Genomic DNA, 48895 nt, shown 5'->3' with positions numbered 1-48895 from the left:
CGCCCCCCCCCCCCCCCCCCCCCCCCCCCCCCCCCCCCCCCCCCCCCCCCCCCCCCCCCCCCCCCCCCCCCCCCCCCCCCCCCCCCCCCCCCGTGCCGGCTACTTCAGGGCGAGCATCAGCGAGTCCGACGGGGAGGCCCAGACCGGGCGCGCCTCGCCGAAGCCCGCGTCGGTCAGGGTCCTCGCGTGCCATGCGGCGGAGGGAGTGTCGCCGTCCGCGTGCTCGCCGTAGATCGCGAAGCGCTCGGCGGTCGGACCCGCGAGGACCGGGTCCTCGGCGGCGAGGTCCCACCAGTCGGCCCAGTCGACGGCGCCCTCCGCCTTGGCGCGGTCCATCTCCCGGTGCCGGTGGGCGCGTTCGGCGGCGTTGATACGGGGCGTGCTGTCGTCCGTCATGTGGTCGGCGTTCATGAAGACGCCGCCGGGCCTGACGAGTCCGGCGATCTGCCCGTACAGCACGGCCAGCGGTTCGCTGTGCAGCCAGTGCAGCGCGGTGGCGGTGAGGACGGCGTCGTACGACTCGTACGGCAGCTTCGCCGTCCAGCCGGGGTCCTTGAGGTCGGCCCGCACCAGGGTCAGACGTGTGTCGCCGGCGAAGTAGCCGCCGGCGATGGCGAGCAGCGCGGGGTCGAGGTCGACGCCGGTGCTGGTGGCCGCTGGGAACCGGTGGAAGAGCCGGTCGGTGATGCTGCCCGTGCCGCAGGCGAGGTCGAGCACCCTCGGTTCGGGTCCCACCAGGGCCTCGGTCATGTCGAGCATGACCCGGAAGCGCTCCTCGCGGTCGGGCATGTACCACTCCTGCTGGCGGTCCCAGCTGTCCTGCCAGGCCCGCCAGCGGAGCCGCTCCGGCGTGGGCGCCCCGCTCACAGCGGTCCCCGCGTCCGCTCCCGTGTCCACCATCGGAACCCTCCGCTTCGTAATACCCTGTACCCAAGAACAGCTATTACGCCGACCTTAGACCGCTGCCGTAAGGACTACAAGTGGAACTGGCCTCTTACTCGGACTACGCCCTACGCCTGGTCAACACCGAGGAACCGGCCCGCGGCACGGACACCCTGACCTCGGTCGAGGCCGTCCGCGCCCTCTTCGGCGAGTCCACGGCGGCGTCACGCCGCGCCACCGAGGCGGACGTCACCCGCTTCCGTTCCGTACGGGCACGGCTGCGCGCGATCTTCGCGGCGGCCGACGGGGGCGAGGCCACCCACGCGGTCGACCTGCTCAACTCGCTGCTCCTGGAGTTCCCCGTCAGCCCGCAGATCTCCGGCCACGACTTCCTCGACGACGAGGGGCGCCCGCGCTGGCACATGCATCTGGCGGAGCACTCGTCGAACGCCACCTCCGGGTTCGCCGCGATCGCCGCGATGGGCCTGGCGTTCCATCTGACGGAGTACGGCGTGGACCGGCTGGGCCTGTGCCAGGCCGCGCCCTGCCGCAACGCCTACCTCGACACGTCGACCAACCGCTCCCGCCGCTACTGCTCGGACCGCTGCGCGACACGCGCCAACGTCGCCGCCTACCGGGCCCGCAAACGCCTGGAGACGGAGCGGTCGGACAGCACGGGCCGCAGCGCGGAGAAGGCCCACGCGAGCGCGCCGGCCACCGACCGCTGGTCCTCGGCGCGCGGCCGGTAGCGGGCCCGCACCCGGCCGAGCAGCAGTTCGGCGGGGACGGCCCCGAACACCCGGCTGTCCCCCTCGGCACCCGGATTGTCGCCGAGCACCCACCATCCGCCGTCGCGTCGCTCGACCAGCCGCTTCACGATGAGCAGATCCTGCTGGAGCGGATGCCTCAGTACGGCAATGTCCCCGACCCTGACGGGTGCGTGGTAGTGCACCAGCAGTTGATCGCCCTGTCGGAGGGTGGGATACATGGACGGTCCCGACACCTCCGCGATCCCCAGCAGTGCCCTCGGCTCGCGCCCGTGCTCCGTCATCCGGCACCTCCCGGTCCCACGGTACGTTCCGCCGCCGGTCCCGATCCGACCCCGGACTTTTGTCCTAAGCCCTAGGGGGCACTCGCGAAATCCGGCTTCTCACGGAGTAATGTCCCACCTGAGAAGACGATCACGAGGAAGGACAGCTCCATGCTTTCCCGCCTGTTTGCACCCAAGGTGAAGGTCAGCGCGCACTGCGACCTCCCCTGCGGCGTGTACGACCCCGCCCAGGCCCGCATCGAAGCCGAGTCGGTCAAGGCCGTCCAGGAAAAGATGGCGGGCAACGACGACGCGCACTTCCAGGCCCGCGCCACGGTCATCAAGGAGCAGCGCGCCGAACTCGCCAAGCACCACGTCTCGGTGCTGTGGAGCGACTACTTCAAGCCCCCGCACTTCGAGAAGTACCCGGAGCTGCACCAGCTGGTCAACGACGCCCTGAAGGCGCTGTCGGCCGCGAAGGGCTCGACGGACCCGGCGACGGGCCAGAAGGCCCTGGACTACATCGCCCAGATCGACAAGATCTTCTGGGAGACCAAGAAGGCCTGATCCATGGCCGGGCCGCCTGACCTGCGATCACGCCGGTCAACACGCCTGCCGTTCCGCACCCGTTCCGCGGACGCCGAGAGTGGCGTCCCCGCCGGAGCGGGTGCGGTCTTCTTCGCCCGCCCGATGGACGCGCGCAGTCGCTAGAGGTCCTCGCAGATGCCGCGGGCCTTCGCCAGGTCCTCCTTCACCCCGGCGTCGAAGTCGAAGACCTGCGCGTGACGGGCCTGCGCCCGGCTGAGCGAGTCCGAGAGCGACTTGTACGCCGGGTCGCCCGCCGCCGCCGCGGCGGACAGGGTCACGGCGCCGCTCCAGCGGTTGAGGGCCACCAGGCCCTCGTCGCCCTTCGCCGTGAACTTCGATTCGTCGAACCCGGCGAGGGCGTCGCACGCACCGCGCGCGTCGACCGCCGCCCCGGACGTGTCCGTGCTCCCGTCCCCGGCGATGGCCCGGGCCGCCCCCACGCCACCGGCGCCCAGCAGGAGCCCGATCACCAGGGCTGCCACGAGGCGGCCGCTTCCGCGGGACGCGACGGCGGAGACGGGGGGCTGTGCGGGTACGGGCGGGGTGGACTCTTCCTGCTGCATGGCCACTGACCGTACAGGGCGGGTCGTCGTCCCAAGTCGGAGGTGCCGACGGGGCCACCCAGCACTCGTGAAGTGACCCCATGGCGCCGGTCACCGCCTCCGAGGGTTCGGGGGCGGCGCGGGGAGGGGAGAAAATGTGTGCGGAGAGCGCATAACCGGGGGAGAGCTGGGAACACGTCGCACCGTCGAGCCCCCGCTCGCCGATCCGGGAGGGAATCAACATCATGTCCATGTCCACCCAGTTCAGGAGAACCGCCGACCCCCTGACGGAGCCACGGGTCGGGGAGCTCCCGTGGATCGAGGACGCGGGTCAGATCGCGCCCAGGGACGCGCGCGAGTTGTCGAAGGTGTTCTTCCAGCAGCTGCGGACCCTCGAAGAGGGCACGCACGAGTACCAGTACGCGCGCAACACGCTGATCGAGATGAACCTGTCGCTGGTCAGGTTCGCCGCCCAGCGGTTCCGCAACCGGGACGACCAGCTGGAGGACATCGTCCAGGTCGGGACGATCGGTCTGATCAAGGCCATCGACCGGTTCGAGCTGTCGCGCGAGGTGGAATTCACCTCGTTCGCCGTGCCGTACATCGTCGGCGAGATCAAGCGCTTCTTCCGTGACACGAGCTGGGCCGTGCATGTGCCGCGCCGGCTCCAGGAGTTGCGGATCCAGCTCGCGCGGGCCAAGGACCAGCTCGCGGTGCGCCTCGACCGGGAGCCGACCGTACGGGAGCTGGCCGAGCATCTGAAGCTGAGCGAGGAGGAGATCGTCGAGGGGCTGATCGCCGCCAACGGCTACAACTCAGACTCGCTCGACCTGCCCGCCGACTCCGGCACGGGCGCCCCCGGCAGGAGCGGCACGTCGGTCGCGGACCTCGTCGGCGCGTGCGACCCCGCCATGGAGCTGGTCGAGGACTTCCACAGCCTCGCGCCGCTGCTGAGCACACTGGACGAGCGGGAACGTCAGATCCTCGAACTGCGCTACGGGCAGGAGCTGACCCAGTCCCAGATCGGTGAACGGTTCGGGGTCTCGCAGATGCAGATCTCCAGAATCCTCGCCCGGACCCTGGCCAAGCTCCGCGACGGGATGCTCGCCGACGGCTGAGCGGGCCACCCGGGCCACCCGGGTCACCCCGGTCACCGGAGTCCGGCGAATCGCGCGGGGCCGCTTCCGGACCGCACAAGCCGCGTCGACGCCGCCGTCCGCGCCCCCGGACCGGCGGCGTCGGCGTCCTTGTCGTTCTCGGCGCGGCCCCCGGCGAGCCGGACGGCCACGGACCTGAGTACGCGTCAACCGGCGGATGGCGCCGGGGTCTTGGCGGGACCGCCCTCCTCATCGACCTCCGCAACCGCCGTGATCTCCACCAGTTGGCCGGTGTAGCCGAGGCACGTGACTCCGAGCAGCGTGGAGGTGTGCGGCCCCCCGGTCAGGCCCGAGGCGTGGACGACGTCCCAGACCCGGCTGAGGTCCGCCGGGTCGGACGACACCACGTACACGTCGGTGCTCACCACCCGGCCGAGGTCGCTGCCGACATCGCGCAGCGCGGTCTCCAGATTCGCGAGGACCTGCTCGGTCTGGGCGGTGAAGTCGCCCGGTCCGACGAGTGTGCCGTCCCTGTCGAGCGGTACGGAGCCCGCCAGGAACGCCAGGCGGCTGCCGGTTGCGACGACGGCCGCGTGCGCGTAGCCGGGCGGCGGGAAGAGGGCGGGGACGACTCTGCGCCGCACCATGCGGTCGCTCCTTGCCTGTCGGTGGGTCCACGGGCCGGCGGGGGACCGGTCGCGAAGTGAGCTCGCGGTCACACCCGCGTGCCATTGTCGGCGCGACGGGCCGGTACGTCACCGGAGTTTCCGCCGGGCGCCGGGCGGGCGGCCCCGCCCCGTACGACCACCACCGCGAGCAGGGCGACGGCGAGGCCGGCGGCCGTGGCCGGGCCGAAGGGCTCACCGAACATCAGCGCTCCCCAGACCGCCGTGACGGGCGCCATGAGGAACATCAGGGTGTTCACCCGCAGGATCCCGGAGCGGCGCAGGACCAGCCAGTAGAGGCCGTATCCGCCGAATGTCGCCAGGACCACCAGCCAGCCGACGGCCACCCAGAAGGACAAGTCGGCGGGCGGCACGGCGGCGCCGGCCGCCGCCGCGAGGGCGGTGAAGACGACGGCGCTCGTGGCGCAGTGGACCGTCATCGCCACGGAGGGCGCGACCACCGTGCGCGAGCGGCTCTCCAGGAACGTGGCGGCCACCAGCGACAGCATGCCGAGGAACGGCACCCCGTACGCCCACGGCTCGACGCCCTCCGCGGCCCCCGCGTCCGCCGACGTCACGACGAGCACACCCGTCACACCGAGGCACAGGCCCAGCCACTGGCGCCCGGAGACATGGCTGCGCAGCAGCGGTCCGGCCAGGGCGCCCGCGACGAGCGGCTGGGTCCCGTCGATCAGGGCGGTGGTGCCGCTGGAGACGCCGAGCCGGATCGCGTAGTAGACGGTGAGGAGGTAGCCGCTCTGGGACAGCGCGCCGATCACGCACTGCCGCAGCACGTCGCGCGCCGTCAGACCGCGCCAGGCGGCGCGGGCCCGGCCGACGGCGAACGCCCCCAGGACCAGCGCCAGGGGCAGGAAGCGCCACATCAGGACCGTGACGGCGTCGGCGCCGCCGGCGCCGAGCTTCGCGCCGATGAAGCCGGAGCTCCAGCAGAGGACGAACGCGACGGCGAGGAGGAGGTTCACGGCAGGACACCGCCCATGGACGAGGAGACAGGTATACCGATCTGTTTACTCACGGGCCCCACTATACAGAGCGGTATACTTGTGGCCATGAGCCGGAGCACGAGCAGCACCCCCGGGCGACCGGAGCCGGCGGAGGGCGTCCGGAGGCCGGCGCCGCCCCACCGGATCGTCCTGACCCCCGGCGCGCGCCGGGCCCTGGAGGCGGCGTCGCGCCTCTTCTACGAGCGCGGCATCCACGCCGTCGGCGTCGACCTCATCGCCGCCGAGGCGGGGGTCACCAAGAAGACGCTCTACGACCGGTTCGGCTCGAAGGAGCAGATCGTCGTCGAGTATCTGGCCGGACGCGACGAGCGCTGGCGCGCCTTCCTGGACGAGCGGCTGGCCGCCGCTCCCCCGTCACCCGCCGAGCATGTCCTCGCCGTCTTCGCGGCCTCGCGGGACTGGGTGGCCGAGAACGGCTCGCGCGGGTGCAGCATGGTCAACGCCCATGCGGAGATCGACGATCCGGCGCATCCGGCGTTCGCGGTCATCACCGGTCAGAAGGCGTGGATGCTGGAGCTGTTCGGCTCGCTCGCCCGGGAGGTCACGGCGCCGGGCGGGGCCACCGGGGCCGAGGCGGCCGACCGCCTCGCCCGCACGCTGATGCTCCTGCACGAGGGCGCGCTCGTCGCCCACGGCCTCGGGATCTTCCCCGACGCCGTGGAATTCGCCCGTGAACAGGCACGCGCCGTGCTCGCGCCGTACGCATGACACCCGGCCGCACGGCACGCCCGCCCGCACGGGAGCAGCGGTACGCCCCGGAAGGCCGCCGGGTCGATGAACCCCGCGCCCGGCGGGGCCGTACCGGGGTCCTACCGGGGTCTCAGGCGGCGGGGGCGTGGAGCAGGGGGCTCTTGTTGCGCGTCAGCCACTGGCGGTACACCCCGGCCTGCAACGCCGCCTCGCGGTAGGCCGCCGCCAGGTCCGCGTAGACCTCCGCGCCACCGGGGGCGTCGCCTTCACCGTCCGTGTCCCCGGCGTGCGCCCCGGCGCCGTCATCCTCGCCGGGGCCGTCCGCTTCCGGACCCGCGATGCCCGCGCCCTCGTACACCCCCGGCCGCGAGAACAGCAGCAGCCGCACCCCCAGCGGGTCGTCCCGCAGCGGACGCACCACCATGTCCTCGCGCGGGACCGAGGTGGGCTGGCACGGCGCTATCGCCTCGCCCACCGCGATCAGCGACGAGGCGGTGAGGTAATCCCCGTGCAGGACCGGCGGGTTGAGCCCGGCATCGCTCAGCACGCGGCGCAGACCGTCCCATTCGCCGTCCACGGTCGGGTCGATCATCCACCGGTCACCCGCCAGGTCGGCCAGCTCCACGACCGGGCGGCCGGCCGCCGGGTGGTCCCGGGCCAGTGAGATGAACTGCGGCTCCCGTTCGACCAGTACGCGGCGGTCGAGGCCCGGCGGCACGCGCAGCGGGCAGCCCTCCACCTCGTGCACGAACGCCACGTCGAGCCCGCCCGCGGCGACCTGCCGCAGCAGGGCGTTGGCCGAGACGTCCATCTGGAGCGAGATGTCCGTGTCCGGCAGCCGCTCGCGCAGCCTGCGCAGCCAGCCCGCGAGCGCGCGGCTGGCCGTCGAACCGATCCGCAGCCGGGGCCCGGCGGACCGGTCGGCCGCGGCCCGCGCCTCGCTGACGAGCACGGCCATCCCCGCGACCAGCGGACGTGCCCGGCTGAGTACGGAGTGACCGAGCAGGGTGGGGCGGCAGCCGGTGCGTTCACGGGAGAACAGCTCGGCGCCCAGTGAGTTCTCGATCCGCCGCAGCTGCGTCGTCAGGGACGGCTGGCTCATACCGAGCTGCCGGGCCGCTTTGTGCAGACTTCCCGCGTCGGCTATGGCGCACAGCGCTCGCAGATGCCTGACCTCCAGCTCCATGTACTGAAGAGTAGGCCTGCATTTTGCGTCACGCCAGGGACCCAAAAGGCGCCAATCGGCCGTCATTCACGGAAAATTGGGCGACCGGCAGCCGGGGTGATACTCCCGTGCTATCGCCCTTCGGCATCATCCGCCACGGCGCCGCGGGGCACGACACTCGTCCCTACCGAACCCGTTCCCTGGACGAGTAGGAGCCCCCCACATGAGATACCCCAAGACGGCCCTCTCCGCGATCTGCGGAATCTCGCTCGCGTTCGCCACGGCCCTCACCTCCGCCCCGGTCGCCGCCGCTGCCCCCACCAGCGACGCGCCCACCACCTCGTACGCGGCGTACGAGGGCTCGGCCGAGGACTCGGCGGCGACCAAGGCCTTCTACCAGGCGGTCATGAAGTCGGTCGCCGAGAAGCGTGCCGCCAACCCCGGCGCGCTCGCGGTCACCGTCGTCTACGACGCCTCCGGCGCCCCGTCGTTCGCCGGCCAGATAGCCAGCAGCACCCAGATCTGGAACAGCGCGGTCTCCAACGTGCAGCTCCAGCAGGGCAGCAACGCCGACTTCACCTACGAAGAGGGCAACGACCCGCGTGGCTCGTACGCGAGCACCGACGGACACGGCCGTGGCTACATCTTCCTGGACTACGCGCAGAACCAGCAGTACGACTCCCTGCGCGTGACGGCCCACGAGACCGGGCACGTGCTCGGCCTGCCGGACAACTACACCGCCCCGTGCAGCAAGCTGATGTCGGGTGGTGGCCCCGGCCCGTCCTGCACCAACTCGCAGCCGGACGCGGTCGAGCGCAGCCAGGTCGAGAGCCTCTGGGCGAACGGCTTCACGGCCGCGCTGGCCAAGGCATCCTGAACCGTCGCTGATCCGTCGTGGTCCGACGCCCGGTCCCCACGACCGGCCGTCGGATCGCGAACCCCCCACCGGGTCAGGCGCCAAGATCGGGCGTGCCGGTACTCACTGGTCGAGTACCGGCACGCCCGTGCCGCGTTTGCCGTCCACCGGGCCGTACCGCAGGATCGGCACCGGGACCGGCAAAGGCACCGGCAGACGTCGGACACCTGCCGGTGCGCTTCGGGTCTCCGAGGGTTCCGGGAGGTCAGGCGTTCACCAGAATCCTGCCCTCGAACTCCGTGCCGTCGGGCAGCTGTCGCCTGATCCGGTCGAGCGCGTCGCGGAATCCTCCCCCGACGATGCCCGACTCGTAGGCCGCGCCGCCGCAGCGCAGCGTGAGGCTCAGCTCCGCCCGCCCGGAAGGCGTGCCGGCCGGACGCTCACCGAGCGTCAGCAGGCAGCTGAGCGTGGCCTGTTGCACCGTGCCGCCCGCGCTGACGGGCATGGGTATGTCCCACTCCAGCACACAGGACGACAACACCCCTCCCGCCTCCGTGGGTTCGAGCACGGAGAAATCGGCCCCCTCGTATGCAACTCCCCTTATACAGGTGCGGACTTGCCGCCCGTCCGCGCTGATCGCGATGGGCTCCGCCCCACGGCGGTCCCGGTACCAGCCCGCCCATGACTCCGTCGACTCCGCTGTCATGCGCGGACTGTAGCGGTACGGAGGGCTCCGCCGCCGCGTGGGTCACCGCTTACCGCTACACGGCCCGCCGCACCCAACGCCGGGCGCCTTCACCGCTTGCGGCCGTATGTCCTGACGACCACTCCGTTGCCGAAGGCGCGGTGGGATTCCAGCTCGAACTCGGTGAGCGCGAACTCCGTGCCGAACATGGGCATTCCGGAGCCGAGGATCAGCGGATACGACTTGATGACCAGTTCGTCCACCTCCCCGATCAGCTGGGCTGCGAGATCCGCGCCGCCGCAGAGATAGATCCCGAGACCGTCCTCCTTCTTCAACTCCCCGATCCTGGCGGCGACATCGCCGGAGACGATCTCCACGGCCGGGTCGGGGCTCGTGAGGGTCCGCGACGCCACGAGCTGGCGCATGTGCGCGTACGGACTGGTGATGCCGACCTGCAGGGCCAGGTCGTAGCTGCGGCGGCCCTGGATGACGGTGTCGAACCGCTTGTTCTCCAGGTGGTCGAGTCCGAGCGGCCTGCGGCCGTGCGTCGGCAGCGTCTCCGGATACTCGTCCTTCAGGAAGCCGAGGAACTCCTCGTCCACGAAGCGGGTGAAGAAGTCCGCCTCACCACTGGGGTCGCCGATGAAACCGTCGATCGACGCGGCGATGAAATAGCTGAGCTTGCGCAAGCCTGTCCTCTTTCACGGTGGGCGACAGAAGAGGCCAAGGGCCGCCGCCCGGAGCGCATCCGGAGCGCGCGACCTTGACCACTTCATCCATAGTGCTTCACCTGTAGTGGTTACGCAAGCTCTTTTCTCCGGCCCCGGCCGCGGCCCGTTCGGTGACCCGCGCGCCGCCCTACCGCGTGCGGCGCGTGACGTACTCCGCCAGGGCAAGCAGGTCGCCCGCCGTCGCCAGATCCGGGACCGCGCCGGACAGTTGCCGCACCGCCCGGGACATCCGGTCCGCCGCCTGCTCCTGCGCCCAGTCGCGTCCCCCCGCCCGCTCGACCGCCGAGGCCGCCCGCGCGACGGCCGCCCCGTCCATCGGCCGCAGATAGAGATCCGCCAGCTCCTCGGCGGCCGGATGACCCGAGACCAGCGCGGCGACGACCGGCAGCGACTTCTTGTGGGCGACCAGATCCGCACCGGCCGGCTTGCCCGTACGGTCGGGGTCGCCCCAGATCCCGATCAGGTCGTCGATGAGCTGGAAGGCCAGCCCCGCCTCCCGCCCGAAGGCGTCGAGCGCCGCCACCGCCTCGTCGTCCGCGTCCGCGTAGAGCGCGCCGAGCGCGCACGACGTACCCAGCAGCGCGCCGGTCTTGGCCATCGCCATCGTCAGGACCTCGTCGAGCGAGACGTCGTTCGGCCCGCGCCGTTCCAGCGCGCAGTCCGTCTGCTGTCCGGCGCACAGCTCGATGACGCAGTCGGTGAGCCGTACGGCCGCCGGGGACGAGGCCGGATGGCGGTCCTCGGCCAGCAGCCGCAGCGCCAGCGCCTGGAGGGCGTCGCCGGCGATGATCGCGTCGGTGGTGCCGAAGACCGTCCAGGCCGTGGGCCGGTGTCTGCGGGTCGGGTCCTCGTCGATGACGTCGTCGTGCAGCAGGGTGAAGTTGTGCGCCAGCTCCACGGCGACCGCCGCCGGGACGGCGCGGTGCGGCTCCCCGCCCGTCGCCCGCGCCGCCGCAAGCACCAGAGCGGGCCTGATCGCCTTGCCCGCGCCGCCCGCCACCGGTGAGCCGTCGGCCCGCTCCCAGCCGAGGTGGTACCTCACGACACGGCGTACCGCCGGGGGCAACGACTCGACGGCCGCGCGCAGTTCGGGTTGGACGACGCTACGGCTGCGCTCCAGGAGCGCCACGGCCTCATGGCCATCGGTGGCGGCATCCGTGCTGGTCATGGTCACGGTCACTTCCTCTGCGGCGGGCTGGGGAACCGGTGGGCGACAGGCGCGTGCCGGGTGGGGCCCGGCCGCCGTACGGACGGACGGGCCCCACCCGGAGACAGCGCTCGGGTCACGTCACCGCCAGCGGCTCACTTCCACGTTCTCCAGGACGCCGAGGGCGTCCGGCACGAGCACCGCCGCCGAGTAGTAGGCGGTGACCAGGTACGAGATGATCGCCTGCTCGTCGATGCCCATGAACCGGACCGACATGCTGGGCTCGATCTCGTCCGGGATGCCGCTCTGCTGGAGCCCGATGACGCCCTGCTCGCTCTCACCCGTACGCATACAGATGATCGAGGTCGTCCGGGCGTCGGAGACCGGGATCTTGTTGCAGGGGAAGATCGGCACACCGCGCCAGGCCGGCACATGGTGGCCCCCGACCTCCACCGTGGCCGGATTGAGCCCCCGCTTGTTGCACTCACGGCCGAAGGCGGCGATGGCCCGCGGGTGGGCGAGGAACATCTTCGAGCCGCGGCGGCGGGACAGCAGCTCGTCCATGTCGTCGGGGGTCGGCGCGCCGTCGTGCGGCTGGAGCCGCTGGCCGTAGTCGCAGTTGTGCAGCAGGCCGAACTCGCGGTTGTTCACCAGCTCGTGCTCCTGGCGCTCGCGCAGCGCCTCGACCGTGAGCCGCAACTGCTGCTCGGTCTGGTTCATCGGCTGGTTGTAGAGGTCCGCGACCCTGCTGTGGACCTTCAGTACGGTCTGCGCGACGCTCAGCTCGTACTCCCTCGGCGCCCCCTCGTAGTCCACGAACGTATGGGGCACCAGCGCCTCGCCGACATGGCCGGCGGACAGCTCGATGGCCGCCTCGCCGTACTTGTTGGTCCGCTGCGCGGGGATGGACACCAGCGCGTCCAGATGGCCGCGCAGCGACTGCGCCCGCTCGGCGAGGTTCAGCACGTCCTGCCGGGTCAGCACCAGTACGGTGCAGGCCGTGGCCGCACGCGCCGTGTACGACCAGGTGGCCTCCTCGTCCACCAGCGACTGATCCCCGAAGTACGCCCCGTCGGCGAGGACTTCGAGCACGGTCTCGTCCCCGTAGGGCCCCTCGCCGACCTTCTCCACCTTGCCGTGGGCCAGCAGGTACACCCGGTCGGCCGGGCCGCCGGCCTCGGCCACGGTCTGGCCCGGTGCGAACTCCTGCTGCTCGCAGCGGTTCGCCAGCTCGGTCAGTACCTCCTCGTCCTCGAAGTCGCGGAGCGCCGGCAGCTCACCCAGCTCGGCCGGGATGACCGCCACCCGGTCGCCGGTCTGCACGAACGTCACGCGTCCGTCGCCGACCGAATAGCTGAGTCGGCGGTTGACCCGGTACGTACCGCCCTGGACCTGCACCCAGGGCAGCATCCGCAGCAGCCACCGTGAGGTGATCTCCTGCATCTGTGGCGCCGACTTCGTGGTGGTCGCCAGGTTCCGTGCCGCGGCCGTTCCCAGACTCTGCTGGGAAGGGGGCTCCACCGTACGGACCTCGTCACCAACCGACATGAATCTCCCTCTCGATCATGGGCTGACCTGCGTGAAAAAGCTTTGCATCACGTGTAGTTGTCGCGCCATCACACAAATGAGTGGGACTGGATCCGCGTGGTCGGGGCACATTCACGGCTTCTGTCATCCACGGCTCACGCCCGGCCGAAAGTGACCGGATCGGCTCGTACAGCGTGCGAATCGATGGTCCACTCCGCCGTGTCCGGGTAAGAGGCCAGCGAAAAGAACCGAAGCAGAACGCTCCACATCCATCGGTCAGGAGGCGGCCATGGCCACACCCATGTCTGCGAGCAGCTTCATCCGCGCGCTGAAGAACGAGGGTCTGACGGTCGTCGAGGTCGGCGACTGGCGTACGCACAACCGCAACCACGTGGGGCCCTGGGGCCCGGTGCACGGCGTGATGATGCACCACACGGTCACCAAGGGCACCGCGAACACCGTCCGAATCTGCCGTGACGGGTACGCGGGACTGCCGGGGCCGCTGTGCCACGGTGTCATCTCGAAGGACGGCAGAGTCCATCTCGTCGGCTACGGCCGGGCCAACCACGCGGGCAGTGGCGACGACGACGTCCTGCGCGCCGTGATCGCCGAGAAGGCCCTGCCGCCGGACAACGAGGCCAACACGGACGGCAACCGGCACTTCTACGGTTTCGAGTGCGAGAACCTGGGCGACGGCAAGGACCCGTGGCCGGCCGTCCAGGTGGAGGCGATGGAGGCCGCGGCGGCCGCCGTCTGCCGCGTCCACAACTGGAACGGCCCCTCGGTCATCGGCCACCTGGAGTGGCAGCCGGGCAAGATCGACCCGCGCGGCGTCTCCATGGCGGGTCTGCGGCGGCGTGTCGACGAACGCCTGAAGTAGCCCGCCGGCCGGCCCGGCGCCGGCCGGCGCGACAATCGACGTGTGACTCCGGAAGCGCTCGACCTCGCCGCCCTGCGGCCACGCCTGCCGTCACCCCTGGGGGCCGTCGAGGACGAGCGCTTCACCCGCCGCGGCGTACGGCTGCTGCTCAAGCGCGACGATCTGATCCACGCCGCCCTGCCGGGCAACAAGTGGCGCAAACTCGAACCCAACCTGCGGGCCGCCTCCGAGGGCGGTCACCGCGTCCTGCTGACCTTCGGCGGCGCCTACTCCAACCATCTGCGCGCCACCGCCGCCGCGGGCCGGCTGCTCGGCTTCGCGACGGTCGGCGTCGTACGGGGCGACGAACTGGCCACCCGCCCGCTGAACCCGTCACTCGCCGCGTGCGCGGCCGACGGCATGCGGCTGCGTTTCGTCGACCGGGCGACCTATCGCCGCAAGACCGAGCCCTCCGTAATGAGGGAGATCCTGGAGGCGGCCCTCGACGGTCTCGGGCTGCCCCGCGAGCAGGTCCACGTCCTTCCGGAGGGCGGCAGCAACTCCCTTGCCGCGCGGGGCTGCGCGGCCCTCGGCCGGGAGCTGCGCGGCGCGGCCGACGTGGTGGCTGTCGCCTGCGGCACCGGCGGGACACTGGCGGGCCTGGCCGCCGGTCTCGACCCGGGCCAGCGCGCCGTCGGCTTCCCGGTGCTGAAGGGCGGCTTCCTGGCCGGGGAGATCCGCGCCCTCCAGCTGGCCGCGTTCGGCGGGCCCCGGGGCGACTGGACTCTGGACGAGCGCTTCCACGGCGGCGGCTACGCCCGTACGAGTCCCGCCGCCGAAGGCTTCGCCGCCGACTTCGAGGACCGTCACGGGCTCCCGGTCGAGCGCCTGTACGTGGCCAAGATGCTCCTCGGGCTGACCACCCTCGCCGAGGAGGGCGCCTTCCCGCGCGGCAGCACGGTCGCCGCCGTCGTCACCGGCCGTCCTCCCGGCCCGGCCGACGGTGGTCAGTCGGTCTCCTCGCGGTAGGCCACGGCCTCCTCCAGATCCAGTCTGCGCAGCAGCGTCCGCAGCATCTCGTCGTCGATCCGCCGCTCGTCCCGCAGCGTCACGAAGACCTCCCGCTCGGCGCCGATCATCTCCCTGGACAGCCGCTGATAGGTGCGGTCGGCGGATTCGCCGGTCAGTTCGTTGACCGTGCCGAGCCGCTCCCACACGGAGTTCCGCCGCCGCTCCAGCACGTTCCTGAGCCGGTCGGCCAGCGGTTCGGCCAGGGCGTTGCGCTCGTCGGCGAGCAGTTCGTCGAGCCGCTGTTCCGCCGCCAGCGACGCCCGGCTCTGCGCCTGTGCCTCGGCCAGCGTCTCGGCGTAGCTGTCGCGCCCCGGCAGCTTCAGCGTCCTGATCAGCGCGGGCAGCGTGAGGCCCTGGACGACCAGGGTCGCGATGACGGTCGTGAACGTCAGGAAGAGAACGAGGTTGCGGGCCGGGAAGGCCGCGCCGTCGTGCGTGGTCAGCGGGATGGAGAAGGCGATGGCCAGCGACACCACGCCGCGCATGCCGGCCCAGCCGACGATCAGCGGCGCCTTCCAGGTGGTGTCCGGTTCCCGCTCCCTGACCCGCTTCGACAGCAGACGCGGTACGAAGGTGGCCGGGAAGACCCAGAGATAGCGGACCAGCACGACGGTGGCGAACACCCCGACGGCGTAACCGGCGACCTCCGTCCCCCCGTAGGAGCCGAGCCCCTTCAGTACATAGGGGAGCTGGAGCCCGATCAGCGCGAAGACGACGGACTCCAGGAGGAACGACACCATCTTCCACACGGCCTGCTCCTGGAGCCGGGTCGCGAAGTCGACCTGCCAGGACCGGTGGCCGAGGTAGAGCCCGACCACGACGACGGCCAGCACCCCCGAGGCGCCCACCTGTTCGGCCGCCGCGTAGGCGACGAACGGGATGAGCAGCGAGAGGGTGTTCTGGAGAAGCGCCTCCCGCAGATGCGTACGGAGCCAGTGGAGCGGCACCATCAGTACGAGGCCGATTCCGATGCCTCCCAGGGAGGCAAGCGCGAACTCGCCGATCCCGCCGGCCCAGCTCGCGCCCTCCCCTACGGCCGCCGCGAGGGCCACCTTGAACGCGGTGATCGCGGTCGCGTCGTTCACCAGCGACTCACCCTGGAGGATGGTCGTGATCCGGCTGGGCAGCCCCAGTCTGCGCGCGATCGCGGTGGCGGCGACCGCGTCCGGCGGCGCGATGACGGCGCCGAGCACCAGGGCCGCGGTCAGCGGCATCTCGGGGATGAACAGATACGCGAGATAGCCGACGACGACCGTCGCGAAGAGGACGTATCCCACGGAGAGCAGGCCGACGGCCCGCACATTGGCCCGCAGGTCCAAGTACGAGCTCTCCACGGCGGCCGTGTGCAGCAGGGGCGGCAGCAGCAGGGGCAGCACGATGTGCGGGTCGAGTACGTAGCTGGGCACGCCCGGTACGTAGGCGGCGCCGAGCCCCGCCGTGACAAGGAGCAGCGGGGCCGGAACGGGTGTCCTGCGCGCCGCCGCCGCGATCACCGCGCTTCCCGCCACCAGGGCGATCAGCTGCAACGGGTCCATCCCACGTCCTCCGCTAGCGTCGTAATCTGGCCATCATGAGTGAGTGCCCGCACGTTGCCGACCTCCCACGCCCCGAACCCGTGCCGCTGAGCGCGGCCTGCCTGGAGTGTGAGGCTTCGGGCAGCCACCACGTACAGCTCCGGCTCTGTCTGGTCTGCGGTCATGTGGGGTGCTGCGACTCGTCACCGCACCGGCACGCCACCCGGCATTTCAGGGAGACGGGACACCCCGTGATGCGCAGCTACGAGCCCGGTGAGTCGTGGCGCTGGTGCTTCGCCGACGGTTCGATCGTCTGAGCCCTGGGTACGTCAACCATCCGCCGGTTCTTCGCAATTGGTTCCCGCACACCTCTAGCCACTGTCCGTACTCGTATGCCTACTATGAGTAACTGACCGGTCGGTGCCGGCCCGGGGGTCCCTGCGACACGGGACCATGGATCGCGATAGCGTCGCCAGTCCAGACCGGCCTTGTGCCGACCATGTAACGCGAGGCTCCGGGGTTTCCCTTCCCGGAGCCCTTGAGAAGCTTGTGCCACCTTGGAGGTGAGGGTGTCCCAGATCGCAGGCGAGCCCGGGACCCAGGACTTCGTGGAAGTCCGGCTGCCCGCTGCGGGTGCCTACCTGTCCGTGCTCCGTACGGCTACGGCCGGCCTGGCAGCACGCTTGGACTTCACCCTCGACGAGATCGAGGACCTGCGCATCGCGGTCGACGAGGCCTGCGCGATCCTGCTCCAACAGGCCGTACCGGGCTCCGTCCTGAGCTGTGTGTTCCGGCTCATCGACGATTCCCTCGAAGTGACCGTCTCGGCGCCGACGACGGACGGGCGCGCGCCGGAGCGGGACACGTTCGCGTGGACCGTGCTCTCGGCGCTCGCGGGCAAGGTGGACGCGACGGTCGCCGATGACCGCACGGTCGCCATCAGCCTGTACAAACAGCGCGGCGCGGGACCCGGGCCGGCGTGAGGAACGGGGACGGTCCGGTGCGTGACGAGGAGCGGGTCCCACAGGATCCGCGCGAAGGGCATGAGGTACCGGCGGATCCGGCGCTCATGCCGTCGGGCATTCCGGAGCAGCAGGCCCGGCCCCATCCGGTGGACGGGCCTGACGGCCGGACGGCCGGGGCGGAGCAGGCGCAGGCAGAGCGGGCGGCCACGATGAGCGAGCACAGGCAACACGACCCACATGACCGCAGCGGGGCGCGGGCGATGTTCATCGAGCTGCGCAAGCTGCCGGAGGACTCTCCCGAACGGGCTCTGCTGCGCAATCAGCTGGTGCGGATGCATCTGCCGCTCGTGGAGCATCTGGCCCGCCGCTTCCGCAACCGCGGTGAGCCGCTGGACGATCTGACGCAGGTGGCGACGATCGGCCTGATCAAGTCGGTGGACCGGTTCGATCCGGAGCGGGGTGTCGAGTTCTCGACGTACGCCACTCCCACGGTCGTCGGAGAGATCAAGCGGCACTTCCGTGACAAGGGCTGGGCGGTGCGGGTGCCGCGCCGCCTCCAGGAGTTGCGGCTGTCGCTGACGACAGCGACGGCCGAACTGTCCCAGCAGCACGGCCGTTCGCCGACGGTGCACGAGCTGGCGGAACGTCTCGGCATCTCCGAGGAAGAGGTCCTCGAAGGGCTGGAGTCGGCCAACGCGTACAGCACGCTGTCGCTGGACGTCCCGGACACGGACGACGAGTCCCCGGCGGTGGCGGACACGCTCGGCTCGGAGGACGAGGCGCTGGAGAGCGTCGAGTACCGCGAGTCGCTGAAGCCTCTGCTGGAGGATCTGCCGCCGCGGGAGAAGCGGATTCTGCTGCTGCGTTTCTTCGGCAACATGACGCAGTCCCAGATCGCGCAGGAGGTCGGCATCTCCCAGATGCATGTCTCGCGGCTGCTGGCGCGGACGCTGGCGCAGCTGCGCGAGAAGCTGCTCGTGGAGGAGTGACGCGCGGTCGCCGGAGACGGGCCCGTCCCGGGCGTCCGGCGGCCGGGGACCGGGGCCCCATGCGCCGGGCGATTCGCCGGCGACGGCCTACGCGCGGTCCCGGCCGCGGATGCCGAGCGCCTCGGTGGTCGTCGGGTTGACCAGCAGTACCAGCGCCGTCACGGCGACGACGGCGAGCGCGATCCCGGCCGGGATCAGCGGGCCGCTGGAGCGCAGCAGCGTCCAGGCGACGGGCAGCGCCATGATCTGGGTGACGAGCGCGGGGCCGCGGCTCCAGGCGCGGCGCAGCATCAGTCCGCGTGCGGCGAGCAGCGGGATGACGGCGAGGGCGATGAGGGTGATGCCGCCCATCTCGGCCTGCTGCGGACTGTCGGGCCGTCCGAGGAGGCCCATCGCGAGCATGTATCCGCCGCCGGCGACGAGCGCGAGGGCTTCGAGGCCCGCGCAGGCCGCCGCCGCGGCCAGTCGCCCCGGGCGCGGGCTGGGGTCGGTGGTGTTCCGCTCACTGCTGCTCACCCCAGCAGGGTAGCCGCCGGGTCGCGGCGACCGGGCGGGCCCCGGAGGGGGCGCGGACCGCCCGGGGAGGGGGCGGGTGCCCGTGGCCGGTAATCTCCTCCGTATGCGCGCACTCCTTGTGGTCAATCCGGCAGCAACCACCACCAGTGCCCGCACACGCGACGTACTCATCCACGCGCTCGCCAGCGAGATGAAGCTGGAGGCGGTGACGACCGAGTACCGGGGGCACGCCCGGGATCTGGGACGGCGCGCGGCGGACTCCGAGGACATCGAGCTGGTGGTCGCGCTCGGCGGTGACGGCACGGTCAACGAGGTCGTCAACGGCCTTCTGCACAACGGTCCTGACCCCGACCGCCTGCCGCGGCTGGCCGTCGTTCCGGGCGGTTCGACGAATGTCTTCGCGCGTGCGCTGGGGCTGCCGAATGACGCCGTGGAGGCGACCGGCGCAATTCTGGACGCGCTGAGTAACCGGAGCGAACGCACTGTCGGCCTGGGACTGGCGGGCGGTACTCCGGGTACGGACGACGAATCGGTTCCCGCACGCTGGTTCACTTTCTGCGCGGGGCTGGGATTCGACGCCGGAGTGGTCGGCCGGGTCGAACAGCACCGGGAACGCGGTAAGCGTTCGACGCACGCGCTCTATGTGCGCCAGGTGGTACGGCAGTTCATCGACGAGCCGCATCGCCGGCACGGCATGATCACGCTTGAGCGCCCCGGCGAGCAGCCGGTCACGGACCTCGTGCTGTCCATAGTCTGCAACACGGCCCCCTACTCCTACCTGGGCAATCGTCCGCTGTACGCGTCGCCGGGCGCCTCGTTCGACACCGCTCTGGATGTGCTCGGGCTGAGCAGACTGTCGACTCCGGCGGTGGCTCGTTATGCGACGCAGTTGCTCAATTCGACCCCCGATCGGGGCCCGCACGGCAGGCACGCGGTTTCCCTGCACGACCTGACGGACTTCACCTTGCATTCGAAGGTCCCACTGCCCTTCCAGATGGACGGCGACCACCTGGGACTGCGAACCAGCGTGACGTTCACAGGCGTACGCCGTGCACTGCGTGTGATTGTGTGAGTGGAAGTAGGGAAAGTCCTTTCACTCGAACGTTTAGGCTGGCATCCACCCCATGGAAGTACGGCTGTGACCGAGTCGACACCGAGGAATCAAAAAAAACTTTCCTGAAGGGGTTGTATCCGCAGCCGAGGTTTGCGAATCTCTACATGGCGCTCGGGACGGCCCGCTTCACCGGCCTCCGCTGAGCGCCAGAACCCCCTCCTCAAACCAGGACCACACCAGTTCATCTGGGAGTCGGCCCTTCCCTTGTCGGGGGATTCGTGAAAGCGTTCACATTCACAAGCAATCCGCACGTAACACCAAGAGAGGTAGCAGCCATGGACTGGCGTCACAACGCCGTTTGCCGCGAGGAAGACCCGGAGCTCTTCTTCCCCATCGGCAACACCGGTCCTGCGCTGCTGCAGATCGAGGAAGCCAAGGCCGTCTGCCGTCGCTGCCCCGTCATGGAGCAGTGCCTGCAGTGGGCGCTCGAGTCCGGCCAGGACTCGGGTGTCTGGGGTGGCCTCAGCGAGGACGAGCGCCGCGCGATGAAGCGTCGTGCCGCTCGCAACCGGGCGCGTAACGCGACCGCCTGAGCCCCCGCCACAGACCTTGAGCACGGCGGCGCGTACAGCGTGTACGCATAACCCCGCCCCCGAACCGCAGCGCGCAGTACCCCCCGATGCGCAAACGTCATAGAGCTTGAGGCCGAGCCCCGGACCGTCACCACGGTCCGGGGCTCGTTGCTGTGCCGACCGCCGTGAGAATGCTGTGAAGAAGAGGCGCCCGGCCCGGTCCCTGCGGCCCGAAGCGCGGGCGGGCGCCGGTTACTTGTGCGGCTCCACCGGGATGTCGAGGATCACCCGGGTGCCCCGCTCCTGGCCGGGAAGCATGTCGAATCCGCCGCCCAACTCCCCTTCCACCAGGGTTCGTACGATCTGGAGACCGAGATTGCCGGCCCGCCGGGGATCGAAGCCCTCCGGCAGCCCGCGCCCGTCGTCCTGGACGGTGATGAGCAGCCGGGCGCCCGAACGACCGCCGTCGGCGCGGCGTTTGGGAGAGGTCCCGCCGCTGCGGACGGCGTGCACCTCGACCGTGCCGCGCTCCCCCGTCGCGAAGGCGTGCTCCAGCGCGTTCTGGAGGATCTCGGTGAGGACCATCGACAGCGGCGTCGCCACCTCCGCGTCGAGAATCCCGAACCGGCCCGTCCGGCGGACCGTCTTGCCGGGTGAGATCTCCGACACCATCGCGAGCACCCGGTCGGCGATCTCGTCGAACTCGACACGTTCGTCCAGATTCTGGGAAAGCGTCTCATGGACGATGGCGATGGAACCGACCCTGCGCACCGCCTCGTTGAGGGCTTCGCGGCCCTGCTCCGAGTCCATCCGGCGCGCCTGGAGCCGCAGCAGCGCGGCGACCGTCTGGAGGTTGTTCTTCACCCGGTGGTGGATCTCCCGGATGGTGGCGTCCTTCGTTATCAACTCACGCTCGCGGCGCCGTAGTTCGGTGACGTCACGGAGCAGGATCAGCGAGCCGATCCGGGTGCCCTTCGGCTTGAGCGGGATGGCCCGGAGCTGGATGACGCCGCCGCTGCTCTCGATCTCCGTCTCGCGCGGGGCGTATCCACTGGCCAGTTTGACCATGGCCTCGTCCACCGGGCCGCGCGCCGGGGCCAGTTCGTCGGTCGTCCGCCCGAGATGGTGTCCCACTAGGTCGGACGCGAGTCCCAGCCGGTGATACGCCGAGAGGGCGTTGGGGCTCGCGTACTGGACGACTCCGTCGACGTCGAGCCGGATCAGACCGTCGCCGACGCGCGGCGACGCGTCCATGTCGACCTGCTGGCCGGGGAAGGGAAACGATCCGGCGGCGATCATCTGCGCGAGGTCGGAGGCGGACTGGAGGTAGGTCAGCTCCAGCCGGCTGGGGGTGCGGACCGTCAGCAGGTTGGTGTTGCGCGCGATCACGCCGAGCACACGGCCGTCGCGGCGTACGGGAATGGACTCGACCCGGACCGGGACCTCCTCGCGCCACTCCGGGTCCCCCTCCCGCACGATCCGGCCCTCGTCCAGCGCGGCGTCGAGGAGCGGTCTGCGGCCCCGGGGGACGAGATGGCCGACCATGTCGTCCTGGTAGGACGTGGGGCCGGTGTTGGGCCGCATCTGGGCCACGGAGACGTAGCGGACGCCGTCGCGGGTGGGGACCCACAGGACGAGGTCCGCGAAGGACAGGTCGGAGAGCAGCTGCCACTCCGAGACCAGCAGATGGAGCCATTCGAGGTCGGACTCGGTGAGCGCGGTGTGCTGGCGTACGAGGTCGTTCATGGAGGGCACACAGGGGAGCGTACCCGCGAGGTGATCCGGGGCGGGTGGTGCGACGTGGGGGTGGGCCGGGCCGGAAAATGGGCTCCCCGATCCATGGACAGACGAGAATGGTCTAGTCCACAATGTTCGAGTAAAGCTTCCGCCCTCCCCGCACAGGAGGACGGAACGGGGTAACCGGCGCTCTCTGCCCTGACTGCGTCGATACCTCCTCGCGGCCCTCGCGGCCGTAGCAACTCCGGGCTGCGGTGCCGGACGGGCTGAGGGTCCCGTCCTGGCGCCGCGGCCCGTGGGTGTCTCCGGGGGCCGCCGGCGGAAGCGGGGCGGACGGGCGGACGCGGACTCAGTGGGTCTCGGTGACCTTGGCCAGCGCGCGCGGGGCGTCCGGGTCCTGGCCGCGCGCCAGGGTGATCTCGTACGCGAGGCGCTGGAGCGGCAGGATCTCCAGGACCGGCTGGACCTCCTCGGCGACGCCCTCGGTGGGAAGCGCGAATCCCGCCGACGCGGCGGCCGTCTCGGACTCCGGTCCGACCACGCAGAGGTCCGCGCCCCGGCCGCGCAGCCGGTCCAGGACCGGCCGGAGGGCTTCGCCGCCCCGGCCGCCGGTGACCACGGCGATGACCGGGGAGATGTTGTCGACCATGGCGAGCGGGCCGTGCAGCAGGTCGGCGCCGGAGTAGGCCAGCGCGGGGATGTAGCTCGTCTCCATGAGTTTGAGCGCCGCCTCCCTGGCCGTGGGATAGCCGTAGCCGCGTGAGGTGATGACCATCCGCTCGGCGAACCGGTAGCGGGCGGCCAGCGTGCGCACCTCGTCCTCGCGGGCCAGGATCCGTCCGGCCAGCTCCGGCAGCACGTCCGCGGCCTCCCCGGCGCCGCCGCCCAGGCCCTCGACGAGGAGGTAGAGCGAGAGCAGGGAGGCCGTGTACGTCTTCGTCGCGGGCAGGGCCCTCTCCGGGCCCGCGAGGACGTCGATGTGGAACTCGGAGACGGCCGCGAGCGAGGAGTCGGGGTTGTTGGTCACGGCGAGGGTGACGGCCCCCGCCTCGCGGGCGGCCCGGGTGGCGGCGAGGAGGTCGGGCGAGCCGCCGGACTGGCTGACGGTGATCACCAGTACGTCGCGCAGGTCCGGCCGGGCGCCGAAGGCCGTCGTCGTGGACATGGAGGCCAGCCCGCAGGGCAAGCCCCGGCGGATCTCCAGCAGGTACTTGGCGTAGAGCGCGGCGTGGTCGGAGGTGCCGCGGGCGGTGAGCAGGACGAAGCGGGGACCGCGGGCCGCGACGCGGGCGGCCACCTCGCGGATGCGCGGCGCGCCCTCGTCGAGGACGCGGCGCAGCACCGCCGGCTGTTCGGCCATCTCGGCGGCCATCAGCCGGCCGGGCGCTCCGGTGCGCGCGTGGTGCGGCGCGCCCTCTGGGGAAGGGTCGGTCGCTGGCATGCCGGGTGCCTCCTTCGCCGGGAGATGGCCGGGGGACGGCGCCCACGGGGCCCGCACAAGTCGACCACGGGAACGTCCGCCCCCGCCAGCGGAAGGGCCCGCGCCGCCGGTGGGCGCTCTGCTAGATTGGTCTATACCACAAGACTCAGCGGACTCTTACCAGATCGGCAGGCCCAGCGTGGAAGTTGTCATCGTCCAGGACGCCAAGGCGGGCGGCGAGCTCATAGCGGAGAGCATCGCGGGTCTGCTGCGCCGTAAGCGCGACGCCCTGCTCGGGGTCGCCACGGGATCGACCCCGCTGCCCGTCTACCAGGCACTGACAGCCAAGGTGCGCGCCGGCGAGGTGGACGCGTCGGGCGCCCGCATCGCGCAGCTCGACGAGTACGTCGGCCTGCCGGCCGGGCACCCGGAGTCGTACCGCTCGGTGGTCCTGCGTGAGGTGGTCGAGCCGCTCGGGCTCGGCGAGGACGCCTTCATGGGACCCGACGGCGCCGCCGAGGACGTACAGGCGGCGTGCGAGGCGTACGACCGGGCCCTGGCCGAATCCGGCGGCGTGGACCTCCAGTTGCTCGGCATCGGCACCGACGGGCACATCGGCTTCAACGAACCGTGCTCGTCGCTGGCCTCGCGGACCCGTATCAAGACGCTCACACGGCAGACCCGCGAGGACAACGCCCGGTTCTTCGACAGCCCGGACGAGGTCCCGCACCACGTCATCACCCAGGGCATCGGCACGATCCTGGAGGCCCGGCACCTGGTGCTGCTGGCCACGGGCGAGGGCAAGGCGGAGGCGGTGGCGCAGACCGTGGAGGGGCCGGTGGCCGCCGTCGTACCCGCCTCCGCGCTGCAACTGCACCCGCACGCCACGGTGGTGGTCGACGAGGCCGCCGCGTCCAAGCTGAAGCTGGCGGAGTACTTCCGCGCCACCTACGCCGCCAAGCCGGCGTGGCAGGGCATCTGACGACCTCTCCCGGACCGCCGGGAGTCACGCGAACGCCGGAGGGGCCGCGGATCCGCGGCCCCTCCGGCGTTCGCGTGACGCGTGCCCTGTTCAGGCCCCCCGGCCCGTCAGGGCCTCCGCCGCCGCCGTGCCGCAGACGCGTGCGGCGCCGTAGGTGGCGATGTGCGGGCTTCCCGTGGGCTCGGCGTGGTTGACACCCATCTCCACGACGGCGGTGTCCGGACGGGCGGCGAGGACGCCGTCGAGGACGGCCGCCATCCGGGGGTGCCGGTGGATGTCGCGTACGACGGCGACGATCCGGCGCTCCCCCGCCGCGGCCAGCACCTCGGCCGCGGTGGTCTCGCCGCCGTAGGTGCCGGTCTCCGTGCCGGGCAGCAGCGCCGTCAGTGCGGGCGCGACGCCCCAGGGGGTCTCGTCGCCGACGGCGATGTTGGCGACGGGCGCGAAGGAGGCGACGTACGGCGCCTCCTGAAGAGGTTCGACCGTGCCGGTCACCCGCAGGGCGCGACGCGCGGCGACCAGCCCGATGTCCGCTCCGGTGCCACCGCCGGCGCCGCCGATGCCGGGCGCGGTCCCCTCCTGTACGGCCGCGCCCGGCCCCGAAGCCCCCCGCACCCGGAGCGCCCAGTCGGCGAGGGCGCGTACCCGCGCCGCCGCGTCGGCCAGCCGCTCCTCGGGCAGTTCGCCTTCCCGTACCGCGGCGACCAACGCGTCGCGCAGCCGCAGGACGGTGTCCTCGTCGGCCAGGCCGCCGCCGACGCAGATCGCGTCGACGCCCGCGGCGATCGCGAGGACGGAGCCGCGCTCGATGCCGTACGTCGACGCGATGGCCTGCATCTCGATGCCGTCGGTGACGATCAGCCCGTCGAAGCCCAGCTCCCCCCGGAGCAGACCGGTGATGATCTGCGGGCTGAGAGTCGCGGGGCGGTTCGGGTCGAGCGCGGAGAGCAGGATATGCGCGCTCATCACGGATTTGGAACCCGCGGCGATCGCCGAGCGGAAGGGCGCCAGTTCGCGGGCGTGGACTGTGTCGAAGTCGACGTCGATACGGGGCAGCGCGTGGTGGGAGTCGACGGCCGTGTCGCCGTGGCCGGGGAAGTGTTTGGTGCAGGCGGCGACCCCGGCGGACTGGAGGCCTTCCACATAGGCGGCCGTGTGCCGGGAGACGAGCGCCGGGTCGGCGCCGAAGGACCGGACGCCGATGACGGGGTTGTCGACGTCGGAGTTGACGTCGGCGGACGGCGCCCAGTTGAGGTTGACGCCGCACGCCGCGAGCCGGCCGCCCAGCTCGCGCGCCACGGCCCGTGTGAGGTCCACGTCGTCGACCGAGCCGAGCGCGTAGTTGCCGGGGAACGAGGAGCCGTCGCGTACTTCGAGACGGGTGACGTCCCCGCCCTCCTCGTCGATGGCGACGAGGACGTCGTCCCGCTCGGCCCTGAGCCGGGCGGTGAGCGCGGCCAGTTGGGCCGGCGAGGCGATGTTGCGCCCGAAGAGGCCGACGGAGGTCAGGCCCTCGCCGACGCGCCGCAGCAGCCAGTCGGGGGCCGTGGTGCCCCGGAAGCCGGGCTGGAGGACGGCGAGCGCGTCGCGGGTCAGGGTGTCGGAGCTGTGGGTGAGAGTGGTCATACGGCGCTATCCCTTTACTGCGCCGGAGGTCAGACCGGTCGCCATCTTCTTCTGAATGATCATGAAGAACACCACCACGGGCAGGGCGATCAGGGTGGAGGACGCCATCAGCGCCCCGTAGTCGGTGCCCCGCTCGGTGGTGAAGGTCATCAGCCACACGTTGAGTGTGTACTTGGAGTTGTCGTTGATCAGGATGTACGCGAAGAGGTACTCGTTCCACGCGTTGACCAGCGCGAAGATCGACGCCGCCGCGAGGCCGGGGGCCAGCAGCGGGAAGATCACCCGCCGGAAGGCGCCCATCCGCGTACAGCCGTCGACCATCGCCGACTCCTCCAGCTCCACCGGGATGTTCACGACGAAGCCGCGGATCATGATGATCGCGAACGGCAGCGTGGACACCAGGTAGACGATGATCAGGCCCCAGTACTCGTCCAGGCCGCCCATCGCGTTGAGCTGCGCGTAGATCGGGATGAGCATCGCCGTGGGCGGCAGCATCTGTACGAGGATCAGCACCATCAGCAGCGCGCGGCGGCCGAAGAACCTGAACCGGCCGATGGCGAGCGCCGCCAGCGTCGCGATGACCATGCCGCCGACGACCGCGGTGACCGAGACGATCAGGCTGGACTGGACGGCGGTGGAGAAGTTCGGCTGGTCCACCGCGCGGGCGAAGTTGTCGAAGGTGAGCGACGACGGCCACAGCGTCTGGTCGTACGAGCGGATCTCGTGGTTGGGCCGCAGCGCGCTGATGACCAGCCAGTACACCGGGAACGCCATGACGACGGCGAACAGCAGACCGAGCACGTCGTAGACGCCGCGGCTCTTCTTGCGGTCCGGGCGCAGCTCCTGCGCGGCGACCGCCGGGGGCGTGGCCGGAACGGGCGCGGGCGCGGTGGAGGTTGAGGTGCTCATTCGACCTCTCCTGTCTTCATCAGCTGACGCAGGTAGAACACGGCCACGCCGGAGAGCAGCAGGACGGTGATCAGGGCGATCGCGGTGCCCTGGCTGAAGGAGGTGGACTCGAAGGCCTTCGAGAAGGAGTAGAGGCCGAGGGTCTCGTACTCGGGTTCGGGCTTGTTGCCGCGCAGCAGCCAGATCTGGCCGAAGACGTTGAAGTCCCAGATCACCGAGAGGGTGGTGACCATGACGAAGACGGGGCGGATGACGGGCCAGGTCACGTAGCGGAAGATGCCGCGGACGTTGGCGCCGTCGAGGGCCGCCGCCTCCTCCAGCTCCCGGGGGACCTGGGTGAGGGCCGCGTACAGGGTGATCACGACGAACGGGACGGCGCCCCAGACGACCAGCAGGGTGATGATCGCGAAGCCCTGCCACGGGTCGAGGAACCAGTTGTGGCCGAGGAACTCCTCGCCGGCGACCTTGGCTATCAGGGTGTTCAGCAGGCCGTAGTCGGAGTCCGACAGCCAGCGGAAGATCGAGGCGGCGACCATCAGGGGCATCGACCAGGCGGCGATCAGCGCCGCCGTGAGGGTCAGGCGCACCCAGGTGGACAGCCGGGTCATCATCATGGCGACCAGCAGGCCGATGGCCATGGTGAGGCCGACACAGACGGCCATGAAGAGGACGGTGCGGCCGGTGACGGACCAGAATTCGCTGTCACCGAGGATGTTCGTGAACTGCTCGAAGCCGACCCAGGGGGGCGGCTCCCCCGTCCACAGCTCACGCCGCCCCATGTCCTGGAAGGACATGATCACGGTCTTGGTGAGCGGGAAGGCGTAGACGGCGGCGATGGCGAGGATCGCCGGGAGGATCAGCAGGAACGGGAGGAGTTCGCCCTTCTTGCGGCGTCTCTTCCCGGTCGTCTTGACCGTCCCGTTCCCGGGGGTGGGCCGGCCGTCTGTCCCTTTCGGGTCACGCGGTACCGGGGGCGCCGGTGGTCCGGCGGCCTCCTGCGTGTCGGCAGCAGTCACGTGACTGACCTTCCGTTTCGTTCTCCGCACCGAATCCGCGCCCGGAAGGGCGGGGAGCGGGGGTCCGGTGGTGACCGGACCGCCGCCCCCGCGGACCCGCCGACGGGCCTCCGGGGGCGGGGGCGCCGGAGGCCCTGGCGTTCGGGACCCCCGGGTCAGGGACTGGTGTGGCTCGGGCCCTGACCCCGGGGCTCCTGGGTCAGGACTCTTCGTTGATCAGTTCGTTGATCTTCGCGTCGGCTTCCTTCGTGGCGTCGGCCACGGAGTCACCCTTGAGGATCGACAGGAGCATGTTCTCCAGGACCTCCTCCTTCTCGATGGAGGTCCAGCCGGGCGCGATGGGGGTGAACCACGCGTCGGGCACGGCGTTGGCGATCGGAGCGGTCTCCGGCTTCGCCTTCAGCGGCTCCAGCTGCTTCTCGTTGTTGGGGAGGATGTTCTTGCCGGCGAGAACATCCATGGACTTCTCGCTGGTGAACATCGAGACCCAGTCCTCGGCCAGGTCCTGGACCTTGGACTTGCTGGTGATCGCCAGGTCGGAGCCGCCGATGAAGGAGGGCAGCGCCTTGCCGTTCGGGCCGGGCATTCCGGCGGTGAGGATCTTGCCCTCGAGCTTGGGGTTGCCGTTGTTCTTGCCGTCGATGACGGAGCCCGACTCCCAGCCGTTGCCGTAGATGAGGGCCGCCTTCTCGTTGGCCATCACGTTGGCGTGGTCCTGCTCGTCCTTCGTCTGGTCGGCCTTGTTGTACTTCTTGACCAGGTCGATGAAGTGCTGGATGCCCTTCTGCGCCTCGGGCGTGGAGAGCGAGCCCTTCCACTCCTTGGCGCCCTCGTCGTACGTGGCGATCGCGCCGTCGTACGCGGCGACGTAGGACATGGCGGCGTACCAGTAACGGCCGGGCAGGTAGAGGCTGGAGGAGCGCTTGTCCTTCTTGCTGTTCTCGGCGGCGATCTTGTCCATCGCCGCGAGCATCTCGTCCTCGGACTCCGGCAGCGTGTCGAGGCCGGCGCCCTTCTTGAGCATGTCCGTGTTGTAGATCGCCACGCGCGCGCCGGCGTAGTAGGGCACGCAGTACTGCTTGCCCTCGAAGGTGCAGGTGTCCTTGAGCCCCTGGATCCAGGTGTCCGAGTTGTCGTACTTCTTGGGATCGACCTCGGCCACCGCGCCGTTGAGGATGTACTGCATGGTCTCGGTGTTGCCGAGCTCGACGACGTCCGGGAACTTGTCGCCGCCCAGGGCGGTGTCGAGCTTCTTGGCCTTGTCCGCCCACTGCTGGTACTGGACATCGACCTTGACGTTCGGGTACTTCTCCTTGAACTGCGCGTTGACATCCTTGACCAGTTCCGGCCAGGTGCTCTGCGCGTCCACCATCAGCCAGACGGTGACTGTGTCCTTACGGTCCTTCGGGTCCTTCGCCGAACCGCTGTCGTCCGATCCACACGCCGCGACCGAGAACATCATGCCCGCGACGCCGATCGCCGCGATGAGCTTGCGCTTCACGCCACCCTCCTCAGGGATTCCTGCAACCCCCTCCCCACCGCGAAGACTTACGACGAGTACCACCGGGGCTGGGACCTGGTCTTTAATGGTTTAGACCAGTACGGGGAGCTTGGCCTAGACCTTTAGGGGTGTCAAGGGTGTATAAGAGGGCTGTCGTGTCCGTTATCGGACCGACACCTGGATCGGGGAGACGACCCGCGACCGGACCGTGCCACCATGTGAGCCGCAACAGACGGAGGAGCCGGTGACGGCAGCAGCGCAGGAGTCGGGAAGGCAGACCATGGCCACGGACGGGGGCGGCACCGAGACCGAGAACGGGGCGGCCACCCGTACCGCACGCGTGCCCAAGTACTACCGGCTGAAGCGGCACTTGCTCGACATGACGGAGACGCTGCCGCCGGGCACTCCCGTACCGCCGGAGCGCACCCTGGCGGCCGAGTTCGACACCTCGCGCACCACCGTGCGCCAGGCGCTCCAGGAGCTGGTCGTCGAGGGCCGGCTGGAGCGGATCCAGGGCAAGGGCACCTTCGTGGCCAAGCCCAAGGTGTCGCAGGCGCTCCAGCTCACCTCGTACACCGAGGACATGCGCGCGCAGGGCCTGGAGCCGACCTCGCAGCTGCTGGACATCGGCTACGTCACCGCCGACGACACACTCGCCGGGCTCCTCGACATCACCGCCGGCGGCCGGGTGCTGCGCATCGAGCGGCTGCGGCTGGCGAGCGGCGAGCCGATGGCCATCGAGACCACGCACCTTTCGGCCAAACGCTTCCCCGCGCTGCGCCGTTCGCTCGTCAAGTACACCTCGCTCTACACCGCGCTGGCCGAGGTGTACGGCGTCCACCTCGCGGAGGCCGAGGAGACGATCGAGACGTCGCTCGCGACACCGCGCGAGGCGGGGCTCCTCGGGACCGACGTGGGCCTGCCGATGCTGATGCTCTCGCGGCACTCGATCGACACCGCCGGGGAGCCCGTGGAGTGGGTCCGCTCGGTGTACCGCGGCGACCGCTACAAGTTCGTGGCGCGGCTGCGCAGACCGACCGACTGACTCCGGAGGGCCGGCTGCCGATATCGGCGTAGGCCCACGTCAAAGGGCATGTTCGGGAACCGGCGCGGAAGTACGGAACGCACACCGTTGCCGTACCGATATGCGGACGGGGGGTGACGCGTGCCGAAAAGGTCCCCTAGATTTCCTGCGAGTTTCAGCAGGTGATCCAGTGAGGGGACGACTCGCCATGCCAGAGCCGGCACAGCCAAGTTCCGCCGCACCGAAATCGTCCGGGCGTCTCACGCCGAAGTCGATCGTCATATGGGCGCTCGTCGCCCTGGTGGGAGCGGTCGGCTGGGGTGTCCTCGCGCTGTCACGCGGCGAGGAGATCTCCGCGGCCTGGATGCTGGCCGCGGCACTCGGCTCGTACGCGATCGCCTACCGCTTCTACTCCAGATTCATCGCCCGGCGGGTCCTGAAGGTCGACAAGACACGGGCCACGCCCGCCGAACGGCTCGACAACGGTGTCGACTTCCACCCCACCGACCGGCGCGTGCTCTTCGGCCACCACTTCGCGGCCGTCGCGGGCGCGGGACCGCTCGTCGGACCGGTGCTGGCCGCGCAGATGGGTTATCTGCCCGGCACGATCTGGATCGTCGCGGGTGTCATCTTCGCGGGCGCGGTCCAGGACATGGTCACGCTGTTCTTCTCCACGCGCCGCGACGGCCGTTCGCTCGGCCAGATCGCGCGTGACGAGATAGGCCCGTTCGGCGGCGCCGCCGCGCTCATCGCGGTCTTCCTCATCATGATCATCCTGCTGGCGGTGCTGGCACTGGTCATCGTCAACGCGCTCGCCGACTCGCCGTGGGGTGTCTTCTCCATCGCGATGACCATCCCGATCGCGCTCTTCATGGGCGTGTATCTGCGGGTGATGCGGCCGGGCAAGGTCAGCGAGGTCTCGCTCATCGGCGTGGCGCTGCTCCTGCTCGCGATCGTGGCCGGCGGCTGGGTCGCCGAGTCCTCGCTCGCCGACACCTTCACGCTGGAGGCCGGCACGCTGGTCATCTGGATGATCGTGTACGGCTTCCTGGCGTCCGTGCTGCCGGTCTGGATGCTGCTGGCGCCGCGCGACTACCTGTCGACCTTCATGAAGGTCGGCACGATCGCGCTGCTGGCGATCGGCGTGGTCGTGGCGCTGCCGACGATGAAGATGGACGCGGTCACGGAGTTCGCGAGCCGCGGTGACGGCCCGGTCTTCGCCGGATCGATGTTCCCGTTCGTCTTCATCACGATCGCGTGCGGCGCGCTGTCCGGTTTCCACTCCCTCATCTCCTCGGGCACCACACCGAAGATGGTGCAGAAGGAGACCCAGATCCGGATGATCGGGTACGGCGCGATGCTCACCGAGTCGTTCGTCGCGATCATGGCGATGATCACGGCGTGCATCATCGACCCGGGTCTCTACTTCGCGATCAACTCCCCCGCCGGAGTCATCGGCGGCACGGTCGAGTCCGCCTCCCAGGCGGTCGCCAACCTCGGCTTCACCATCTCGCCGGACCAACTCGCCCAGGCGGCCAAGGACGTCGAGGAGTCGAGCCTGCTGTCGCGGACCGGCGGCGCGCCGACCTTCGCGCTCGGCATGGCCGAGATCTTCTCGTCCGTCATCGGCGGCGCGGGGATGAAGGCGTTCTGGTACCACTTCGCCATCATGTTCGAGGCGCTGTTCATCCTGACGACGGTGGACGCGGGGACGCGCGTCGGGCGCTTCATGCTCCAGGACATGCTCGGCAACGTGTACAAGCCGATGCGCCAGGTCAGCTGGAAGCCGGGCGTCTGGTTCGCCAGCGCCGTGGTCGTCGGCGCGTGGGGCTACTTCCTCTGGGTCGGCGTGCACGACCCGCTGGGCGGCATCAACCAGCTCTTCCCGCTGTTCGGCATCGCGAACCAGCTCCTGGCCGCGGTGGCGCTCGCCGTGTGCACGACGCTGCTGGTGAAGTCCGGGCGCCTCAAATGGGCCTGGGTGACGGCGGTTCCGCTGGCCTGGGACGCGGCGGTCACGCTCACCGCGAGCTGGCAGAAGATCTTCTCCGAGGACCCGAAGGTCGGCTTCTTCAAGCAGCGCGAGGTCTACCAGACGGGCATCGACAACGGCGAGGTGCTCCCTCCGGCGAAGACGATGGACGACATGCACACGGTCGTCACCAACTCGACGGTGGACGGCGTGCTCTGCGCGCTCTTCGCGATCCTGATCATCGTGGTCATCGCGGACGCCGGCCGCGTCTGCTACAAGGCGATCCGGCACCCGGAGAGCGTCAAGCTCTCGGAGACGCCGTACGTGAAGTCGGAACTGGTCGCGCCGGCGGGCATGTTCGCGACGAAGGAGGAGAAGGCGGAACTGGCCGCGGCGGAGACGAAGGCGTCGGCCGGGGCGGGCGCCGGGACGGGCCGGTCATGACCTCGGCGGCGAAGGTGCGCCACGCGGTGGGCCGGATCCGCTGGTACGTGAGGGAGTTGACGGGCGAGTCGGCGTACGACCACTACGTGGCCCACACCCGCGCCTGCGACCCGACGGCGGAGCCCCTGACACGCCGCGCCTTCGAACGGAACCGGATGGACGCACGCGAGGCGGACCCGCGGGAGGGCTTCCGCTGCTGCTGAGCATGACGACCGAAGGGCCGCTGTTCCCCCGGGGGGAGCGGCGGCCCTTCGCCGCTCCCCCTGATCGAGGAGGTCCGACACAACATGTGGGGGGTGCCGCTCCCAACGAGCCCCACATGTATGCTCAAGTCTGCTGTCGCCGCAGGAGAATCCGGTGGAAATCCGGAACTGTCCCGCAACGGTGTGCTGTGGTGCGCTTCGTCGCGCCCGCGAGTCCGAGCACCTGCCGACGGCGCATCCGGGTCGACCGAACCGGGTGCCGAGACGTCCGGGCCCCGAGGCAGGGCCGGTGGACGCCGCGCCGCGCGCCGCCCGTTTCCGGGACGGCCTACGCTGCCGTGCGCCGCCGTGCCCTCCCCGAGGCCCAGAGCCGAGCGAGGGAGAGCACCACGTGACCATCGCGCCAGCCGATCCGGCTTCAGCGATCTCCGAGCGGGGACGGGAGACGGCCGGACCGGCCGACGGACCCGGGACGGGCCTTCTGCGGCTCCTCACGGACCTCACCGCCGACCTCGCCGACACCGAGCCCGGCAGGGTCGCCGCCGCCGCGCTCCGTGGCCGCAGCGCCGCCTCGGACGAGGCCGAGCTGCGCGGACTCGCCACCGAGGCCGCCGCCGGGCTCATCTCCGAGGACCCCGCGTACTCCCGCCTCGCCGCCCGCCTGCTCACCCGCGCCATCGCGGAGGAGGCCGCGGGCCAGGGCGCCGTCTCGTTCTCCTCCTCGGTCGCCGTGGGCCACGCGGAGGGGCTGATCGCGGACCGTACGGCCGCGTTCGTCACCCGCCACGCCGCCCGCCTCGACGCGCTGATCGACCCCGCCGCCGACGACCGCTTCGGCTACTTCGGTCTGCGCACCCTCTTCAGCCGCTATCTGCTCCGGCACCCGATCAGCCGCGATGTCATCGAGACGCCGCAGTACTTCATGCTGCGCGTCGCGTCCGGGCTGGCCAAGGACGACTCCCCGGCCGCCGTGGACGAAGTCGCCGCGCTGTACGGCCTGATGAGCCGACTCGACTACCTCCCCTCCTCCCCCACCCTCTTCAACTCCGGCACCCGGCACCCCCAGATGTCGTCCTGCTATCTGCTCGACTCCCCGCTGGACGAGCTGGACTCCATCTACGACCGCTACCACCAGGTGGCCCGCCTCTCGAAGCACGCGGGCGGCATCGGCCTCTCGTACTCCCGTATCCGCGCCCGCGGTTCGCTGATCCGCGGCACGAACGGGCACTCCAACGGCATCGTGCCGTTCCTCCGGACGCTCGACTCCTCGGTCGCCGCCGTCAACCAGGGCGGCCGGCGCAAGGGCGCCGCCTGCGTGTATCTGGAGACGTGGCACGCGGACATCGAGGAGTTCCTGGAGCTGCGCGACAACACCGGCGAGGAGGCGCGCCGCACGCACAATCTGAACCTCGCGCACTGGATCCCCGACGAGTTCATGCGCCGGGTCGACGCGGACGGCGACTGGTCGCTCTTCTCGCCGGCCGACGTGCCCGAGCTGGTCGACCTGTGGGGCGACGCGTTCGACGCGGCGTACCGCGCGGCCGAGGCGGCGGGCAAGGCCCGCAGGAGCATCCCGGCGCGTGAGCTGTACGGCCGGATGATGCGTACGCTCGCGCAGACCGGCAACGGCTGGATGACCTTCAAGGACGCGTCGAACCGTACGGCGAACCAGACCGCCGAGCCCGGCGCCGTCGTGCACTCCTCCAACCTCTGCACCGAGATCCTGGAGGTCACGGACGACGGCGAGACGGCCGTCTGCAACCTGGGCTCGGTCAACATCGGGGCGTTCGTGACCGGGAGCGGCGAGCTGGACTGGGAGCGGCTGGACGACAGCGTCCGCACCGCCGTCACCTTCCTCGACCGGGTCGTGGACATCAACTTCTACCCGACCGAGCAGGCCGGCCGCTCCAACGCCAAGTGGCGCCCGGTGGGCCTGGGTCTGATGGGCCTCCAGGACGTCTTCTTCAAGAAGCGGCTGCCGTTCGACTCCCCCGAGGCCGCCGCCCTCTCCACCCGGATCGCCGAGCGGATCATGCTCGCCGCGTACGAGGCGTCCTGCGACCTCGCCGAGCGCGAGGGCCCGCTGCCCGCCTGGTCGAAGACCCGGGCGGCGCGCGGCGTGCTGCACCCGGACCACTACGACACCACCCTCAACTGGCCCGAGCGGTGGGAGGCCCTGCGGGCGCGCGTCGCGAAGACGGGAATGCGCAACTCCCTGCTGCTCGCCATCGCGCCGACGGCCACCATCGCCTCGATCGCGGGCGTGTACGAGTGCATCGAGCCACAGGTCTCCAACCTCTTCAAGCGCGAGACGCTGTCGGGTGAGTTCCTCCAGGTCAACGCCTATCTGGTGGCCGATCTGAAGAAGCTCGGCGTGTGGGACGCGCAGTCCCGTGAGGCGCTGCGCGAGTCCAACGGCTCGGTGGCGGCCTTCGGCTGGATCCCGGCCGAGGTGCGCGAGCTGTACCGCACGGCGTGGGAGATCCCGCAGCGCGGCCTGATCGACATGGCGGCGGCGCGCACGCCGTTCCTCGACCAGAGCCAGTCGCTGAACCTGTTCCTGGAGACACCGACCATCGGCAAGCTCAGCTCGATGTACGCGTACGCCTGGAAGAAGGGGCTGAAGACGACGTACTACCTGCGCTCGCGGCCGGCGACGCGGATCGCCCGCGCGGCGAAGTCCCAGCCGGTCACCGCCGCGGCGCCGGTGCCCGTACCCGCGCGGCCTGCGCCCGTGCCCGCACAGCCGGCGCCGGACGCCGACGCCGTCGCCTGTTCCCTGGAAAACCCCGAGTCCTGCGAGGCCTGCCAGTAATGACCACGTCCGACGCAGAGAAGAACCTGCTCGACCCGGGCTTCGAACTCACCCTGCGCCCCATGCGTTACCCGGACTTCTACGAGCGCTACCGGGACGCGATCAAGAACACCTGGACGGTGGAGGAGGTCGACCTCCACTCCGACGTCGCCGACCTCGGCAAGCTCACCCCCGGTGAGCAGCACATGATCGGCCGGCTGGTCGCGTTCTTCGCGACGGGCGACTCGATCGTCGCGAACAACCTGGTGCTGACGCTCTACAAGCACATCAACTCCCCCGAGGCGCGGCTCTACCTCTCGCGCCAGCTCTTCGAGGAGGCCGTGCACGTCCAGTTCTATCTGACGCTGCTCGACACCTACCTGCCGGACCCGGCGGACCGCGCGGCGGCGTTCGACGCGGTCGAGGAGATCCCGTCGATCCGTGAGAAGGCGCAGTTCTGCTTCAAGTGGATGGACTCGGTCGAGAAGATCGACCGCCTGGAGTCCCGGGCCGACCGGCGCCGCTTCCTGCTGAACCTGATCTGCTTCGCGGCCTGCATCGAGGGCCTCTTCTTCTACGGGGCGTTCGCCTACGTCTACTGGTTCCGCTCGCGGGGCCTGCTGCACGGGCTGGCCACAGGCACCAACTGGGTGTTCCGGGACGAGACGATGCACATGAACTTCGCCTTCGAGGTCGTGGACACCGTCCGTAAGGAGGAGCCGGAACTCTTCGACGACGCGCTGCGGCAGCAGGTCACCGACATGCTGAAGGAGGCGGTCGAGGCGGAGCTCCAGTTCGGCCGCGACCTGTGCGGGGACGGCCTGCCGGGCATGAACACGGAGTCGATGCGCGAATACCTCCAGTGCGTCGCGGACCAGCGACTCCAGCGCCTGGGCTTCGCGCCGGTGTACGGCTCGGAGAACCCGTTCTCCTTCATGGAGCTCCAGGGCGTCCAGGAACTGACCAACTTCTTCGAACGCCGCCCCTCGGCGTACCAGGTGGCGGTGGAGGGCACGGTCGGCTTCGACGACGACTTCTGAAGGGGCTTCAGCCCAGTGGGGTGACCGCCGGGCCGGCCGTGCGGAGCGTGATCGTTCCGCCCGGCCGGCCCGGCCGTGCGTGGCCGTCCGGGTGCTCCGCGCGGCGGAGTTGGCGGTCGATGGCGCGGTCCCTGAGGTGCCCGATGAGACCGGGAAGGGCGAGAAGGCCGAAAAGAGCGAGTACGACGAGGTAACCACCGATTGCGTTCATGGCTCCACTCTCGTCGTTCCACGGCAGAAAGAGCAGTGGCAGGACTGTCATGAACCATCGAATTACTGCCACACTGCTTCCATGCTGAGAAACGTGGCGGTCGTCCTGCTCGACGGAGTGCACCCCTTCGAACTCGGTGTGCTCTGCGAGGTGTTCGGTCTCGACCGCAGCGCGCAGGGGCTGCCCGTCTACGACTTCGCCGTCGTCTCCGCCGAGGGCCCCGTCCTGCGCACGCACGCCGGATTCACCATCTCCGCGCTCCAGGGTCTCGACCGGCTGGAGGAAGCCGATCTGATCTGCGTGCCGGCCGGGGACACCTACGTCGTCCGGGAGTACCCGGCCGAACTGCTGGACGCGCTGCGCCGGGCCGTGGACCGGGGCGCGCGGGTGCTCAGTGTCTGCGCGGGCGTGTTCACCCTCGGCGCCGCCGGACTGCTCGACGGGCGGCGCTGCGCCACCCACTGGATGCACTCGGCCGAGCTGGCGGAGGCGTACCCGCTGGCCGATGTGCAGCCCGATGTGCTGTACGTCGACGACGGACCGGTCGTCACCTCCGCCGGGACGGCCGCCGGCATCGACGCGTGCCTCCATGTCGTACGCCAGGAGCACGGCCCCGAGATCGCCAACGCGATCGCCCGCCGCATGGTGGTCCCGCCGCACCGCGACGGCGGGCAGGCGCAGTTCATCGAGCGCCCGCTGCCCACCCCGTGCGACACGGTGGGCGGGGTCCTCGAATGGATGGAGCGGCATCTGGACAGCGAGATGACCGTCGAGCAGCTCGCGGAGCGGGCCCATATGTCGCCCCGTACCTTCGCCCGCCGTTTCCAGCAGGAGACGGGGACCACCCCGTACCGCTGGCTCCTGCGCCAACGCGTACTGCTGGCACAGGAGTTGCTGGAGGGGACGGACGAGACGGTGGACACGATCGCCGGCCGGTCGGGGTTCGGCAACGCGGCGGGGCTGCGGCACCACTTCCTGCGCACGCTCGGGACGACCCCGAACGTCTACCGGCGCACGTTCCGGGGCCCCACGCGCGTCGCGTGAGGCCCCGGAACGGGACGCCGTCAGAGGTCGGCGGAGATCGGGGCGTCAGATCCCGCAGCTGGGCGCGGACCAGAAGCGGCCCGAGCGGTGGTCGACGTGCGCGTGGTCGTTGTGACCGGGGTAGCCCGGGCCGAGAATGCCGTTGAAGCCGTGGTTCCGCGCGTTCTGGGCCAGGGCGCAGAGCGTGTGAGGTCCGGCCCCGATGTCGGCGGCGTCGCCGTAGAGGTGGCGGCTGCTGCTGGCCCCGCCGACCGCGTTGTTGCACGCGACCGAGCGGAATCCGCTGGTGACACGGAGCGGCTGGTCACCCATCGCGTGCCGCATCGCCTCCAGCTTCCACATGGTGCGCAGGGCGTTGGACTTGGCGGTCGCCGCGCTCACCGCACCGCCCGACCAGTCGGAGTTGCAGTTGTTCAGCTCGGCGTAGGTGAAGTGGATCGGCGTGCAGTCGTCGTCCTGGAGCTGGTAGATCTTGTTGAACGTGTTGGGGCCGGCGACCCCGTCGGCGGCGAGCCCGTACGCGGACTGGAAGCGCTTGACCGCGGCGGCCGTGGCCGGTCCGTACGCGCCGTCGATGGCGAGGACGGCGCCGTTGCCCGCGTGGCCGGCCACGCGGATCTGGAGCTGGGTCACGGCGGCGCCGCTGGACCCCTGGGAGAGGGTGCCGGACCACGTGTAGCAGCCGTCGGCCTGGGCGGGGCCGGCGGTGACCACCGCACCCGCCCATGCGAACGACAGGGTCATGACAAGGCTGAGCAGAAGTCTTGAGGTACGTCGAAGCATCGGGTCTCCAGATTCGCGAGGCGAGATGTACGGCAGAGAGTGGCGCAAGGGTCGACGCGCGTCAACCCGTCCCTGAACAGGGCCACTTGTCGAACCAATGGCGACGGGTCGGTATCCGGCGCGACGACTGACGGCCCCGCTCCGGGTGTCCGGAGGGGGCCGTCAGTCGTCGTCGGGTGCGGAGGGCCGGACCGTCAGACGGTCGGACCACCAGGCGTTCGCGCCGTCTCAGGCGTTCGGCACGGTCTCGTAGCGCGGCGTGCCCTCGTCCATCTGCCGCAGCGCGTCCTTGCGGTCGCGCTTCGAGAGCCGGTCGATGTACAGGTATCCGTACAGATGGTCCGTCTCGTGCTGGAGGCAGCGCGCGAAGTAGCCCGTGCCGCGCACCTTGATCGGCTTGCCGTCGACGTCCTGGCCCCGGACCACCGCGTAGTCGGGCCGGGCCAGCTCCGCGTACGCCGTCGGGACGGACAGGCAGCCCTCGTTGCCGTCCTCCAGATTGCGCGCCCCGGGCGGGAGTTCGTCCAGCACCGGGTTGCACACGACGCCGACGTGCCGCACGCCGTCGTCGTCCGGGCAGTCGTAGACGAAGACCTTCAGGTCCACGCCGATCTGGTTGGCGGCCAGGCCCACGCCCTCCGCCGTGCGCTGGCTGGCGAACATGTCGTCGACGAGTGCGGCGAGCTTGTCGTCGAACTCGGTGACGTCCTGGCACTCCTTGTGCAGGACCGGATTGCCGACGACGGTGATCGGGCGCGACGTGCCGCGCTCGCGGTACGCCAGCTCACGCGCCTCCGCGTCCTGCGTGTCGACGACGAACCCCTCGTCGTCCACGATGCCCTCGGTCGTCTGGTCCGTCTCCTGCTGCGCCATGTCCGCAGTACGCCTTCCTCGGTACCCGCTGCTGCCTGTACACCGCTGCCTGCGCGATGTGCCCGTACAGCCTACGGCCCGTCGTGGCGCCGTCCGCAGCCCCGCCCGGAATCCGGCCCCCTCCCCGGGCACGTCCGTAGCCGGCGCGGGGCCGTACGTCAGCAGACCTCTTCGAGATCCCGCCACTCACGCGTCTCCGGGCTGTCGGCCACCCAGCCGTCGAGCAGCCCCTTGACCAGTCCGGGCGGCGCGGCTATCCCGCACTCGCGCTCGGGCACCCACAGCTCGCCCTCCGTACGGTGCCCGAGCGGCCCCGGATGTCCCGGCTCGCTGTGGTCGTGCGGATCGAGGTGCTCGCCGTCGCCCTCGGCGCTCGGCATCCGGCTCTCCGAGCAGGCCCGGCAGAGCAGCCGTACGGAGGACGACCAGTCCTCCGCCGCGAAGCCCGCGTCGGCCGCCAGCCGCTCCAGGGCGTCCCGGTCGGACTCGGTGGCCGCTTCCAGCAGGACCACCCAGGTCGGTACGGGCGACGGGGCCCACAGCTCGATCTCGTCGAAGACCGGGAAGGCCCGCGCGGCGCCGCTCGACCCCGCGGCGGTCGTGCGCTCGCCGTTCGGCACGCCGTCGTGCAGGACGACCTCGCCCCAGCGGCGGCCCGACGAGGGCAGCGGGATGGACAGGATCTCGATCCGGGCCGGGTCGAGCCTGCGGCCCCAGACGACCTCGGCCTCGCCCTCGGGGGAGAGCCGGACGGCCGCGCTGCCCAGCTCCATGCCGACGGGCTCGCCGGTCGCCGCGGCCGTGTACTGGTTGCCGGGGACCTTGAGGCCGTACGCCTGCCAGGCCCGCCGCGCCAGCGGCCAGTCCTGGAGCGCGGTGGCCGCGATGCCGACGTTCCACCAATCGGGTGCCCCGGCCTCCTTGTCGAGCAGCGCGACGGCGCGCAGCCCGGCGGCCCGCGCCTGCTCCCAGTCGTGCCGGAACTTGTGCAGCAGGGCCAGGTTGAACCAGGACTCGGAGAGCCAGGGCTCCAGATCCGCCGCGCGCGTGAGCAGCGCACCCGCGTCCTCGTACCGTCCGTCGCCGATCAGCGTGAACGCGCGGTCGGTGGCCTGCCGCCACGAGGCGGAGGGCCGATGCCGTACCTTCCCGAAGATCTTCACGATTCCCGCCTGCCGGTCGCTCGGGTCTGTGCCCCCGTACACCCTCTTGGACTCCTCTTCGCATCCAACCATGCCCGGTCGGACGCTCGCTCCTTACCCATGGGTTACCCAGCCCGACCAGGGGTCAGACCACCACGTGACAGGACGCGCGCCAGCGATTCCACGACCTCCGGCTGGTAGTCGTGGCCGGTGCCGAGGCGTAGTCGCTCCAGTGCGCTGAGCGGCCCGGTCGCCCCGGCGCCGCCGCTCGCGCCCGCCGTGGCGAGGTCGTCGTACGCGTTGACGGCGCGGACGATCCGGGCCGGCAGAGGCTGTTCGCGGTACGGATCGGCCTGCCGTTCCACGACGACGGCGACCGCCGACGGGACTCCGGTGCGGCGTACGACGGCCCCGCCGAGCAGCGCGATCCGCCGCTGCTCGGTGACCGGCAGCAGGGCGGTGGCGCCGTCGGGCACGGGGTCGACGAGCGAGAGCTGTCCGATGTCGTGCATCAGCGCCGCGTGTTCGAGGACGGTCAGCTCCGTCCCGGAGAGCCCCAGCTCACGGCCGACCGCGCGGCTCAGCTCGGCGACCCTGCGGGCGTGGCCGTGGCGGGTGTACCCGGCGATCTCGGTGGCGCGTGCGAGCGAGGCGATGGTCTGCCGGTAGGTGGTACGGACCGCCGCGTACCGGCGGAAGGACAGCTGCGTCAGCAGCAGCGGCACACAGAAGACGGGCAGCGCCCACAGTCCCGCGACGGCGACGCCCAGGGCCATCACCGCGCCGGTCGCGCAGACGGCCGAGCCGATGCCGATGAGGGCGCGCAGTTCGTCACGCAGGAGCGGCCCGTACGGATGGCGGGTGCGGGCGCGCAGCGTCAGCGCGGAGATGACCGCGTCGCACAGGGCGGTGAGGATCAGCAGGAGGAGGAGCAGAAGCGCGTAGTACGGGCCTTCGCCGACGCCCCTGCCCAACTCGCCCGAGGCGACGAGCGGCTGGAAGCAGACGGCGGCGAAGCCGGTGGTGAGCACACGGCGGGCCACGTGGTCGAGCGCGGGGCCCCGCCCGCGGGCGACGTGCGGTACGGCGCCGAGGAGGACCGCCGCGACGACGACGGCGACGGTCTGGAGCACACCGTGCTCGGCCGGCCGGCCCGCGCTCTGCCCGAGCAGGGCGTACGCGAGGGCCCCGGCGGCCGCGAGGGGCGCGGGCTCGCGCTCGCGCTCGCCGGGGAGCGCGCCGTGGCGGAGGAGTTCCCCGAGGGTGATGAGCACACCGAAGGCGAGCGCGTTCCGGGGCTCGACGACGCCGTGCCACAGCGTCCACCCGAGCCCCAGCCCCGCGAGCCCGAGCGCGGCCCCGCGCACGGCGGCGACGGTGCGGGAGAACCGTCCCGCCGAAGCCCACCCGGCACTCACGGCGACCCGCCGAGGGTGCGGCGGTCCTCGGTGCCACGGACGGCACGGCCGGGGGCGCGGCGGGCCCTGCTGCCGCGGGCAGCACTGCCACCCCGGCAAGGACGGATGCCGCAGGCGCCGGCACGGCAACGACACGTGCCACGGACAGCACTGCCGGGTGTACGGCAGGCATTCGTGCCGCAGGCAGCACTGCCGCAGGTGCCCGCACGCCCAGGACACCTGCCACGGACAGCGCTGCCGCTGGCGCCAGCCCGGCAGGGACACATGCCGCAGGCGCCGCCCCGGCAAGGGCCGGTTGGGGCCGGGCGGCGGGGGGTCCACCCGCCGGATGAGGAGCCCCGGGGCCCACGCCGGGCGCCGTCAGCGGGCGGTGGGGGCCGTCGCGTGCTCACGGAACGCCGCTGGGGCGGAGGCGGACGGTGCGTTCTCCGTCTCGTGGCGGCGCGCGCCGCGTTCACGCGTGGCCGCCGGGCGCCCCCGGGATCGTCGGCGCCGGGGGTGGGCCGTTCGGGTGGCGGGTCGGCGGAACATCCTTACGAGGGGCGGCGACCGCGCTCCCCGGCACCGGGGGACGCGCCACCTCCGGCCCGGGTCGCGGCTCGTCCGACGTCACCGCCGTCTGCCAGCCATGACGGTCCAGCGCCCGTACGAGCGCCCGCACCATCCTGAGGTCGAACTGGGAGCCCGCGCAGCGCCGCAGCTCCGCCAGCGCGGCCGGTACCGGTCGCGCCCGCCGGTAGGAGCGGGTCGACGTCATCGCGTCGAAGGCGTCCGCGACGGCGACGACCCGTGCGAACTCGGGGATCTCGGCGCCCGCCAGTCCGTACGGATAGCCGCTGCCGTCGAGCCTCTCGTGGTGGTGGAGGATCGCGGACCGGGCCTCGCCGAGGAAGTCGATGCCGCGCACGATCTCGTGCCCGTACTCGGGGTGCAGCTCGATGACGCGCCGCTCCTCCGGGGTCAGCGGCCCGTCCTTGCGCAGCACGCGCGTGGGGACGCCGAGCTTGCCCACGTCGTGCAGGATCCCGGCGAACCGGAGGACCTCCAGGCGTTCGCCGTCCATCCCCAGCTCCCCGGCGATCATCGCCGACGCGCGCCCGACGCGCTCACTGTGGCCGCGTGTGTACCGGTCCTTGAGGTCGACGGCCTGCACGAGCGCCCTGATGGTCGCCTGGTGGGCCGCGCGTTCGCGGTGGTACTGCGCGAAGACCCAGCGGGAGATGTACATCGGCAGCAGTACGAAGAGCGCGGAGAGCGGGCCGTACGGGCTGCGCCAGAGGACGGCCATCATCAGCCCGGCCAGGGCGTGCGCTCCGTAGGGAGCGAGTGAGCGCGACAGCAGGCCGCGCCAGGCCGTGCGGACGGGGCGCCGGTCGGCGGTGACGAGGATTCCGCCGTCGAGCGCGCTCAGGACCAGGCAGAGGGCGAGCGCCCCGGCCCCGGCGGGCAGCAGGACGTACGGGAAGTCGGGGACGCCGTGGCCGGGCGCGGTGGCGGTGCCGCCGAGCGCGGCCGGTCCGCCGAGGAGCCGGTGGGCCTGTGCGGCGGCCCAGACGGCGATGGCGAGCTGCGCCGCGCGCCAGACACGGCGCACCCCGGCCGGCCGCCGCGTGACCTGTCCGGCCAGCGCCCCCGGGACGGCCACGAGCGCGGCGGCGGCGGGCGGCAGCAGGTACGCGGCGGTGAGCAGCACGGGAAGGAACGATCCGGCGGCGGCGGGGGCCGGGCCGCCCGCCCGCCTTCCCGGGAAGCGGCGGGGGGTGGGCGTCTCGCAGAGCGCGTACAGCGCGCCGAGCAGCAGGACGGCGGGCCACAGGCTCTCCGTTCCCGTCCCGGCGTCCGGGCGCAGACCGGGCAGCGCGAAGGCGGGGAGCACGCACGCGAGGGCGGCCAGCACGGCGCAGCGGATGTACGCGCGTGCCGCTCCCGGAATGGCGTTCACCCCGCTCTCACCCCGCACCCGCCCCCTGTGCCTACGGCCCGAAAGGAAGGGCCAGGCTAGCCAGTTGGGCGTCGCCCCACCGGTGTGCGGCGGCGATTAGCACCATCGGGTGATACGTGGCCGAAACGCACGCGGGGCGCGCCGCGATGTGCGCGGCGCGCCCCGTGGGCGTGTCGTCAGGGCGGCCCGGCGGCTACTCGCCGGCGGTGGCCGTCCGGTCGGTGTCGACGGCTGTCACGTCCCGCTCGGGCACGGCGTGACCGGCCCGGATGAGGTCGATCCGGCCCATGACCTTGGCCCGCAGGTCGGTCGGGACGTCGTCGTGCCCGCAGCACCGCTTGACCAGTTTCTTCACGGCCTGTTCGAGTCCGTACTTCTCCAGGCACGGCGAGCACTCGTCGAAGTGCTCCTCGAACTTGGTGCAGTCCTTGTCCGGCATCTCCCGGTCGAGGTACTCGTAGAGATGGTCGAGAACTTCGGCGCAATCCGTCTCGTGCGGCTCTCCGCAACTCATGAGCCCGAGCCTTTCCGATCGTCCGACGACTCTCCGGCGCCGGCCGGGGCGAGCCCGCGCTCGCGCGCGTAGTCCTCAAGCATGCCGCGCAATTGACGCCGGCCACGGTGCAGTCGCGACATCACCGTACCGATGGGTGTCCCCATGATGTCCGCGATCTCCTTGTACGCAAAGCCCTCTACGTCGGCGAGATACACGGCGATGCGGAACTCCTCGGGAATCGCCTGGAGCGCTTCCTTGACGTCGGAGTCGGGCAGGTGGTCGAGGGCCTGGGACTCGGCGGAGCGCAGCCCCGTCGACATGTGCGACTCGGCGCGCGCGAGCTGCCAGTCCTCGATCTCCTCGGCGGCGCTGCGCTGGGGCTCACGCTGCTTCTTGCGGTACGAGTTGATGAAGGTGTTGGTGAGGATGCGGTACATCCACGCCTTGAGGTTGGTGCCCTCACGGAATTGGTGGAAGGAGCCGTACGCCTTGGCGTAGGTCTCCTGAACGAGGTCCTCGGCATCGGCCGGATTGCGCGTCATGCGCAGCGCGGCCGAGTACATCTGGTCGAGATAGCCCAGTGCGTCCCGCTCGAAGCGGGCGTTGCGCTCGGCGGCTGACTCTTCCCTGTGGCCGTCGTCGGTCCCTGTGTCGGTCCCAGTGACCGGACCCACCTCCTCCAACGCTGCGGCGGGCCCGAAGGCGGACCCACTCGAATCGGAGAATAGTCGACCTTGTGCCGGGGCGTGCCCCGGCGCCGTCCCGGCGGACGGCCGGACGGGCGCGGTCCTGGGTGCGGAGAGCACCGTCCACTCCACTTCGGTGGCGTGCGACCGGGCGGGGCAGATGGTCGAACCCATGCGACGGACTCCCTTTCCAGGATCTGTGTACCGACATCTGGCACAACAGCCGCCGCCCACGACGCATTCCCGGGTGCGCGGCCACGCTCCGTCAGCGGGCCGGCTGTGACCGGATCCACTCCGCCACGCCGTCGGTGAGGACGGTCAGGGCCTCGTCCTGGGTGATCGTGGCGCGCTTGGGGACGGTGAAGGAGTGGTCTCCGTACGGCACCTCCAGGAGCTGGTGACCGCCGCGGGGGAATTCGGCGGGTTTCCCGAAGGGGTCGTTCCCGCCCTGGACGACGAGGGTCGGGACTCCGGCGCCGAGCAGTTCGTCGGCGCGGGACTTCTCCGGCCGGCCGGGCGGGTGCAGGGGGAAGCTCAGGGCCAGTACGGCGTGGGCGCCCAGCTCGTCCGCGGTGCGGCAGGCCACCCGCGCCCCCGAGCTGCGGCCGCCGGCGACGACGGGCAGTCCGCGCTTCGCCAGCGCGGGCCACAGGGCCCGCCAGCCGGTGTCGAGGGTCCTGGGCGCCGGTGCCAGCTTCTTCCCGGCGACCCGCCACGGCTGCTCGACCAGCGCCACGCTCACCCCGAGCGGGGGCAGCGCCGCGGCGAGCGCCCGGAGGTCGCGCGCCTCGATGCCGCCGCCCGCGCCGTGGCCGAGGGCGAGGACGAGCCGCACGGCCGTCCCCTTCTTGGGAGGGTGCCAGGTGATACGGGCGTCGCCCGCGGGGGTCTCGACGGTCTCGCTCTGCATACGCACCAGGATCACACCGGCGCGCGGGAACAGCGGGGACCCCCTGCCGTGCGGGGCGGGCGGCCTCCCGGGGAACGGCGTCCGGGGACGCTTCCTGCGTGACGCCGCCCGTGGACGGCCCGGGGCGCCGCCGTCCGGCCCGCCTCTGGGTCCTGTCTTCGAAGTAGCGCCGTCCGCCCGCAGGGCGGGGCCCGCGGCGGCCGGCGCGGTGCCTCGCGAGGCGGAGGACCGGTCTCGCACGGGGCGCACCCGGCCGTCGCGGACCAGGCGGGACTGTGCAGACAGGACCTAGAAGAGGGTGCTCTCCTCGGGGGCGGCCAGCTCCGCCAGCAGTTCGGGACCGTTGTTCCGCACGTTGCTGACGGCCGTCGCCACGGGGTAGGCCCGCATCAGCCCTTCCGGGGGCGGCGCCAGCAGCTCGCGCAGCTGCTCCACGTCCGTGCGGGCCGGATCCAGCCAGGCGTCCCAGCGGTCGGGGGTGAGCATGAGCGGCATCCGGGGGTGGATGTCGGCGAGCGACCCCGGCCCCTCGGCGGGGGCGACCCCGAGCGGAGCCGTCTCCGCCTCGGTGGTGATGACCGAGCAGGTCACCCACCAGGCGTTCGGGTGGTCGTCGGGCAGGGTCTTGTCGCGCCAGAACTCGTACAGGCCCGCCATGGCCATGACCGACCCGTCGGCCGGTGTGACGAAGTACGGCTGCTTGCGGGGGCGCTTCTTCTTGCCCTGCTCCTCCAGCCGGCGCTCCTCGGGGGCCGTGACCCACTCGTAGTAGCCGTCCGCCGGTATGAGGCAGCGCCGGGAGGCGAAGGGCCGCCGGAAGGACGGCTTCTCGTGCACCGTCTCGGCGCGGGCGTTGATCATCCGGGCGCCGCCCTCGGGCGTCTTGGACCAGGACGGCACGAGCCCCCACCTGAGCGTGCGGAGCTGCCGTACGGGGGCGGGGTCGTCGGCGCCCTTCAGCGGGCGTTCCAGGACGACGCAGACCTCTTTGGTGGGTGCGACGTTCCAGTCGGGCGCGAGGGTCTCCGCCGGCTCCCACTTCTCGACGTCGAAGAGGTCGACGAGATCCTCCGGCCTCCGGCTCGCCGCGTACCGACCGCACATGTTCGACCACCCCTTGCCCCTGACCCGGCGCACTCGCGCCGGATCACGCTACCGACACCCCTCCAACCCTCGCAGATCGACCGGTGCCGGTGTGCGGTGCGGGGCGGGACGGCAGCGGACGGTGGTCCGGTCGCCGCCGCCCTGTCGGGACCGGGGACGATCCCGGCCCCGACAGGGACGGACCTCGGCTCCGCCGTGGTTCCGGTCAGCGGATGTTGACGTCGACGCAGGCGTAGAACGCGTTCGCGGTGTCGAAGACGTTCCAGACGGCCAGGACCTTCTGGTTGCCGCGAATGCTGCCGAAGTTGACGTTGTGGCTCACGGTCGCGCCGGGCTGGGCGCCGCCGTCGTTGAACTCGGCCACCTTGGTGTTGCCGACGAAGTACTGCCAGGTGCTGGTGCGGTGCCGCGCCGTCAGCGTCCAGGTGAACGTCTGGTTGGCGCTGATGTTGGAGCGCTGCCAGCCCTTGCTGTCGTCGTTCAGCTCGGCGAAGCGGCCGACGCCGCCGTGGCAGTTCTTCTGGCCCTTCGGGCCTTCGACGCTCTGCGGCTCCCACTTGATGTCGCCGCAGGAGACGACGCCGGTCTTGCACTGGTCCTGGCGGCTGGCGGGCGAGTTGATCCAGCCGTGGGCGCCGGCGGTCGGGGCGGGGAGGGTGACGGCGATGATCGGGGCGACCGCCGCGCTCAGTACGAGGCCGAGGCGAGTTTTCTTGTGCATGACAACTCCTTCGTGGTGACGCCCGGCGGACCGGCGCCGAAGGCGCGCGGACTCCGGCCCGCGAACGGACTCACTGCGTGTGGGGAACTCGCGAAGGTGCACGAACAGTTGCATCGACAGCCGGTGAGGTCCGGTGACGGTCCGGCGCCGGAGCTGTCGCGGGGCTTTCCATTCTTCGATGTTCTACTAGGTCTAGACCATGACAGCCGCTCTCGGGCGGCGTCAAGACTTGAACTGCCCTTGACCACACGTGGCTTGAAAGACCCCGGCGGCCGTGCGGGCCGCCACCATTCACCCAAGTGCCACACTGCGACGACGCACATCCTCCTAAGGAGCCGCCCGAGCGATGACCAGCACCGACCCCAGCGCCCTCGCGGCCGCCCCCATGGGCGATCTGTGGGACCGCGTCTTCGGCACCCAGCCCGTCCCCGAGGACTGGCTGGTGATCGCCACGGCCGTCGTCGCGCTCGCCGCCGTCGTCCCGCACTCGCTCTGGCGTCTGTCCCGCAACGCCGTCACCATCGCCCACGAGGGCGGGCACGGTCTCGTGGCGCTCCTCACCGGCCGCAAGCTCGACGGCATCCGGCTGCACTCCGACACCTCGGGTCTGACCGTCAGCCGCGGCAAGCCCACCGGCATCGGCATGATCCTCACCGCGGCGGCCGGGTACACGGCCCCGCCGCTGCTGGGCCTGGGCGGCGCCTGGCTGCTCGCCGCGCACCACATC

The 48895-nt window shown here is 71.1% G+C and carries 49 protein-coding genes and 1 riboswitch (1 of these 50 only partly in view); of the genes, 20 read left to right on the top strand and 29 right to left on the bottom strand.

All coding sequences use genetic code 11. The features are described from left to right. Nucleotides 1–99 precede the first annotated feature (99 nt). Nucleotides 100–789 carry a class I SAM-dependent methyltransferase gene (locus ACZ61E_RS15310; protein WP_469700119.1) on the bottom strand — a complete coding sequence of 230 codons (690 nt, stop codon included), beginning with the start codon at nucleotides 787–789 and terminating at the stop codon, nucleotides 100–102. A gap of 191 nt (nucleotides 790–980) precedes the next feature. Between ACZ61E_RS15310 and ACZ61E_RS15305 the strand changes: the two genes are divergently transcribed. Then, the gene (locus ACZ61E_RS15305; protein ID WP_469700107.1) at nucleotides 981–1631 is read left to right on the top strand and encodes a CGNR zinc finger domain-containing protein; all 651 of its coding nucleotides are present in this window, start codon (nucleotides 981–983) and stop codon (nucleotides 1629–1631) included. Here ACZ61E_RS15305 and sodX read toward each other — a convergent pair. Beyond that, nucleotides 1514–1933 carry a nickel-type superoxide dismutase maturation protease gene (sodX, locus tag ACZ61E_RS15300; RefSeq protein WP_469700106.1) on the bottom strand — a complete coding sequence of 140 codons (420 nt, stop codon included), beginning with the start codon at nucleotides 1931–1933 and terminating at the stop codon, nucleotides 1514–1516. The two genes, ACZ61E_RS15305 and sodX, sit on opposite strands and share 118 nt — an antisense overlap. Before the next feature lie 150 nt (nucleotides 1934–2083). Between sodX and sodN the strand changes: the two genes are divergently transcribed. Beyond that, nucleotides 2084–2479, top strand: coding sequence for a superoxide dismutase, Ni (sodN, locus tag ACZ61E_RS15295; RefSeq protein WP_078075133.1), 396 nt, complete (start codon nucleotides 2084–2086; stop codon nucleotides 2477–2479). Between the two features lie 140 nt (nucleotides 2480–2619). Here sodN and ACZ61E_RS15290 read toward each other — a convergent pair whose 3' ends face one another. Then, nucleotides 2620–3063, bottom strand: a complete 444-nt coding sequence (locus tag ACZ61E_RS15290) for a hypothetical protein (RefSeq protein WP_469700105.1) — start codon at nucleotides 3061–3063, stop codon at nucleotides 2620–2622. Nucleotides 3064–3293: 230 nt separating this feature from the next. Here ACZ61E_RS15290 and ACZ61E_RS15285 point away from each other — a divergent pair, with 230 nt between their 5' ends. After that, nucleotides 3294–4160, top strand: coding sequence for an RNA polymerase sigma factor SigF (locus ACZ61E_RS15285; protein WP_469700104.1), 867 nt, complete (start codon nucleotides 3294–3296; stop codon nucleotides 4158–4160). Between the two features lie 185 nt (nucleotides 4161–4345). Here ACZ61E_RS15285 and ACZ61E_RS15280 read toward each other — a convergent pair whose 3' ends face one another. Then, nucleotides 4346–4786 carry a RidA family protein gene (locus ACZ61E_RS15280; RefSeq protein ID WP_469700103.1) on the bottom strand — a complete coding sequence of 147 codons (441 nt, stop codon included), beginning with the start codon at nucleotides 4784–4786 and terminating at the stop codon, nucleotides 4346–4348. A gap of 68 nt (nucleotides 4787–4854) precedes the next feature. Beyond that, nucleotides 4855–5787 (bottom strand): DMT family transporter, encoded by a 933-nt coding sequence (locus ACZ61E_RS15275; protein ID WP_469700102.1) that lies wholly within the window; start codon nucleotides 5785–5787, stop codon nucleotides 4855–4857. Between the two features lie 171 nt (nucleotides 5788–5958). On the opposite strand from ACZ61E_RS15275, the gene ACZ61E_RS15270 reads away from it, so the two are divergent. Further along, entirely contained in the window at nucleotides 5959–6537 is a 579-nt protein-coding gene (locus ACZ61E_RS15270; protein WP_469700118.1) for a TetR/AcrR family transcriptional regulator, read from the top strand. Between the two features lie 112 nt (nucleotides 6538–6649). Here the strand turns inward: ACZ61E_RS15270 and ACZ61E_RS15265 are convergent, their stop codons facing one another. Beyond that, nucleotides 6650–7705, bottom strand: a complete 1056-nt coding sequence (locus ACZ61E_RS15265; RefSeq protein WP_469700101.1) for a LysR family transcriptional regulator — start codon at nucleotides 7703–7705, stop codon at nucleotides 6650–6652. 202 nt (nucleotides 7706–7907) lie between these two features. Here ACZ61E_RS15265 and snpA point away from each other — a divergent pair, with 202 nt between their 5' ends. Then, nucleotides 7908–8561 carry a snapalysin gene (gene snpA / locus ACZ61E_RS15260; RefSeq protein ID WP_469700100.1) on the top strand — a complete coding sequence of 218 codons (654 nt, stop codon included), beginning with the start codon at nucleotides 7908–7910 and terminating at the stop codon, nucleotides 8559–8561. 244 nt (nucleotides 8562–8805) lie between these two features. Here snpA and ACZ61E_RS15255 read toward each other — a convergent pair whose 3' ends face one another. The 4 genes from ACZ61E_RS15255 to ACZ61E_RS15240 all read right to left on the bottom strand — a co-directional run bounded on the left by ACZ61E_RS15255 (nucleotide 8806) and on the right by ACZ61E_RS15240 (nucleotide 12651). After that, nucleotides 8806–9246, bottom strand: a complete 441-nt coding sequence (locus tag ACZ61E_RS15255; protein ID WP_469700099.1) for a DUF6304 family protein — start codon at nucleotides 9244–9246, stop codon at nucleotides 8806–8808. Nucleotides 9247–9335: 89 nt separating this feature from the next. Further along, a complete protein-coding gene (locus ACZ61E_RS15250; protein WP_469700098.1) occupies nucleotides 9336–9914 on the bottom strand; it encodes a dihydrofolate reductase family protein in 579 nt (192 codons plus the stop codon). A gap of 169 nt (nucleotides 9915–10083) precedes the next feature. Beyond that, complete coding sequence (locus tag ACZ61E_RS15245; protein ID WP_469700097.1) at nucleotides 10084–11124, bottom strand: family 2 encapsulin nanocompartment cargo protein polyprenyl transferase; 1041 nt, start codon at nucleotides 11122–11124, stop codon at nucleotides 10084–10086. A gap of 120 nt (nucleotides 11125–11244) precedes the next feature. Continuing rightward, nucleotides 11245–12651: a family 2B encapsulin nanocompartment shell protein gene (locus tag ACZ61E_RS15240; RefSeq protein WP_469700096.1), complete on the bottom strand. Its 1407-nt coding sequence runs from the start codon at nucleotides 12649–12651 to the stop codon at nucleotides 11245–11247. A 268-nt stretch (nucleotides 12652–12919) separates the two neighbouring features. On the opposite strand from ACZ61E_RS15240, the gene ACZ61E_RS15235 reads away from it, so the two are divergent. Next, nucleotides 12920–13510 (top strand): N-acetylmuramoyl-L-alanine amidase, encoded by a 591-nt coding sequence (locus tag ACZ61E_RS15235; protein ID WP_355187977.1) that lies wholly within the window; start codon nucleotides 12920–12922, stop codon nucleotides 13508–13510. Nucleotides 13511–13552: 42 nt separating this feature from the next. After that, the gene (locus ACZ61E_RS15230) at nucleotides 13553–14518 is read left to right on the top strand and encodes a 1-aminocyclopropane-1-carboxylate deaminase/D-cysteine desulfhydrase (RefSeq protein WP_469700095.1); all 966 of its coding nucleotides are present in this window, start codon (nucleotides 13553–13555) and stop codon (nucleotides 14516–14518) included. Here the strand turns inward: ACZ61E_RS15230 and ACZ61E_RS15225 are convergent. After that, entirely contained in the window at nucleotides 14497–16095 is a 1599-nt protein-coding gene (locus tag ACZ61E_RS15225; protein ID WP_469700094.1) for a Na+/H+ antiporter, read from the bottom strand. The two genes, ACZ61E_RS15230 and ACZ61E_RS15225, sit on opposite strands and share 22 nt — an antisense overlap. Before the next feature lie 35 nt (nucleotides 16096–16130). Here ACZ61E_RS15225 and ACZ61E_RS15220 point away from each other — a divergent pair, with 35 nt between their 5' ends. From ACZ61E_RS15220 to ACZ61E_RS15210, 3 genes are all read left to right on the top strand, one after another. Continuing rightward, nucleotides 16131–16391 carry a UBP-type zinc finger domain-containing protein gene (locus ACZ61E_RS15220; protein WP_469700093.1) on the top strand — a complete coding sequence of 87 codons (261 nt, stop codon included), beginning with the start codon at nucleotides 16131–16133 and terminating at the stop codon, nucleotides 16389–16391. A 252-nt stretch (nucleotides 16392–16643) separates the two neighbouring features. Next, nucleotides 16644–17057 carry an ATP-binding protein gene (locus ACZ61E_RS15215; RefSeq protein ID WP_023538758.1) on the top strand — a complete coding sequence of 138 codons (414 nt, stop codon included), beginning with the start codon at nucleotides 16644–16646 and terminating at the stop codon, nucleotides 17055–17057. Further along, nucleotides 17054–18028, top strand: coding sequence for an RNA polymerase sigma factor SigF (locus tag ACZ61E_RS15210; RefSeq protein WP_078075149.1), 975 nt, complete (start codon nucleotides 17054–17056; stop codon nucleotides 18026–18028). The genes ACZ61E_RS15215 and ACZ61E_RS15210 overlap by 4 nt, the downstream gene beginning before the upstream one ends. Before the next feature lie 87 nt (nucleotides 18029–18115). Here the strand turns inward: ACZ61E_RS15210 and ACZ61E_RS15205 are convergent, their stop codons facing one another. Continuing rightward, nucleotides 18116–18544, bottom strand: coding sequence for a hypothetical protein (locus ACZ61E_RS15205; protein WP_469700092.1), 429 nt, complete (start codon nucleotides 18542–18544; stop codon nucleotides 18116–18118). A 103-nt stretch (nucleotides 18545–18647) separates the two neighbouring features. Here ACZ61E_RS15205 and ACZ61E_RS15200 point away from each other — a divergent pair, with 103 nt between their 5' ends. After that, nucleotides 18648–19616 (top strand): diacylglycerol/lipid kinase family protein, encoded by a 969-nt coding sequence (locus ACZ61E_RS15200; protein ID WP_469700091.1) that lies wholly within the window; start codon nucleotides 18648–18650, stop codon nucleotides 19614–19616. Nucleotides 19617–19933: 317 nt separating this feature from the next. Further along, a complete protein-coding gene (locus ACZ61E_RS15195; protein WP_004937597.1) occupies nucleotides 19934–20191 on the top strand; it encodes a WhiB family transcriptional regulator in 258 nt (85 codons plus the stop codon). A gap of 231 nt (nucleotides 20192–20422) precedes the next feature. Here ACZ61E_RS15195 and ACZ61E_RS15190 read toward each other — a convergent pair whose 3' ends face one another. Both ACZ61E_RS15190 and ACZ61E_RS15185 read right to left on the bottom strand, forming a co-directional pair. Next, the gene (locus ACZ61E_RS15190; protein ID WP_469700117.1) at nucleotides 20423–21916 is read right to left on the bottom strand and encodes a histidine kinase N-terminal domain-containing protein; all 1494 of its coding nucleotides are present in this window, start codon (nucleotides 21914–21916) and stop codon (nucleotides 20423–20425) included. A gap of 340 nt (nucleotides 21917–22256) precedes the next feature. Then, a complete protein-coding gene (locus tag ACZ61E_RS15185) occupies nucleotides 22257–23348 on the bottom strand; it encodes an SIS domain-containing protein (protein ID WP_469700090.1) in 1092 nt (363 codons plus the stop codon). A gap of 178 nt (nucleotides 23349–23526) precedes the next feature. On the opposite strand from ACZ61E_RS15185, the gene nagB reads away from it, so the two are divergent. Next, on the top strand, nucleotides 23527–24309 hold the full coding sequence (gene nagB, locus ACZ61E_RS15180) for a glucosamine-6-phosphate deaminase (RefSeq protein ID WP_469700089.1): 783 nt from the start codon (nucleotides 23527–23529) through the stop codon (nucleotides 24307–24309). Between the two features lie 90 nt (nucleotides 24310–24399). Here nagB and ACZ61E_RS15175 read toward each other — a convergent pair whose 3' ends face one another. The 4 genes from ACZ61E_RS15175 to ACZ61E_RS15160 all read right to left on the bottom strand — a co-directional run bounded on the left by ACZ61E_RS15175 (nucleotide 24400) and on the right by ACZ61E_RS15160 (nucleotide 29361). Beyond that, a complete protein-coding gene (locus tag ACZ61E_RS15175) occupies nucleotides 24400–25935 on the bottom strand; it encodes a glycoside hydrolase family 3 protein (protein WP_469700088.1) in 1536 nt (511 codons plus the stop codon). 6 nt (nucleotides 25936–25941) lie between these two features. Then, nucleotides 25942–26844, bottom strand: coding sequence for a carbohydrate ABC transporter permease (locus ACZ61E_RS15170; protein WP_469700087.1), 903 nt, complete (start codon nucleotides 26842–26844; stop codon nucleotides 25942–25944). Beyond that, nucleotides 26841–27860 (bottom strand): carbohydrate ABC transporter permease, encoded by a 1020-nt coding sequence (locus ACZ61E_RS15165; RefSeq protein ID WP_469700086.1) that lies wholly within the window; start codon nucleotides 27858–27860, stop codon nucleotides 26841–26843. The genes ACZ61E_RS15170 and ACZ61E_RS15165 overlap by 4 nt, the downstream gene beginning before the upstream one ends. A gap of 199 nt (nucleotides 27861–28059) precedes the next feature. Beyond that, nucleotides 28060–29361 carry a sugar ABC transporter substrate-binding protein gene (locus ACZ61E_RS15160; RefSeq protein WP_469700085.1) on the bottom strand — a complete coding sequence of 434 codons (1302 nt, stop codon included), beginning with the start codon at nucleotides 29359–29361 and terminating at the stop codon, nucleotides 28060–28062. A gap of 280 nt (nucleotides 29362–29641) precedes the next feature. On the opposite strand from ACZ61E_RS15160, the gene ACZ61E_RS15155 reads away from it, so the two are divergent. From ACZ61E_RS15155 to ACZ61E_RS15135, 5 genes are all read left to right on the top strand, one after another. After that, nucleotides 29642–30406 carry a GntR family transcriptional regulator gene (locus ACZ61E_RS15155; RefSeq protein ID WP_078075156.1) on the top strand — a complete coding sequence of 255 codons (765 nt, stop codon included), beginning with the start codon at nucleotides 29642–29644 and terminating at the stop codon, nucleotides 30404–30406. Nucleotides 30407–30593: 187 nt separating this feature from the next. Beyond that, the gene (locus tag ACZ61E_RS15150) at nucleotides 30594–32801 is read left to right on the top strand and encodes a carbon starvation CstA family protein (RefSeq protein WP_469700084.1); all 2208 of its coding nucleotides are present in this window, start codon (nucleotides 30594–30596) and stop codon (nucleotides 32799–32801) included. Beyond that, nucleotides 32798–33004 carry a YbdD/YjiX family protein gene (locus ACZ61E_RS15145; protein WP_469700083.1) on the top strand — a complete coding sequence of 69 codons (207 nt, stop codon included), beginning with the start codon at nucleotides 32798–32800 and terminating at the stop codon, nucleotides 33002–33004. The genes ACZ61E_RS15150 and ACZ61E_RS15145 overlap by 4 nt, the downstream gene beginning before the upstream one ends. Before the next feature lie 133 nt (nucleotides 33005–33137). Further along, nucleotides 33138–33237: riboswitch (adenosylcobalamin-variant (AdoCbl-variant) riboswitch) on the top strand. A 158-nt stretch (nucleotides 33238–33395) separates the two neighbouring features. After that, nucleotides 33396–35819, top strand: a complete 2424-nt coding sequence (locus tag ACZ61E_RS15140; protein ID WP_469700082.1) for a ribonucleoside-diphosphate reductase subunit alpha — start codon at nucleotides 33396–33398, stop codon at nucleotides 35817–35819. Next, a complete protein-coding gene (locus ACZ61E_RS15135) occupies nucleotides 35819–36838 on the top strand; it encodes a ribonucleotide-diphosphate reductase subunit beta (protein WP_469700081.1) in 1020 nt (339 codons plus the stop codon). The genes ACZ61E_RS15140 and ACZ61E_RS15135 overlap by 1 nt, the downstream gene beginning before the upstream one ends. A 7-nt stretch (nucleotides 36839–36845) precedes the next feature. Here ACZ61E_RS15135 and ACZ61E_RS15130 read toward each other — a convergent pair whose 3' ends face one another. Further along, nucleotides 36846–37049 (bottom strand): hypothetical protein, encoded by a 204-nt coding sequence (locus tag ACZ61E_RS15130; RefSeq protein ID WP_469700080.1) that lies wholly within the window; start codon nucleotides 37047–37049, stop codon nucleotides 36846–36848. 81 nt (nucleotides 37050–37130) lie between these two features. Here ACZ61E_RS15130 and ACZ61E_RS15125 point away from each other — a divergent pair, with 81 nt between their 5' ends. After that, a complete protein-coding gene (locus ACZ61E_RS15125) occupies nucleotides 37131–38093 on the top strand; it encodes a GlxA family transcriptional regulator (RefSeq protein ID WP_469700079.1) in 963 nt (320 codons plus the stop codon). Nucleotides 38094–38138: 45 nt separating this feature from the next. Here the strand turns inward: ACZ61E_RS15125 and ACZ61E_RS15120 are convergent, their stop codons facing one another. From ACZ61E_RS15120 to ACZ61E_RS15075, 10 genes are all read right to left on the bottom strand, one after another. Next, nucleotides 38139–38876 (bottom strand): D-Ala-D-Ala carboxypeptidase family metallohydrolase, encoded by a 738-nt coding sequence (locus tag ACZ61E_RS15120; protein WP_469700078.1) that lies wholly within the window; start codon nucleotides 38874–38876, stop codon nucleotides 38139–38141. Between the two features lie 228 nt (nucleotides 38877–39104). Continuing rightward, a complete protein-coding gene (gene def, locus ACZ61E_RS15115; protein ID WP_469700077.1) occupies nucleotides 39105–39749 on the bottom strand; it encodes a peptide deformylase in 645 nt (214 codons plus the stop codon). Between the two features lie 158 nt (nucleotides 39750–39907). Next, on the bottom strand, nucleotides 39908–40912 hold the full coding sequence (locus tag ACZ61E_RS15110; protein ID WP_469700116.1) for a tetratricopeptide repeat protein: 1005 nt from the start codon (nucleotides 40910–40912) through the stop codon (nucleotides 39908–39910). Between the two features lie 104 nt (nucleotides 40913–41016). Then, on the bottom strand, nucleotides 41017–42309 hold the full coding sequence (locus tag ACZ61E_RS15105) for an HD-GYP domain-containing protein (RefSeq protein ID WP_469700076.1): 1293 nt from the start codon (nucleotides 42307–42309) through the stop codon (nucleotides 41017–41019). A 454-nt stretch (nucleotides 42310–42763) separates the two neighbouring features. Next, a complete protein-coding gene (locus tag ACZ61E_RS15100) occupies nucleotides 42764–44251 on the bottom strand; it encodes an HD-GYP domain-containing protein (RefSeq protein WP_469700075.1) in 1488 nt (495 codons plus the stop codon). Between the two features lie 193 nt (nucleotides 44252–44444). Next, the gene (gene rsrA / locus ACZ61E_RS15095; protein WP_469700074.1) at nucleotides 44445–44765 is read right to left on the bottom strand and encodes a mycothiol system anti-sigma-R factor; all 321 of its coding nucleotides are present in this window, start codon (nucleotides 44763–44765) and stop codon (nucleotides 44445–44447) included. Further along, the gene (locus tag ACZ61E_RS15090; protein WP_069627276.1) at nucleotides 44762–45421 is read right to left on the bottom strand and encodes a sigma-70 family RNA polymerase sigma factor; all 660 of its coding nucleotides are present in this window, start codon (nucleotides 45419–45421) and stop codon (nucleotides 44762–44764) included. Before ACZ61E_RS15090 ends, rsrA begins: the two co-directional genes overlap by 4 nt. A gap of 277 nt (nucleotides 45422–45698) precedes the next feature. Continuing rightward, entirely contained in the window at nucleotides 45699–46343 is a 645-nt protein-coding gene (locus tag ACZ61E_RS15085) for an alpha/beta hydrolase family protein (protein ID WP_469700073.1), read from the bottom strand. Between the two features lie 288 nt (nucleotides 46344–46631). Next, nucleotides 46632–47447, bottom strand: a complete 816-nt coding sequence (locus tag ACZ61E_RS15080; RefSeq protein WP_469700072.1) for an SOS response-associated peptidase — start codon at nucleotides 47445–47447, stop codon at nucleotides 46632–46634. A gap of 205 nt (nucleotides 47448–47652) precedes the next feature. Continuing rightward, complete coding sequence (locus ACZ61E_RS15075) at nucleotides 47653–48168, bottom strand: lytic polysaccharide monooxygenase auxiliary activity family 9 protein (protein ID WP_147873945.1); 516 nt, start codon at nucleotides 48166–48168, stop codon at nucleotides 47653–47655. Between the two features lie 346 nt (nucleotides 48169–48514). Here ACZ61E_RS15075 and ACZ61E_RS15070 point away from each other — a divergent pair, with 346 nt between their 5' ends. After that, nucleotides 48515–48895, top strand: partial view of a M50 family metallopeptidase gene (locus ACZ61E_RS15070; protein WP_469700071.1) — the 5' portion only. Its footprint extends 357 nt past the window's final position; 381 of the gene's 738 nt are visible here — the first part of the coding sequence; the start codon lies at nucleotides 48515–48517; the stop codon falls past the right edge of the window.

This window comes from Streptomyces sp. NPDC104581 (assembly GCF_055583685.1).
Note: the sequence above shows the minus strand (reverse complement) of the source record. Positions and strands in the feature narration are given on the sequence as shown.

What these genes read in the sequence shown, in the direction of transcription:
- ACZ61E_RS15310 (WP_469700119.1), bottom strand. Translation starts at nt 789, where the DNA reads ATGCCCGACCGCGAGGAGCGCTTCCGGGTCATGCTCGACATGACCGAG.
- sodX (WP_469700106.1), bottom strand. Translation starts at nt 1,933, where the DNA reads ATGACGGAGCACGGGCGCGAGCCGAGGGCACTGCTGGGGATCGCGGAG.
- sodN (WP_078075133.1), top strand. Translation starts at nt 2,084, where the DNA reads ATGCTTTCCCGCCTGTTTGCACCCAAGGTGAAGGTCAGCGCGCACTGC.
- ACZ61E_RS15290 (WP_469700105.1), bottom strand. Translation starts at nt 3,063, where the DNA reads ATGCAGCAGGAAGAGTCCACCCCGCCCGTACCCGCACAGCCCCCCGTC.
- ACZ61E_RS15285 (WP_469700104.1), top strand. Translation starts at nt 3,294, where the DNA reads ATGTCCACCCAGTTCAGGAGAACCGCCGACCCCCTGACGGAGCCACGG.
- ACZ61E_RS15280 (WP_469700103.1), bottom strand. Translation starts at nt 4,786, where the DNA reads ATGGTGCGGCGCAGAGTCGTCCCCGCCCTCTTCCCGCCGCCCGGCTAC.
- ACZ61E_RS15265 (WP_469700101.1), bottom strand. Translation starts at nt 7,705, where the DNA reads ATGGAGCTGGAGGTCAGGCATCTGCGAGCGCTGTGCGCCATAGCCGAC.
- snpA (WP_469700100.1), top strand. Translation starts at nt 7,908, where the DNA reads ATGAGATACCCCAAGACGGCCCTCTCCGCGATCTGCGGAATCTCGCTC.
- ACZ61E_RS15255 (WP_469700099.1), bottom strand. Translation starts at nt 9,246, where the DNA reads ATGACAGCGGAGTCGACGGAGTCATGGGCGGGCTGGTACCGGGACCGC.
- ACZ61E_RS15245 (WP_469700097.1), bottom strand. Translation starts at nt 11,124, where the DNA reads ATGACCAGCACGGATGCCGCCACCGATGGCCATGAGGCCGTGGCGCTC.
- ACZ61E_RS15240 (WP_469700096.1), bottom strand. Translation starts at nt 12,651, where the DNA reads ATGTCGGTTGGTGACGAGGTCCGTACGGTGGAGCCCCCTTCCCAGCAG.
- ACZ61E_RS15235 (WP_355187977.1), top strand. Translation starts at nt 12,920, where the DNA reads ATGGCCACACCCATGTCTGCGAGCAGCTTCATCCGCGCGCTGAAGAAC.
- ACZ61E_RS15225 (WP_469700094.1), bottom strand. Translation starts at nt 16,095, where the DNA reads ATGGACCCGTTGCAGCTGATCGCCCTGGTGGCGGGAAGCGCGGTGATC.
- ACZ61E_RS15220 (WP_469700093.1), top strand. Translation starts at nt 16,131, where the DNA reads ATGAGTGAGTGCCCGCACGTTGCCGACCTCCCACGCCCCGAACCCGTG.
- ACZ61E_RS15200 (WP_469700091.1), top strand. Translation starts at nt 18,648, where the DNA reads ATGCGCGCACTCCTTGTGGTCAATCCGGCAGCAACCACCACCAGTGCC.
- ACZ61E_RS15195 (WP_004937597.1), top strand. Translation starts at nt 19,934, where the DNA reads ATGGACTGGCGTCACAACGCCGTTTGCCGCGAGGAAGACCCGGAGCTC.
- ACZ61E_RS15190 (WP_469700117.1), bottom strand. Translation starts at nt 21,916, where the DNA reads ATGAACGACCTCGTACGCCAGCACACCGCGCTCACCGAGTCCGACCTC.
- ACZ61E_RS15185 (WP_469700090.1), bottom strand. Translation starts at nt 23,348, where the DNA reads ATGCCAGCGACCGACCCTTCCCCAGAGGGCGCGCCGCACCACGCGCGC.
- ACZ61E_RS15175 (WP_469700088.1), bottom strand. Translation starts at nt 25,935, where the DNA reads ATGACCACTCTCACCCACAGCTCCGACACCCTGACCCGCGACGCGCTC.
- ACZ61E_RS15170 (WP_469700087.1), bottom strand. Translation starts at nt 26,844, where the DNA reads ATGAGCACCTCAACCTCCACCGCGCCCGCGCCCGTTCCGGCCACGCCC.
- ACZ61E_RS15155 (WP_078075156.1), top strand. Translation starts at nt 29,642, where the DNA reads ATGGCCACGGACGGGGGCGGCACCGAGACCGAGAACGGGGCGGCCACC.
- ACZ61E_RS15150 (WP_469700084.1), top strand. Translation starts at nt 30,594, where the DNA reads ATGCCAGAGCCGGCACAGCCAAGTTCCGCCGCACCGAAATCGTCCGGG.
- ACZ61E_RS15145 (WP_469700083.1), top strand. Translation starts at nt 32,798, where the DNA reads ATGACCTCGGCGGCGAAGGTGCGCCACGCGGTGGGCCGGATCCGCTGG.
- ACZ61E_RS15135 (WP_469700081.1), top strand. Translation starts at nt 35,819, where the DNA reads ATGACCACGTCCGACGCAGAGAAGAACCTGCTCGACCCGGGCTTCGAA.
- ACZ61E_RS15130 (WP_469700080.1), bottom strand. Translation starts at nt 37,049, where the DNA reads ATGAACGCAATCGGTGGTTACCTCGTCGTACTCGCTCTTTTCGGCCTT.
- ACZ61E_RS15125 (WP_469700079.1), top strand. Translation starts at nt 37,131, where the DNA reads ATGCTGAGAAACGTGGCGGTCGTCCTGCTCGACGGAGTGCACCCCTTC.
- ACZ61E_RS15120 (WP_469700078.1), bottom strand. Translation starts at nt 38,876, where the DNA reads ATGCTTCGACGTACCTCAAGACTTCTGCTCAGCCTTGTCATGACCCTG.
- def (WP_469700077.1), bottom strand. Translation starts at nt 39,749, where the DNA reads ATGGCGCAGCAGGAGACGGACCAGACGACCGAGGGCATCGTGGACGAC.
- rsrA (WP_469700074.1), bottom strand. Translation starts at nt 44,765, where the DNA reads ATGAGTTGCGGAGAGCCGCACGAGACGGATTGCGCCGAAGTTCTCGAC.
- ACZ61E_RS15085 (WP_469700073.1), bottom strand. Translation starts at nt 46,343, where the DNA reads ATGCAGAGCGAGACCGTCGAGACCCCCGCGGGCGACGCCCGTATCACC.
- ACZ61E_RS15080 (WP_469700072.1), bottom strand. Translation starts at nt 47,447, where the DNA reads ATGTGCGGTCGGTACGCGGCGAGCCGGAGGCCGGAGGATCTCGTCGAC.
- ACZ61E_RS15075 (WP_147873945.1), bottom strand. Translation starts at nt 48,168, where the DNA reads ATGCACAAGAAAACTCGCCTCGGCCTCGTACTGAGCGCGGCGGTCGCC.